This window comes from Bacillus sp. AY3-1, assembly GCF_008368785.1.
Taxonomy (GTDB): domain Bacteria; phylum Bacillota; class Bacilli; order Bacillales; family Bacillaceae_G; genus Bacillus_A; species Bacillus_A wiedmannii.
This window is the reverse complement of the sequence record NZ_QORZ01000016.1, coordinates 402,901-460,571: the sequence shown is the minus strand read 5'-3', so window position 1 is coordinate 460,571 and position 57,671 is coordinate 402,901. Positions and strand designations below refer to the sequence as shown.

61 protein-coding genes and 4 pseudogenes (1 of these 65 running past the window's edge) are annotated in these 57,671 nt (G+C 33.1%); 11 read left to right on the top strand and 54 right to left on the bottom strand.

The window, feature by feature from the left end; translation table 11 throughout:
• Positions 1–310 precede the first annotated feature (310 nt).
• Entirely contained in the window at positions 311–2,692 is a 2,382-nt protein-coding gene (locus DN389_RS13660; protein WP_149237268.1) for an immune inhibitor A domain-containing protein, read from the bottom strand.
• A gap of 300 nt (positions 2,693–2,992) precedes the next feature.
• Complete coding sequence (locus DN389_RS13655) at positions 2,993–4,654, bottom strand: alkaline phosphatase (RefSeq protein WP_149237267.1); 1,662 nt, start codon at positions 4,652–4,654, stop codon at positions 2,993–2,995.
• A 323-nt stretch (positions 4,655–4,977) separates the two neighbouring features.
• Between DN389_RS13655 and DN389_RS13650 the strand changes: the two genes are divergently transcribed.
• Positions 4,978–5,460 (top strand): DUF2975 domain-containing protein, encoded by a 483-nt coding sequence (locus tag DN389_RS13650; protein ID WP_046954197.1) that lies wholly within the window; start codon positions 4,978–4,980, stop codon positions 5,458–5,460.
• A 10-nt stretch (positions 5,461–5,470) separates the two neighbouring features.
• Positions 5,471–5,686, top strand: a complete 216-nt coding sequence (locus DN389_RS13645) for a helix-turn-helix domain-containing protein (RefSeq protein WP_000974615.1) — start codon at positions 5,471–5,473, stop codon at positions 5,684–5,686.
• 40 nt (positions 5,687–5,726) lie between these two features.
• Here DN389_RS13645 and DN389_RS13640 read toward each other — a convergent pair whose 3' ends face one another.
• The 9 genes from DN389_RS13640 to DN389_RS13600 all read right to left on the bottom strand — a co-directional run bounded on the left by DN389_RS13640 (position 5,727) and on the right by DN389_RS13600 (position 11,643).
• Complete coding sequence (locus DN389_RS13640; protein ID WP_000845551.1) at positions 5,727–6,038, bottom strand: hypothetical protein; 312 nt, start codon at positions 6,036–6,038, stop codon at positions 5,727–5,729.
• Between the two features lie 105 nt (positions 6,039–6,143).
• Positions 6,144–6,530 (bottom strand): DUF3887 domain-containing protein, encoded by a 387-nt coding sequence (locus DN389_RS13635; protein ID WP_001253791.1) that lies wholly within the window; start codon positions 6,528–6,530, stop codon positions 6,144–6,146.
• A 2-nt stretch (positions 6,531–6,532) separates the two neighbouring features.
• The gene (locus tag DN389_RS13630) at positions 6,533–7,210 is read right to left on the bottom strand and encodes a YhfC family glutamic-type intramembrane protease (RefSeq protein ID WP_149237266.1); all 678 of its coding nucleotides are present in this window, start codon (positions 7,208–7,210) and stop codon (positions 6,533–6,535) included.
• Positions 7,211–7,299: 89 nt separating this feature from the next.
• Positions 7,300–8,616: a GHKL domain-containing protein gene (locus DN389_RS13625; RefSeq protein WP_149237265.1), complete on the bottom strand. Its 1,317-nt coding sequence runs from the start codon at positions 8,614–8,616 to the stop codon at positions 7,300–7,302.
• Positions 8,616–9,350, bottom strand: a complete 735-nt coding sequence (locus DN389_RS13620) for a LytR/AlgR family response regulator transcription factor (RefSeq protein ID WP_000021642.1) — start codon at positions 9,348–9,350, stop codon at positions 8,616–8,618. Before DN389_RS13620 ends, DN389_RS13625 begins: the two co-directional genes overlap by 1 nt.
• Before the next feature lie 168 nt (positions 9,351–9,518).
• Positions 9,519–10,097: an HAD-IA family hydrolase gene (locus tag DN389_RS13615; protein ID WP_060487197.1), complete on the bottom strand. Its 579-nt coding sequence runs from the start codon at positions 10,095–10,097 to the stop codon at positions 9,519–9,521.
• A 27-nt stretch (positions 10,098–10,124) separates the two neighbouring features.
• Positions 10,125–10,703 (bottom strand): kinase, encoded by a 579-nt coding sequence (locus DN389_RS13610; RefSeq protein ID WP_149237264.1) that lies wholly within the window; start codon positions 10,701–10,703, stop codon positions 10,125–10,127.
• Entirely contained in the window at positions 10,703–11,245 is a 543-nt protein-coding gene (locus DN389_RS13605) for a GNAT family N-acetyltransferase (RefSeq protein ID WP_088063816.1), read from the bottom strand. Before DN389_RS13605 ends, DN389_RS13610 begins: the two co-directional genes overlap by 1 nt.
• Positions 11,246–11,259: 14 nt before the next feature.
• On the bottom strand, positions 11,260–11,643 hold the full coding sequence (locus tag DN389_RS13600; RefSeq protein ID WP_001049855.1) for a VOC family protein: 384 nt from the start codon (positions 11,641–11,643) through the stop codon (positions 11,260–11,262).
• Positions 11,644–11,926: 283 nt separating this feature from the next.
• On the opposite strand from DN389_RS13600, the gene DN389_RS13595 reads away from it, so the two are divergent.
• Positions 11,927–12,172 carry a hypothetical protein gene (locus tag DN389_RS13595; RefSeq protein WP_000433606.1) on the top strand — a complete coding sequence of 82 codons (246 nt, stop codon included), beginning with the start codon at positions 11,927–11,929 and terminating at the stop codon, positions 12,170–12,172.
• A 54-nt stretch (positions 12,173–12,226) separates the two neighbouring features.
• Here the strand turns inward: DN389_RS13595 and DN389_RS13590 are convergent, their stop codons facing one another.
• Genes DN389_RS13590 through DN389_RS13580 form a run of 3 tightly spaced genes read right to left on the bottom strand, consistent with a single transcriptional unit; the run spans position 12,227 to position 13,839 of the window.
• Entirely contained in the window at positions 12,227–12,955 is a 729-nt protein-coding gene (locus tag DN389_RS13590; protein WP_149237263.1) for a CPBP family intramembrane glutamic endopeptidase, read from the bottom strand.
• Between the two features lie 22 nt (positions 12,956–12,977).
• A complete protein-coding gene (locus DN389_RS13585) occupies positions 12,978–13,514 on the bottom strand; it encodes a DUF2812 domain-containing protein (protein WP_088122446.1) in 537 nt (178 codons plus the stop codon).
• 7 nt (positions 13,515–13,521) lie between these two features.
• A complete protein-coding gene (locus DN389_RS13580) occupies positions 13,522–13,839 on the bottom strand; it encodes a PadR family transcriptional regulator (protein WP_016087371.1) in 318 nt (105 codons plus the stop codon).
• Positions 13,840–14,043: 204 nt separating this feature from the next.
• On the opposite strand from DN389_RS13580, the gene DN389_RS13575 reads away from it, so the two are divergent.
• The 3 genes from DN389_RS13575 to DN389_RS13565 are packed head-to-tail and all read left to right on the top strand — an operon-like array spanning position 14,044 to position 17,217.
• On the top strand, positions 14,044–14,973 hold the full coding sequence (locus tag DN389_RS13575; RefSeq protein ID WP_088122447.1) for an AAA family ATPase: 930 nt from the start codon (positions 14,044–14,046) through the stop codon (positions 14,971–14,973).
• The gene (locus DN389_RS13570) at positions 14,970–16,133 is read left to right on the top strand and encodes a DUF58 domain-containing protein (protein WP_149237262.1); all 1,164 of its coding nucleotides are present in this window, start codon (positions 14,970–14,972) and stop codon (positions 16,131–16,133) included. The genes DN389_RS13575 and DN389_RS13570 overlap by 4 nt, the downstream gene beginning before the upstream one ends.
• The gene (locus DN389_RS13565) at positions 16,108–17,217 is read left to right on the top strand and encodes a DUF4018 domain-containing protein (protein ID WP_149237261.1); all 1,110 of its coding nucleotides are present in this window, start codon (positions 16,108–16,110) and stop codon (positions 17,215–17,217) included. Before DN389_RS13570 ends, DN389_RS13565 begins: the two co-directional genes overlap by 26 nt.
• 58 nt (positions 17,218–17,275) lie before the next feature.
• Here DN389_RS13565 and DN389_RS13560 read toward each other — a convergent pair whose 3' ends face one another.
• Complete coding sequence (locus tag DN389_RS13560) at positions 17,276–18,733, bottom strand: MFS transporter (protein WP_088123013.1); 1,458 nt, start codon at positions 18,731–18,733, stop codon at positions 17,276–17,278.
• 403 nt (positions 18,734–19,136) lie between these two features.
• Here DN389_RS13560 and DN389_RS13555 point away from each other — a divergent pair, with 403 nt between their 5' ends.
• Entirely contained in the window at positions 19,137–19,397 is a 261-nt protein-coding gene (locus DN389_RS13555; RefSeq protein ID WP_000889750.1) for a hypothetical protein, read from the top strand.
• Between the two features lie 87 nt (positions 19,398–19,484).
• Entirely contained in the window at positions 19,485–20,969 is a 1,485-nt protein-coding gene (locus DN389_RS13550; protein WP_149237260.1) for a glycosyltransferase, read from the top strand.
• 154 nt (positions 20,970–21,123) lie between these two features.
• Here DN389_RS13550 and DN389_RS13545 read toward each other — a convergent pair whose 3' ends face one another.
• The 5 genes from DN389_RS13545 to DN389_RS13525 form a co-directional block, all read right to left on the bottom strand.
• A complete protein-coding gene (locus DN389_RS13545; protein WP_000752473.1) occupies positions 21,124–21,366 on the bottom strand; it encodes a hypothetical protein in 243 nt (80 codons plus the stop codon).
• Positions 21,367–21,934: 568 nt separating this feature from the next.
• Complete coding sequence (locus tag DN389_RS13540) at positions 21,935–24,256, bottom strand: bifunctional glycosyltransferase/dipeptidyl aminopeptidase/acylaminoacyl peptidase (RefSeq protein ID WP_149237347.1); 2,322 nt, start codon at positions 24,254–24,256, stop codon at positions 21,935–21,937.
• Positions 24,257–24,308: 52 nt separating this feature from the next.
• On the bottom strand, positions 24,309–25,826 hold the full coding sequence (locus DN389_RS13535) for a glycosyltransferase family 2 protein (RefSeq protein ID WP_149237259.1): 1,518 nt from the start codon (positions 25,824–25,826) through the stop codon (positions 24,309–24,311).
• A 223-nt stretch (positions 25,827–26,049) separates the two neighbouring features.
• Entirely contained in the window at positions 26,050–27,072 is a 1,023-nt protein-coding gene (locus tag DN389_RS13530) for a hypothetical protein (RefSeq protein ID WP_149237258.1), read from the bottom strand.
• Positions 27,073–27,368: 296 nt separating this feature from the next.
• Positions 27,369–28,586, bottom strand: a complete 1,218-nt coding sequence (locus DN389_RS13525) for an aspartate aminotransferase family protein (protein WP_149237257.1) — start codon at positions 28,584–28,586, stop codon at positions 27,369–27,371.
• 259 nt (positions 28,587–28,845) lie between these two features.
• On the opposite strand from DN389_RS13525, the gene DN389_RS13520 reads away from it, so the two are divergent.
• The gene (locus tag DN389_RS13520; protein WP_149237256.1) at positions 28,846–30,225 is read left to right on the top strand and encodes a catalase; all 1,380 of its coding nucleotides are present in this window, start codon (positions 28,846–28,848) and stop codon (positions 30,223–30,225) included.
• 126 nt (positions 30,226–30,351) lie between these two features.
• On the opposite strand, the gene DN389_RS13515 is transcribed toward DN389_RS13520, so the two are convergent.
• From DN389_RS13515 to DN389_RS13390, 26 genes and pseudogenes are all read right to left on the bottom strand, one after another.
• Positions 30,352–30,879, bottom strand: a complete 528-nt coding sequence (locus DN389_RS13515; protein WP_149237255.1) for a hypothetical protein — start codon at positions 30,877–30,879, stop codon at positions 30,352–30,354.
• Between the two features lie 112 nt (positions 30,880–30,991).
• Positions 30,992–32,746, bottom strand: a complete 1,755-nt coding sequence (locus DN389_RS13510) for an adenine deaminase C-terminal domain-containing protein (protein ID WP_149237254.1) — start codon at positions 32,744–32,746, stop codon at positions 30,992–30,994.
• Between the two features lie 297 nt (positions 32,747–33,043).
• Positions 33,044–34,210 (bottom strand): serine hydrolase domain-containing protein, encoded by a 1,167-nt coding sequence (locus DN389_RS13505; RefSeq protein ID WP_088080974.1) that lies wholly within the window; start codon positions 34,208–34,210, stop codon positions 33,044–33,046.
• Positions 34,211–34,413: 203 nt separating this feature from the next.
• Positions 34,414–34,920, bottom strand: coding sequence for a DUF3902 family protein (locus DN389_RS13500; RefSeq protein WP_088092436.1), 507 nt, complete (start codon positions 34,918–34,920; stop codon positions 34,414–34,416).
• Between the two features lie 258 nt (positions 34,921–35,178).
• A complete protein-coding gene (locus tag DN389_RS13495) occupies positions 35,179–35,904 on the bottom strand; it encodes a hypothetical protein (RefSeq protein ID WP_098802482.1) in 726 nt (241 codons plus the stop codon).
• A 15-nt stretch (positions 35,905–35,919) separates the two neighbouring features.
• Positions 35,920–37,029 (bottom strand): DUF58 domain-containing protein, encoded by a 1,110-nt coding sequence (locus tag DN389_RS13490; protein WP_098802483.1) that lies wholly within the window; start codon positions 37,027–37,029, stop codon positions 35,920–35,922.
• Positions 37,026–37,958 (bottom strand): AAA family ATPase, encoded by a 933-nt coding sequence (locus tag DN389_RS13485; protein WP_098190433.1) that lies wholly within the window; start codon positions 37,956–37,958, stop codon positions 37,026–37,028. The genes DN389_RS13490 and DN389_RS13485 overlap by 4 nt, the downstream gene beginning before the upstream one ends.
• A 211-nt stretch (positions 37,959–38,169) precedes the next feature.
• Positions 38,170–38,634, bottom strand: coding sequence for a hypothetical protein (locus DN389_RS13480; RefSeq protein WP_060487223.1), 465 nt, complete (start codon positions 38,632–38,634; stop codon positions 38,170–38,172).
• A gap of 118 nt (positions 38,635–38,752) precedes the next feature.
• Complete coding sequence (locus tag DN389_RS13475; protein WP_088080980.1) at positions 38,753–39,241, bottom strand: hypothetical protein; 489 nt, start codon at positions 39,239–39,241, stop codon at positions 38,753–38,755.
• A 38-nt stretch (positions 39,242–39,279) separates the two neighbouring features.
• Positions 39,280–39,594, bottom strand: a pseudogene (locus DN389_RS13470) (immunity protein Imm33 domain-containing protein); the annotation flags it as partial.
• Positions 39,595–39,607: 13 nt separating this feature from the next.
• Complete coding sequence (locus DN389_RS13465; RefSeq protein WP_149237252.1) at positions 39,608–40,450, bottom strand: hypothetical protein; 843 nt, start codon at positions 40,448–40,450, stop codon at positions 39,608–39,610.
• A gap of 132 nt (positions 40,451–40,582) precedes the next feature.
• Positions 40,583–41,836, bottom strand: a complete 1,254-nt coding sequence (locus tag DN389_RS13460) for a PoNi-like cognate immunity protein (protein ID WP_149237251.1) — start codon at positions 41,834–41,836, stop codon at positions 40,583–40,585.
• Positions 41,837–41,863: 27 nt separating this feature from the next.
• Positions 41,864–42,319: pseudogene (locus tag DN389_RS13455) on the bottom strand (cytoplasmic protein); the annotation flags it as partial.
• A gap of 238 nt (positions 42,320–42,557) precedes the next feature.
• Positions 42,558–42,872, bottom strand: coding sequence for a hypothetical protein (locus DN389_RS13450; protein ID WP_149237250.1), 315 nt, complete (start codon positions 42,870–42,872; stop codon positions 42,558–42,560).
• A gap of 20 nt (positions 42,873–42,892) precedes the next feature.
• Positions 42,893–42,967: pseudogene (locus DN389_RS29175) on the bottom strand (EndoU domain-containing protein); the annotation flags it as partial.
• The gene (locus DN389_RS13440) at positions 42,967–43,305 is read right to left on the bottom strand and encodes a hypothetical protein (RefSeq protein WP_149237249.1); all 339 of its coding nucleotides are present in this window, start codon (positions 43,303–43,305) and stop codon (positions 42,967–42,969) included. The gene DN389_RS13440 and the pseudogene DN389_RS29175, both read right to left, overlap by 1 nt.
• 26 nt (positions 43,306–43,331) lie before the next feature.
• On the bottom strand, positions 43,332–43,541 hold the full coding sequence (locus DN389_RS28790; protein WP_255450689.1) for a polymorphic toxin type 50 domain-containing protein: 210 nt from the start codon (positions 43,539–43,541) through the stop codon (positions 43,332–43,334).
• A gap of 511 nt (positions 43,542–44,052) precedes the next feature.
• Positions 44,053–44,550, bottom strand: a complete 498-nt coding sequence (locus DN389_RS13430) for an SMI1/KNR4 family protein (protein WP_149237248.1) — start codon at positions 44,548–44,550, stop codon at positions 44,053–44,055.
• A gap of 41 nt (positions 44,551–44,591) precedes the next feature.
• Positions 44,592–44,924 (bottom strand): annotated as a pseudogene (locus DN389_RS13425) (hypothetical protein); the annotation flags it as partial.
• A 425-nt stretch (positions 44,925–45,349) separates the two neighbouring features.
• On the bottom strand, positions 45,350–46,597 hold the full coding sequence (locus tag DN389_RS13420) for a PoNi-like cognate immunity protein (RefSeq protein WP_149237247.1): 1,248 nt from the start codon (positions 46,595–46,597) through the stop codon (positions 45,350–45,352).
• 28 nt (positions 46,598–46,625) lie between these two features.
• Positions 46,626–48,392 (bottom strand): T7SS effector LXG polymorphic toxin, encoded by a 1,767-nt coding sequence (locus DN389_RS13415; RefSeq protein ID WP_149237246.1) that lies wholly within the window; start codon positions 48,390–48,392, stop codon positions 46,626–46,628.
• A complete protein-coding gene (locus tag DN389_RS13410) occupies positions 48,389–48,751 on the bottom strand; it encodes a DUF3958 family protein (protein ID WP_149237245.1) in 363 nt (120 codons plus the stop codon). Before DN389_RS13410 ends, DN389_RS13415 begins: the two co-directional genes overlap by 4 nt.
• Positions 48,752–48,791: 40 nt before the next feature.
• On the bottom strand, positions 48,792–49,067 hold the full coding sequence (locus tag DN389_RS13405; protein WP_060487227.1) for a TIGR04197 family type VII secretion effector: 276 nt from the start codon (positions 49,065–49,067) through the stop codon (positions 48,792–48,794).
• A 197-nt stretch (positions 49,068–49,264) separates the two neighbouring features.
• Entirely contained in the window at positions 49,265–49,558 is a 294-nt protein-coding gene (locus DN389_RS13400; RefSeq protein ID WP_060487228.1) for a putative quinol monooxygenase, read from the bottom strand.
• A gap of 38 nt (positions 49,559–49,596) precedes the next feature.
• Entirely contained in the window at positions 49,597–50,235 is a 639-nt protein-coding gene (locus DN389_RS13395) for a nitroreductase family protein (protein WP_000185402.1), read from the bottom strand.
• Positions 50,236–50,253: 18 nt separating this feature from the next.
• Complete coding sequence (locus tag DN389_RS13390) at positions 50,254–50,682, bottom strand: MarR family winged helix-turn-helix transcriptional regulator (protein WP_088122467.1); 429 nt, start codon at positions 50,680–50,682, stop codon at positions 50,254–50,256.
• A 264-nt stretch (positions 50,683–50,946) separates the two neighbouring features.
• Here DN389_RS13390 and DN389_RS13380 point away from each other — a divergent pair, with 264 nt between their 5' ends.
• Positions 50,947–52,890: an elongation factor G gene (locus DN389_RS13380; protein ID WP_149237244.1), complete on the top strand. Its 1,944-nt coding sequence runs from the start codon at positions 50,947–50,949 to the stop codon at positions 52,888–52,890.
• Between the two features lie 47 nt (positions 52,891–52,937).
• Here DN389_RS13380 and DN389_RS13375 read toward each other — a convergent pair whose 3' ends face one another.
• The 6 genes from DN389_RS13375 to DN389_RS13350 form a co-directional block, all read right to left on the bottom strand.
• On the bottom strand, positions 52,938–53,603 hold the full coding sequence (locus DN389_RS13375) for an alpha/beta family hydrolase (protein WP_179955894.1): 666 nt from the start codon (positions 53,601–53,603) through the stop codon (positions 52,938–52,940).
• Positions 53,604–54,071 carry an NUDIX hydrolase gene (locus DN389_RS13370; protein WP_149237242.1) on the bottom strand — a complete coding sequence of 156 codons (468 nt, stop codon included), beginning with the start codon at positions 54,069–54,071 and terminating at the stop codon, positions 53,604–53,606.
• Positions 54,072–54,433: 362 nt separating this feature from the next.
• Positions 54,434–54,727 carry a YfzA family protein gene (locus tag DN389_RS13365; protein WP_098084640.1) on the bottom strand — a complete coding sequence of 98 codons (294 nt, stop codon included), beginning with the start codon at positions 54,725–54,727 and terminating at the stop codon, positions 54,434–54,436.
• A 29-nt stretch (positions 54,728–54,756) separates the two neighbouring features.
• Positions 54,757–55,374, bottom strand: a complete 618-nt coding sequence (locus DN389_RS13360; RefSeq protein ID WP_149237241.1) for an ABC-2 transporter permease — start codon at positions 55,372–55,374, stop codon at positions 54,757–54,759.
• The gene (locus tag DN389_RS13355; RefSeq protein WP_097915385.1) at positions 55,362–56,234 is read right to left on the bottom strand and encodes an ABC transporter ATP-binding protein; all 873 of its coding nucleotides are present in this window, start codon (positions 56,232–56,234) and stop codon (positions 55,362–55,364) included. The genes DN389_RS13360 and DN389_RS13355 overlap by 13 nt, the downstream gene beginning before the upstream one ends.
• Positions 56,222–56,611, bottom strand: coding sequence for a GntR family transcriptional regulator (locus tag DN389_RS13350; protein WP_001165710.1), 390 nt, complete (start codon positions 56,609–56,611; stop codon positions 56,222–56,224). Before DN389_RS13350 ends, DN389_RS13355 begins: the two co-directional genes overlap by 13 nt.
• A 191-nt stretch (positions 56,612–56,802) precedes the next feature.
• On the opposite strand from DN389_RS13350, the gene DN389_RS13345 reads away from it, so the two are divergent.
• Positions 56,803–57,000: a hypothetical protein gene (locus tag DN389_RS13345; RefSeq protein WP_060487234.1), complete on the top strand. Its 198-nt coding sequence runs from the start codon at positions 56,803–56,805 to the stop codon at positions 56,998–57,000.
• 63 nt (positions 57,001–57,063) lie between these two features.
• On the opposite strand, the gene DN389_RS13340 is transcribed toward DN389_RS13345, so the two are convergent.
• Positions 57,064–57,495, bottom strand: coding sequence for an SMI1/KNR4 family protein (locus DN389_RS13340; protein ID WP_060487235.1), 432 nt, complete (start codon positions 57,493–57,495; stop codon positions 57,064–57,066).
• 54 nt (positions 57,496–57,549) lie between these two features.
• Positions 57,550–57,671: the 3' portion of an SDR family oxidoreductase gene (locus tag DN389_RS13335; RefSeq protein ID WP_149237240.1), read on the bottom strand. Its footprint extends 904 nt past the window's final position; only the last 122 of its 1,026 coding nucleotides appear in the window; its start codon lies off the right edge, out of view; it ends in the stop codon at positions 57,550–57,552.

The window sequence follows — 57,671 nt, the reverse complement described above, 5'->3', positions numbered from 1 at the left end:
AAAGTAGCTGTAATAAATATTATATAATATAAAAATCTCTTTTTTCTTACTCATTACTTACAAATTACTTACGGTCAAAAAAACTTATATAATCGGACTGATGGAGCATTTCAATTATAAAAGAAACATCTATTTTTTCCAATAAATATATATAAAAGCAGAGGACTTTTTCACTTCTGCACATCTTTTCATTTTTTTAAATGGTAATTTTTTTCGATTTGTATTTATGTAACAGTTTTTTCTCACAAGAAGAAAAGAGCTGCCATAAGTCAGGTTTCACCGACTTATGGCAGCTCCTTTTCATTTTATTTTAGCGATGGATCCAAACTGCACCTGCAGACTTGTCTTCAGCTTGACCTACTACTTCAAACTTCAATCCAAGTTTCGGCAACTTACGTCCGGCATCTGGAATAACACTGTTGATGTATTGCTTAGAATCATCAAATTTCGCAACGCCTGGCAATCCTTTATAATCAAAAATACCGCGGGTTGGCGAATTTACTTTCCATGCTGGCGTTTGATCAAATGAGAATGCCGCATCGGCAATTTGATAACGCGTACTGCTCTTCACAGTTGGTTGTCCATTTAATGTTCCTACGATTGCCTCTGGATGAGAATCTACTACCCCAAGGAATCCTTCACCTGGATGAACGCCTACCCAGTTATCTGTAAAGCTTTGATCCGCATACCATACAACCATTCCTGTATTAAATACTGGACCACGTGCATGTTGTAGCGCCGTGTCAGACCCAGCGTAATTTCGCCACTCGATATAGTAGTTATGTTTTTTCTGTTCAAATCCGTTAGACACAGTAAATCCTTTTAGCGTCATTGCTGGCTGTCCTTCTGCATCATCAGAGAAAACAACTTTTCCATCTATAGTTAATGCTGCATTGTCTAATGCAAATCCTTTATAAGCTACTGCAATATCTGTTACATACTCAAATTGCAGTTTTACTTTTTTTCCTTTAAATTGGCTTAAATCGTATGATTTATCAACCCACTTACCATCTGTTGTATCTACGCCGCCTTTTACATCTTTTTCGCCCATTCTATCAATACGTGTCTTCGTTCCATCTTCTGCAATCGCATTTACGTCAAGGAAATCATACTTCGCTTCCAATTCATAAAATGCCTTATAATTAAATTTAGCATCCGTTGCAGTCGTTAAGTCAAATACTGGTGTCTCAAGTGTTGTATGAATGTCATTTCCTTTTGTGCTGTAATAAAACTTCTTACCAAATGCTGATTCGATATTTTTTATATCTTTGTCTGGCAAGTTAACACGAACGATTCCTGGTCGTTTTGATTTTGTAACACTTTGATCTAAATATGTAGCAGTACCAATTCCCGTGCGAAGTTTATCATAATCTACTTCGACAATATTCGCCCAGTTCCCCTTCATATTCTTTTGGAAAAACTCTTTATTTTGCGGTGAGAAACTTGTTGGCTCTGTTCCCGCAATTTTTCCAGCCCAGCTACCGCCGCTCATAAGGGACCATGATTCAACAGGTTCACCTTGTCCAGAATACTTTGTATCATATTCATCTGGTAAGCCTAAATCATGACCGTACTCATGCGCAAACACACCAACTGCACCGTCTTCAGGCTCGATTGTATAATCATATGCAGCCATCTTTCCGCCCCAGTTTGATACAGTAGATTTTGTACCATCAATCGCATATGGCTTTGATCCTAGTTTTGAACGATGGGACCAAATCGCATCATCTTTCAATTTACCACCGCCAGCTTCTTGACCTACGCCCGCATGTACAACCATTAGGTGGTCAATAATTCCATCTGGCTCGTTTTTATTTCCATCACCATCTTGATCGTATTGATCAAATTGATCATAATCAGCTAAATTAATGCCTTTTGCTACAGCTGCTTTTAATGCTTCTTTCACAAAATCTTTTGGTCCTAAAGGCCCCTTGTTATCATGACCAGTACCCGCATCCGCACCATAATCTGACGCTTTTCCTGGAACAGTAAGCCATTCTGTTACAGTTCCATCAACTGTGTAGCTTCCGCCAGATTGTTCTTCATAATATTGTTTAAATGTATTAATCTTCGATCCATCAAATAACGTAAATGGCTCATCACCAAATAACATTTTTTGATAATGTTCACGATTAAAGTCCTTAGAATACATATAACCCGGTTCTTGATCAATATTATTATGCTTAAAATCGCTAAATTCTACGAGTAAAACAAGTACTTTATCTTTTCGAACAGTTCCATTGTACTCAGCTTGCTTCGCTGGTGTAGTAGGTACTTTTCCATTTAATTTTCTAGAATTCAATCCTGCATCTTGTCCAGCAACTGGTCCTACTTCTGGTTGCTGCGCCTGTTCATTCTCCTTCATTTTTGCATCTTTTACTTTTTTCATAAAATCTGAAGCTTCTTGCGTAAGGTTATCTCCTGTCAAGATTTCTTTTCCAGGGTTTTCCCCTTTCTTTTTCTCAACATATTTTTCGACAGCCTTTGATATCTCGGCTTGTGATGCAGATTGATCAATTACTCCCCGTTGTTTCAGCGCTTCTGCCAAACGTTCCTCTGGTATTAAGTGCTCATCTATTGGTAGAGATGATGTTGGTGTCTCAGCATACGCTGCATGACCTCCAAAAGCAAACGTACCACTTAGTACTGCTGCTGTTGTTAATACCGCTAATGGTTTTAATTTCTTTTTCAATGTATTTCCTCCCCAGTGTCTGCAAATTATCGTTTTTTGCCGATAACAACATAATATTCGTTATAATACGAATATTCAATATTTTTCAACAAAGAGAATGTTGAGAAATTTTTTTAGGCAGGGCGAAAAATATATGATAGCAATAGGTCTAATATTGCAAAATCCTCATTCACAATAACTTATAAACGTAGAGAATATTTTTGTAGAAACAGCGATTCCCTTTACTCTTGTTTTCGAATGAAATTTCATCTACACAAAAAATGCCAATTCCTAAGTATTTGCTAAGGAATTGGCATTTTTTTAACGAGAATGCTTTATGAATAAGCGGATTGCTTCTTCTGGTATATAGAACTTGCCATTGCTTTCTACAACGACACTACCTAATTCATATTCTTTATTCTTAATACGAATTATATTTTTATTTACAAATAATTGAGCTTTTACATTATTACGTTTTACTATGAGCACCGGGTTTTCTGCATCAGTATTATCTATTGTTACTGTTGTACCTTTTCGTTTAAAGGCTAATTCACTCTCTACAAATAATTTGTTTGTTACTTCTTCTAAGTTAAAGCCCATTGCTTTCGCCATCGTCTTCGCAATGTCTATGTTTTGGATCAAACCGTTTGGCTTTTGAGGACCGTAAGAATATAAAAACACATCCTCACCTGTATGGCCTCCTGTTGTGAAGCCTATGTTCGCATGATTGGCCAATAATGTAGTAAGTATTGGACCTACATCCGATTTCTTTTTTGCTGCTTTTACTCTTTCTTTTTCATCATAAGTTAAATTGTCCAAACCGTATAATTTAGCTACATCTTCTACATTTGATAAATCAGATTTTAGTTTATTTGTAGCACCTTCAAGTGTCATTTTCGATTTTTTTAATGGACCAATGTATGCAGAGACCGGCGTAATATTATAGCCTTTTGTCGTATTCGCATTCCCAATAGAAATACCGCTGTTACCATGATCAGTTACAGCTATTAACATCGTATTACCATCTTTTTTTGCAAATTCCAATACTTCTGCAACTGCGTTATCAAATGCTAATACATCACTAATCATCCCTATTGGATCGTTCACATGAGCTGCCCAGTCTGGCTTACTTCCCTCTACAAATAAAAAGAAACCATCTTTATCTTTTGATAGTGTTTGAATTGCTTTTTCCGTCATTTGAGAAAGTGTTGGTTGCTCCGGATTTGTTGCTTCACGATCCATATCAAACGCAAGAGCATTATGTGAGAAAGAGCCCCAAATTTTCTTAGATTTAGAGTTCAATAATGCATCTTTCGTTTCAACAAAGTCGTATCCTTTGTCTTGAATCACCTTTACTAAATCTTCACCATCTTTTCTTTTTATAGGTAGCAGTGCCTCTTTTCCCCCACCTAATACGACATCTATATTTTGATACACTTGCTGCTCCGCAATTACGTCAAAACGCTTACGGTTAATATGGTGAGCAGAAAATCCAGCGGGAGTAGCATGCTGAATTTCAGCTGTAGCAACAATTCCAGTTGCGCGACCAGTGCGTTTGGCACCTTCTAAAACATTGGCAACTGGACGTAACTTGTCCTCTTCTTTTATTGATTTTAATCCAGGTGAACTTACAATAGAAGGTAATATACCTACATATCCTGAATTCGATTTATTCCCCGTCGCTAAAGCTGTAGCTGCTGGGGCTGAGTCTGTTATAGCTGATTCCGCCGAATAGGTACGAACTCCTCCTGTTACAATTTCATCTAGTGCAAGTGGTTTCCCTTTATACAAGCGAGCTAATGTCGTTGCTGAAGAACTCGTTCCGTCCATAACCATTATGATTACATTTTTCGGTTGCCGTTCTACTTGTTTCACCTTAGCTTCCACCGTATGATAATTCATCATGCTTTCCGTACATAACATACTTAGTGTGATTGTTCCTACTAACAGTAACCTCTTCATCAATAAACCCAAATTCGACATTGTTGTTCCTCCGTATGTTTCACATTCATTTATATACAAAAAGATTTCCACAACCTATATATGTTTTATTAGTCCCCAATTTTCATGAAGCTAACAATCATTACCTTTACTTTCTTTTATTAGTAAAGCAACGAACGGTACATATCATAGCTTTTTATGTTCAAATAACTAGAGACCACACCTTTTTTATAAAAACGTCTTATCATTCTCTTCACCAAAATTTGTTTCTCAATAAAAATCCGATTGAAATAAATAAGAATTTATTGTTAAACGATAAAATTTATGTTAAATTAATATGATAATTTAAAAATGAGGTGCTTTATATGAAACAAGGATCAACACTCTTTTTAAAGACAGCAATTATCCTTATCGGTATTCCTGTTTTTGCTTTGTGTATATTTTTAATTCCTAATATCGGGAATTACGCAGCGGACTTATACCCGGATATTGCATATATAAAATATCTTGTTTTAATCAATCTATATGCAACGGTGATACCTTTTTATTTTGCTCTATATCAAGCCTTTAAACTTGTAAGCTACATTGATAAGGGGAACGCCTTCTCGAAATTATCTGTTAGAGCTTTAAAAAAGATAAAACAATGTGCTATTACAATTAGTGTATTATATGTAGTAGGTATGCCGCTTTTCTATCTTGTAGCAGAGAGAGATGATGCACCAGGTATTATAATAATTGGCATGATCCTTATCTTTGCTTCAATAGTTATCGCAGTCTTTGCTGCCGTTCTCCAAAGACTTTTAAAAGATGCGATAGATATAAAATCAGAAAATGATTTAACGGTCTGAGGTGAATAACATGGCAATAATAATTAATATTGATGTAATGTTAGCGAAAAGAAAAATGAGTGTAACTGAACTTTCAGAGAAGGTTGGAATTACAATGGCTAACCTTTCTATATTAAAAAATGGAAAAGCAAAAGCAATTAGAATTACAACTTTAGATGCTATTTGTAAAGCGTTAGAATGCCAACCAGGGGATATTTTAGAATATCAACCGGAAGATACCGAATAAAAAGAGTCCTTCATACGAGAAGGACTCTTTTTATTACATATTACGGCGCAAAACTAATTTGACCAGTAAACAATAAAATAATTGCGATGATCCAAAATATAAAAAATGATGAGGACAGTATTAATGAAAGAATAGCAATCCCCTTCTTCTCTGCTTTTTTCGTCATCGTAATGATAGAAAGTATAATTCCTGCAACTGTGAGTGCGACTGTAATATAATCTCCCACTATATTACCTGCATTCGCTATCCTTGTTGGCGTTATAAAAACGAATAGAAAACATAAAATGCCGATGAGTAAAGATATGTAGCTTATTATGCTGTACTTCTTTTTAGGAACTATTTCAGTTTTCATACTCACACCCCTTCTCTATAGCTATGAGTTCATATTAGCACAAATATCCATAATTTGGTTAACACAAAAAAACAGATACAGCGAGAACTTCCACTGTATCTGTTTTTAGTTAATATATAAACCTGCTATTTCTTCTTTATTATTATAAGTTATAATGAATGTCCGTTGTTCTTTACTATATTTCGCTACAAGAATAACAGTATATGAACCATCTTTTTCTTCAATCGATTTTTTCTCAATTTTTTCGAACGTACCGGCTTTCTCAATTACAGGTGTAAGATCTTTCATTTTTTCTTCTGGCAATCCAGCTTTCATTTTACTATCAAATTTTTCGTGTACGTCTTTATACTTCGCCTCATTTAGTAATGATACAATTTCTTCCGCCTTTGGAATAAACTTTTTTGACGTACTTTCATCTACTTTATTACCGGTACATGCTGCAAGCGCGAACGCCGCGATAGCACTTATAATAATAAGTAACATTCTTCTCATTTTCATACACCCTTTCTTTTTAAAGTGAAACTATAACTAAAAACGAGTAAAGCACAAATTGCTATTGAAACTTCTGACATTATGATCCCGCTTTTCCCTGGTACATATAGCGATATAATGCCAGCTAATGCATTTGCAGTTCCATGGATGAGAATTGCATAGACAACATAACGAAATTTCTTTTGGACGACAGCTTGTAATATAATGAAGGACAGTCCAATATGCAATATCATCGCGAAGATGCGCTCAATACCGCCGAAATAATAACTGTCACCATTTTGAATGACTGTTTGTGACAATAATAGGGATATTACCGGGATACCAACTATCAACACCGCTTCAATACCACCATGCCCTGCTCCAAATAAAAAACCAGACTGCCAATCTCGTTGCTTCATAAAATAACGCATTGCGATAAAACGAGCTATCTCTTCAAAAATTCCAGCTGATAAACTAAGCAAAAGTACAAATAATACAGGCTGCATTATTGAAAACATTTGAAAATCTGTGCTAGTTCCATTTACATAATTCAGTATTGGTATGCGGATCAATATTTGCGATACAACAAAAGCCAATACACCTAACATATATGGAATATAGCGTTTCTTCCAAACAGCATATAAAAGTGCTACAAGCGGTAAACCAAAGCAAATCATTGTTGTAAAAATAAGTCCATTCATCTCGCTTCACCTCTTACTTGGAGTGTATAAAAACGAGTGAAGAAAGTATGTAGTTCTTTCCTATTCGGTTTCATTTTCATCATAGATGGTCATTTTATCTCTTTTAATATGAATGTTTGCGTGAAATAAGGACGTACATAAGTTGTTTCTAACGTCGCATTATTTGTTTTATTCATGATACGTTTTAATGAGAATAACCCGTATCCTCTAGCCCCCTCTTTACTTGAATGGTTTTTCTCATAAATTTTTTGCAAATCAATCGCTTCACTCTTTGAACTATTACGCACGATAAAATATTGTCGTGAATCCATTTCAAAGAATGCGATTTGCAATATCTTTTCCTCACTATGTACTGCTTCTTCAATTGCATTGTCTACTAAAACTGAAATGATGCGAATAAATGAAATAACCGTCATCGAAACACTTTCAATATTCTCTGGTATATCGAGCATTATTTTTATTTGTTGGTGCTGGGCAGTGCTAACTTTCGCCCTTAATACACTTCTCACTTCAGGGATATGTACGCGAGATAATTTCGCAATATCAAGTTCATGATCATTTATTGTTTTTAACGTAGGAGCTATAACATCATAGTACACTTGCTCAATTTCTTTCACATTTTTTGTACGTATGCCCTCTTCTAACGATAGTAATATATTCATATAATCATGACGGAAACTAGCAAGCTCATCGTGCATATCCTCTAATTTCTCTACATAATCTAATAACTCTTTATCTAAACGTTTTTCGTGTTCTTCTCGTAACTTTTCTTTCGATAAGTGTGAGCTTATTAGCACAATGATTAGTAATAATAAAAATATAATAATCGCTGAAATATAACTTACTTCACTGTATTGTTGATTTAATTGTGCTAATAACGCAGAAGATGGCTGAGTTAAGATTAGTTCAATAATAAATCCGGCAATTAATAATATATAAGTTACATAGTATAGCGGACTACCTACTATATATTGAGCAATTTTTTGGATTCTTTTACGGGCTACAAAAATACCGATAAAAGTAAATGTCGATACGGTAAGGTGAATCATGCTTCCTGTCCATAAATATAAATTGAATGGCGTTAACATAAAGATTTTCATTCCTAAATCGAAAAGCAACATTTTTACTAACGTTATAATCACCATGCTCACTAGTGCAAAATATACATTATGCTTAAGTTTTAATTCATTTTGCATTAATCCTAAACTTATTAGAAATAACACAATGGTACTATTCAATTCTGGATATCTCGTTACTGTTACGACAATAGCAAGTAAAATAATGAATACTGCACTTAAAGCTATTAACATTCTAACTGATAATCTATTGTACCGTATTAATTTAATATATAAAAACATATGGCTCATACTAGTAAGCAGTATTGCAAATAAATCATAAATATACATTACATCTCACCCTTTAATATGTTACGTACTTTACTCACTAAGCGCCGTGATACTGGAATGCGTTTCCCGCTTTTTAAAACTATCATTTTTTGCTTCGCATCGTAAGAAGACAGTTGCTTCGTATTCACGATATATGATTGATGACAACGAAATAAACGTTCATCTACTAATTCAATTTCTTTTAAAGTCCCATAAAAATAAACAATTCGATCTAACGTCACTAATGCTAAACGGTGCGGTTCATCGGTCATAACATATTCAACTTCATGAAACGGAACCCGCACAGTTGCATTACTATTTTCAACGATAAAGTCATCGGACGGAATAATATGCTTATTACGCGCTTCATATTGGAGTAAACATTGTTCAAAAACGTTACGCCTCTCCTCGTATGGCAACCCTTTATCAATAAAAGTTAAAGCTGATACCATGTATTGATACGAAATAGGTGCAAATTCAGAATGCGTCGTTACAAACACAATAATTCCTTGCGTATCATACTTTCGTATCTCTTGTGCCACTTGTAACCCTTTACGTTCTTCTCTTTTTATCTCTATATCTAAAAAATAGATTGGGACATACCTCGCCTTAGGAATGTTCGTAATAATGTTTTCACTTTTACTAGTTACCTCTATAAAATCAAAAGGCAACATATACTCCTCACAAACCTCTTCAACTAACCGCTTCATTTGCCGTGCTTGTATGACATCATCTTCTAAAATAAAAATACTCATGGGATCACTCGCTTTATTGAAATCTTTTTATCTATAGATTTATCTATAACTATATAATTCAAATTGTTATACTAATCTCCTTCTATGTACTAGATAGTATTAATTTTTATAAAGCATAGAAAATAACCTCTACTTTCAAGCAAAAAGTAGAGGTTTTATTTAAATTATTTATAAAATAACCTCTCTATCAATCACTACCTTAAAAAATTCCGAGTAATGTGCTAAAGAATAATCCGCTACATCACAGTTCCCTTGAAACATACATGTTGAAATACTTAATTCTTTTGCAGGTAATAAATCTAATTCTCTATCACCAATAGCTAAATCAATATTGTGCTTTTTATGCAAATGATCATAAGATAAAGCGTTCGGTTTTCGGGGGAAACCATCGTCAATTGTAACCATGTCTACGAAGTATTTTTCCCAGCCGTAATGATTCAATATAGATAATACCCCCGCTCTATCTTTGTGAGTCATAATTACATTTTTATCGGCAAACTTTAAAACCTCTTCCACTTTTTCAAATGGTTTTATATCTTCTATCATAATGCGACTCTCTAATACATCAATTTCATTTAATTGTTTTTTTGATATTTCATAATAGTCAATTGCGTGTGAAAATGAAACCTTTAAATTTTTATAGATTTCTTCTTCCCTTATTTCCTCCCCTAATACTTGAGAAAGAATTTTTGTATAAACTGGATACGTATCAAATAACGTCCCATCAAAATCCCATAAAATATTCATTCTGTTCACCTTTCTATTTTCTAATCATTATATAACTAAGTTCGCTCCCTTCTGTGGTGTTTCACTTTCTAAATAATAATCCTCTGCTTTCCAATACCTATTTTCAAACTTTGAAAGGTTTTTCTGCGTTTCTTCACTCTCACGTAGAAACCGTGTCTCTCTTGGACAATCTAAATACACCATATAATGAAAGAAATCTCTCCATTCTTTTCTCTGTAGAAAAACACCTTCTATTACAATTACGCCTACTATGGGGATCTGTACTTTTTTCATCTCACTTGAGTCTGTCTCATTATTATAGAACGGTAATTTCAGTTTTGTGTCATTTTGTAACTTCTGAAAAAACTTCTGCCGAAGCCATTCAATATCCCATTGTAAATAATAATACTCATACCATTCTTCATAGCCAGTATGATACCGTTTATTACGTTCTACTATATGATCATCAATATGAAAAATATGGAACGGAATACTTTCTTGTTTCATATTTTCTTTTAAGTTTGTTACAAATGTTGTTTTACCCGATCGACTTAGTCCATCAATACCTAAAATGAACCTATTTTCTTTATGCTTCTTTATAACATTTATAAGCTCATTTGTACGCATTACTTCTTCCACTCTTCTTTTAATAACGAGTATAAAATTGTATCATGAGCAACTCCATTTTGAATCATATGTTTTCGAAGTAATCCTTCTTCTTGAAACCCTGCTTTACTTAATAATTTTTGAGAAGCTTTATTTTCTACATATACAACAGCTGCAATTCTTATAAGTTGTAACGTTTCAAACCCGTAAGTTAAAATCGCCTGTAACGCTTCCGTTGCATACCCTTGTCCCCAATATGTATCATCTAGTTCATAACCAATTTCAGCTCGCTTATGATGCTTGTTTATTAAATGAAATCCGCACGTTCCGATTAATTGGCCCGTACCCTTTTTCTCAATTCCCCAGCGAAATACAGTTCCTTCTTCATAACGATTTTTAAACGTTTGAATAGTCGTTTTCGCTTGCTCAATATTTTCGAAAGAATCCATTCCAAAATAACGTATAACAGATTCTTTTGAAAAATAACGGAACATCATTTCTGCATCTAACAGTGTTAGTTCTCTTAATTGTAAACGTTCTGTTTCTAGTTTCGGAAACCCCATCTCTTTTTCTCCTTCTATTCTAATGAACTGCAAATTTCAATATAATTCCCATCTGGATCGGCAATGTATGCAATTGTTTGTCCCCACGGTTTCACAATTGGTTCAACTAAGATTTTAATACCTTGCTCTCTAAATTGTTCGATTGTTTCTTGTACATGATCAACAACGAATCCCAATTCAAAATGAGAAGATTGTAACTCACCTTCTGTAAGTGGTAGTCCTGTTAATTCTTTCACATCTTGCCTTGTGTTCATCGCTAAAATTGTAGAACCAGTATTAAATTCAATATATGTACCATGCTCTGCTTTTATAGGTAACTGTAAAATATCTTTATAAAATCTTAAACATTCTTCAAACTTTTCTACATATAAAATGATGTACTTCATTTTTAAATTCATTTTACATCCTCCTTTATATCCATCCCTAAAATTTCGACAAATGTCTCATAAAAACCTTGTTCCTTATAGCAACGAGCACAAAAAAATGAGGCCGATTTCTCGGCCCCCCAGCTTATTGGCATAAAACAGGAGATTTGGTTTGGACATAACCAGTTCGTACCTTTATTATATTTTATTTTTTCTGAATTTTAAATACATTAAACACCTATTTATATTGAGAAAGTTTTTTTGGTTGCATAAAATTAATGAGTTTAAGAAATGCTACAAATGGAGGTGTATACATATGGAACCAATGCTATGTCCAAGCTGTAAAACGAACCGTACTCGCTTTAATATTCTTGAGCAACAAGTAAAACCAGTCAAGTTAAATCCACAAACTGGTCAAGTAGAAGAGGAATACACAAATGAAAATATGAATGCTTTTCATATGGCCTATCAAGGACCTACTTACCGCGTCCAATGTGCTGTATGTGGGCTTGTTGAAAATCCAGAACAATTTATTAAACCTGCACAAAATCAGTCTTTCTAATAAAAAAGTTGCTTGTGTTTCAAGCAACTTTTTTATTCTCATTCTACATTTACTTTAGACTCTCTGTAATATTACTTTTCCTTTCAATATAAATAAGCGGATTAGCACAAGTAAATCTATTAACATATGTATAATTATAGATGGATAAATTGATCCAGTTGCAACATATACTCTTCCTAACATAAAACCTAAAATCGTTGTCCCTACTATACCTTTCCACCCTTGATAAAAATGCGCTAAACCAAAAATGATTGACGAGATAACTAGTACCCCTATTATCGATAGCGCTGGGAAAAGCTGTGATAAGTAATTCATCATGAAAGAACGAAATAATAGCTCTTCTGTTACACCTGCTGTAATGCAAATAAAAATCCATAGTATTGTTTCTCGGTAATTATTAGGGAGCATTTCTGAAACATCACTCATTTGTTTCTCTGTATACTTTTGAAAAATTTCACTTTTCTTTAACATAATCAACGGCACTATAAACCCAATGCATACACCTATCCACAATGATATATTCATATTTTTAAAATACTTACTTACCATATGATTAGCAGATGGTAGTTTAAGTCCATACTCCTCAAATGGGATATTGATTGAGTATGATGTTATTAACATAATGATGGCTAACGCCCACAGTAAACTCATTGTTCTTATATAAAAGGAAACTCTTGCATTTTTATTTGTTTGTATATCTTCTTTCAACTTATTGTACAGCCACTTGCCAAGAACCCCTTCACCTAAGGTCAAATATATAAATAAAATAGTCAAAATAATCATGTTAATCCCCCTTTCTATATTTTTAAAGGATTTCTTTTTTTAATTTTTTTATCTTCCAAAATAACCTTACAAATATATACACATACATACAACCTAAAAATCCAATTACACCTTTTATCAAAAGTGGAATCCTAACTTCCGAAGAACTTAGGAAACTAGGAGTCATGCATAGCATTGCAAATGAAAAAACAAATACAAGAAATGTAAATAAGTCTTTAAACTTTGCAATTTTCGTCTCTTTTTCCGAATATATATCTGGCAACTCGTTATCATCACCTACTTCTTTGCAAAAGTAGTGCCATTTGGTGAAACTAGTTACATGTTTCCAACCACACATTTCATATAATTCAATATATTCTTTTTGTTTTTCCTTTGAATCTCTATAATCCATTCTAAAATCGGCTTTATAGATTATATCTTTCGGCTCAGTTTTCTTAAACGTATACATCATATTATAATTTTGTAGCGCCCATCCTTTTTGATGCATTTTCCGTAAAAAAGCTTCTTCTTTTTCTAAACTCCATGCCGCGAAAAATTTCAATACCTTCTTTGTCTTCATCTTCTATTCACTCCCCTAATATACTATTTCCATTCCTTACAGATCTCTGCAACCTGTTGTACTCTAGTTCCAACACTTCTCTCCCAAAGGACGTCAACTCATAACACTTCTTTCTATCTGTAGAGGCAACTTCAACTATTAACTTCTCTTTTAGTAACTTCGTCGTATTCCCGTATAAAGTACCAGGACCGAGTTTTACTTCTCCATTTGTCATCTCTTCTACCATTTGCATAATTCCGTACCCGTGCATTGGCTTTACTAGTGACAACAATATGTAATATGTCGCTTCAGTTAATGGAATATATTTTTGCGCTTTCGCATTCATTATAACTACCTCCGATACATCGTTACTTGATATATCGACTTACGATATATCTTATATCGATATTGTATAACTACATTCTAAAATATGCAAGTATAATTTAATACTTGTATATTTATTTCTTTGAATTTAAAAATAGTATCAATTTTCTGAATGAATTGTTAAAATATAGAAATATCCGTTTATATTTTGAAAGGAATGATACATATGATAAATAAATTGAAAGAAAACATAGGATCGGTTTTTGTAGGTAAAGGAAATGTTATTGATCTATTACTCGTTTCATTGCTTGCTGATGGACATGTACTGCTTGAGGATGTGCCTGGTACGGGGAAAACGTTACTTGCGAAAACACTTTCTAAAAGTATTGGTGGTAATTTTTCTCGTGTCCAATTTACACCGGATGTACTTCCGAGTGATGTAACAGGTATTGAATATTTCAATCCGAAAACGAGTGAATTCGAATTAAGACTTGGGCCCGTTATGACTAATATTTTGCTTGCGGATGAAATTAACCGCGCTATGCCTAGAACACAGTCTAGTTTATTAGAATCGATGGAAGAACGACAAGTAACGCTTGAAAAGCAATCTACTCCTCTTCCGAAACCGTTCTTTGTTATTGCGACGCAAAATCCAATTGAATCACAAGGAACGTTTCCTCTACCAGATGCACAGCTTGATCGTTTTTTAATGACAATTTCAATTGGTTATCCGGATCCTGAAGATGAGTTAAAAATGATGCGTCGTTTCCGTAGCGATGTACCACTAGAAAGTGTCACATCTGTTATTTCTTTAGATGATATTTTAGAAGCACAGAAACGAGTAAAAGAAATTTTCGTATCAGAACCGTTAGAACATTACATTATTAAACTTGCTCACGCTACAAGAAATCATGATTACATTGCTAATGGTGTAAGCCCGCGTGCCACATTAGCTTTAGTACGCGCAGTTCAAGCACTAGCCTTTTTACGCGACAGAGAATATTGCACTCCTGAAGATATACAATTTTTAGTTCCTTCTGTTTGGAATCATCGTATCGTCTTATCAATGGAAGGGGCATTACGCACGACAAAAAATGAAATTATACAAAGGATTCTAAAAGAAGTTGACGTACCAGTGGAGATTGAACAAACATGAATGGACAGCGTGTTGTAACTGTACCTTTATTTTTCCAACTTCATATTATTCAATTAAGTGTGCCAGGTGCTATACTATTCACATTTTTTATGCCACAACGAATCATTATGTTTTTCTTTTTCTTCTACTATTTATTTGCGATTTTTATTTATAAATATGTAGCTTACATAGAGAAGAAATTTGAAGTTATAAATGAGAAACAAACTACTCGGCTTTTTCCTAATGAATCTGGGCAATTTTTTATTCATTTAAAAAACGGAGCAAATATACCACTCGTTAACGGCGTTTGTTATTTCCATTTAAATCCGTCCCTACTACCACAAAAAGATCAAGGAATTGAACAAATATCAAAAACACTATTCTCTTTCCCGTTTTCACAACCTGCTCATTCGGCGCAAAAGTGGGATTTAACATTAACCGCAACGAAACGTGGTGTGTTTCAAATTGAACAGTTCGAATGTGTCTTGAAAGATCCTTTTCATCTTTTAACTGTACATTTGCCTATTTTTGATAAATTACGGACTGAAATTATTGTGTACCCTTCTCCTAAAGAAGTAGCAGGCTTACAAGAACTACAGCAACTTTTAACCGGATCTTATCGAACGAATTTTTCTTTTTACAATGATGAAACATCTATTATCGGTGTTAAACGATATGAACGTGAGTCTTTCCGTTCTATTCATTGGAAAGCATCTGCTAAAATGCAAGAATTACAGGCGAAGCAATATGAACCTGTAAAAAATTATAGTTGGACGATTTGTCTTTCATTAGCTGCTGATCGCGGGTTTGGTTGGAAAGATAATATAGAAGACCTTATTTCATTTGCAACATACATTTGTCAATACGCAACGAAGCATCAAATACCGTTTGAACTATTTATTAGTGTATTAGCTGAAGGTGGTCCTCTGCACTTACCATTAAACGAAGGGCAAACACATTACGGAATATCTTTAGAGGAATTAGCGCGTATTTCAGATGATAGTACTTTACTTCCGAAACAAGGATTTCTTCATTATGTAACGAGAAAAAGAGAACGATCGTCTACAATGATATACATTGGTTTACAGAGAAATGAACTCCCTCTTCTCTCTCAGCCTACGTTTCTCATTACTAACGAAGGGATGGTGGAAAAGCTTGAAAACTTGGCTTTATCACGTTAATGACTTTATTCTGCTGCTCCTCCTTTCGTTATTAACGGAAAGAGATGAACTCATCGGCATTGTTATATTTTTAGCAACAGGCTATATTGGAGTATTTCTTATTCATAAACTAATGAAGAAAAAAACAACAGGTTTTGTCATACTGTTAATGACTCAAATAATTGGTTGTTCTATCTTTCTCCCTTTCTCTCTGCTTGGCACAATTATGTTACCGCTTTTCTTCTTTATCGTACATATAGTCGGGCCTGGATATCCAGTTCAAAAATCGTTAGGCGGCATAGTTTGGTTTAGTATTTCAGCCATATTTTATGCACCCTTTCCACCTTTGTGGAAACTATTACTTTTAGTTTTACACATTATGATTACATTTTGGTTAACCGGGATAAACCGTAATCAACAGTTATTACGTTTCGCTTCTCTTATTACGATTGGAATAATTAGTGCATTCCTTATTCCTATTTTCCCATACATTCGGCTTCTTTTTTCTTATGTCGTACAAGTAGTTGCTTTAGGATTTGGATACGCCATTAATCCGTTATTTTCGGCAGCTGAATCAAAAGAAACTGACGATTTTTGGTCGAATAAAGGGAATTTAAAAGATCCTCAAATTAAAGATGAATTTGGACATCGTGCTTTTGATCCAACACTTATAAATAGCATTACAATAATAGTCTGTACAACCATTGCTATTTACGTCGTTTGGAAAATAATAAAAAAACGAAAACAATTCAGTTTACCAAATATGCCTGCCTTCGAATCTACTATCATTACTGATAAAGAAGGTATGAGCCAAAAACGTTTGAAACAAAACAAACCGCCACATAACGAAATTCGAAAAGAAATTTTCAAACTTGAAAGTAAGTTAACTCCTCCTTTAAATAGAAAACGAGGAGAAACTGTTGAAGCATGGTTAGGACGAATAAATAGTGAAGAAGATGTAAATATTGAGAGTCATATTGTTATAGATGCTTATAATACAGTGCGTTATTCAAATGATGAAAACACCGTACTGTTACATGAATTTAAGGAAGAGATTCAAAAACTCTATGCATATCAGAAGCGTTTGAAGAAAAGAAAGAAATAACACAACAAAAAGACTCCTATTTTTTCATAGGAGTCTTTTTATACTTCCACGTTACTTGTTAAATTGAAGCATTCTTCCCTGCTTCAATTTCTAACGACTCTTCATGCCACCAAAGTGTTTCTTCAGGGTCTTCTTTAGCGATTTGGTGTGCTTCTTTTTTCGTTTCTACTGTAGGATATGAGCCTTTTAGCGCACGTCCTGAAGTTGTAACGAATAATACACTAAATGCGACTAAACCAATAATACTTACACCTGCTAAATAAAATGCTGGTGCAAGCGGGTTACCAGTAGCATGAACTAAGTATGAACATACGAGCGGTGTTGTTCCACCGAATATTGATACAGAAATATTAAATGAGATCGAAAGTGCTCGATAACGTACATCAGTGAAAAATAGTGATGGTAATAATGAAGGTAGCGTTCCTTCATATACACTTAGGAAGAATCCTAAAATGAAAATACCTGCAAATATAGCAGCAATATGTCCGTTACCTATTAATAAAAATGCTGGAATTGCAAATACAGTTAAACCAAGTAAACCAATTTGCACGACACGTTTATTACCAATTTTATCACTTAATTTACCGAAATATAATGCAAGTGGAATCATAAGTGCCATCGTAATTGAAATAATTAATAAGCCAGTTGTTTCTTTGACTTTAAGTACTTGAGTTAGATAAGAAGGAATATACGAAAGAATCATATAATTCGTAATATTAAAGAAGGCGACAATTACTGTGCTTAATAAGAAGTCTTTTTTGTGATATTTTAATATATCCATAAATGAAAATTGTTCGTTGTCTTCAGATTCCTCTTGTGCTTTTTCCATCTCTTCAAAGATGGGAGATTCATCTAAATGACGGCGTAAATATAAACCGACCAAACCAATTGGTGCAGCTATTAAGAAAGGAATACGCCAGCCCCAGCTGAGCATTTGCTCATCTGTTAACAATAACGTCAAAATGGTAACAATTACCGATGCAGCAATGTAACCTGAGAGTGTTCCAATTTCAAGACCACTACCGAGTATACCACGCTTTTTATCTGGAGAAGATTCTGCGATATAAACCATTGCTCCTGAATATTCGCCGCCTGTAGAGAAGCCTTGAATCATTCGGGCAACTAAAAGTAGTATTGGTGCCCATACACCAATTTGTTCATAGGTTGGTAGTAATGCGATGAATAATGTAGAAAGTGCCATTAAAATAATAGTAGTACTTAACACGATTTTTCGGCCGTACTTATCTCCTATTCTACCAAAGAATACACCTCCGATTGGTCGAACGAGAAAGGCTGCTGCAAATGTACCAAATGTAAGTACAAGTTGCAATCCACTATTATCAACACCTGAGAAGAATAATTGACTTAAAATAACCGCTAAATACGCGTATAATCCGAAGTCAAACCACTCCATTGCATTCCCTATACCAGTAGCAACTACTGCTTTCCTGGCTTGTTTAGAATTGACAATATTAACGTCTTGAGGTTCAAAATTTAAATCATTATTTTGTTGCATATAATAAATCAGCTCCTTTTTTAATTTAACTTCTTTAAGCACACCTTCTCTTATTGAATAAAATTAATTCGAAGCACTTAAGGAAAATCAACGTCTCCTTGTCTGTTATTATTATTTCACATAATTAATTATTTGTCCAATTAAATGCTCTTTTTGTATAAATTTACACCCTATTTAACTTTTTATAAAATGAAGTTTAGGCTATATAATATATACCTTTACACTACAAATGAACCTTTCATTTATTTATATTTATAACGTTTCTATAATTGCTTCCTATAACTTAGAAACCAGTAACTTTTACTAAAGATTTGCATATATTTAAAAAGTGAACTCATTAGCTCGAATTCTGTTTTATTACATTCAACTATAATATTATTATAGTTTTAAAGGAGGCTATTTTATGTTGGAAATAATACTTTCACTTACTACTGTTTCTTTTCTCTTAATTATTTCTGGATTTTTCATTACCTTAAAACAATATAAAGAAATTAAAAATATAAAGACTATATTAACTACAAAAAAAGAAAATGAGAAAACTCCATCCGAAAACTCCATCCCTCTGCAATTAGACCTTAGCGTTCTCAATAATTTACTCGCTTCTGGAATAAATAAAGGTTCTAATACAAGTAAAGAAAATTGTGAGTCTGATAAAACTAAATGATTGTTATGCTTATAACAAGAAGAAAATATATCTCCTCTTTTATCTAATCTTATTAACAACTACCTCTGATTAAAAAGGAGACTGCTTATGTGTAAAAATTCAATTTCTATTATTATCCCCATACAACATAAAATAAAAAATTTACCTAAAATTTTGAAAGCATGTGAACAACTACAACCTTTTGAAATTATCCTTACTATTATCAGTAGTGTCGATGATTCTATTGATATTGCGCGATCTTACAATTGTGAAATTATTACACTAAAAGAGCCGATAGAATCTACTAATTGTTATGTAATTGGTGCAAAAAAAGCAAAGGGAGAGTACCTCTTATTTTTAGATGAAAATTACATTATTCACTCCTCCTCACTTATACAATTTCTTCAACCATTACTAAAAAAATCGGCTGACGTCATATTAAATAATTTAGATAATTTTTTCTATCAAAAACAACAGCCAAATATAGCAATGATTTGGCAGCAAGTTACGAATCATTTTTTTCATCGCCCAGATTTAAATGTTAACTCCTTATTATTTCCTCCCTATGCAATGACAAAAGAAGTACTTGAGGTAATTACTTCAGATAGTTTATCAAATCCAATATTGGCACAAATGAAAATTATTGAACATAAATTTCGGATTTGCGATCAATTAAACATTTCTATCCCTCAAGTTCCCTTTTTTCCTTCAACTCAACTCATTCATTATCATCTTGCAGCCATTGCAAATTGGATCAATCTAGTGCGAGATCAAAGAGGAAACTATACCGATAATAATCGAAAGCGGGATATTATTTTAGGGCTTCACAACGGGGAACAAAAATTCACTCCAAAAATAATTACAGGTAAAGAGTTTTATTCGAATACTTATGGAGATAAACAATTATCAGTTATCATCCCTGTTCAAAATGAAGAAAAAACGATAGAATCTGTCATTTTTGAGGTGCAGAAATTAAAACCTTTTGAAATTATCGTTATTGTTAATGGATCAACAGATAAAACAGAGGAATTGGCGAAGGATTGCGATGCAACAGTTATTAGTTACGAAGAAGCACTTGGAAATGATACGGGACGTGCTGTTGGTGCCTATTTTGCCAAAGGTGACATATTATTATTTATAGATGGAGATTTCTTAATTTCTAGTTGTGATTTATTACCATTTGTACAATCTATTCAAAATGGCACGGACTTAGCTTTAAATAAACTAGATTACTACTATATGTATCGTCTCCCCTATTCTATCGTCACCGCATGTAAATATGCTATTAACTTAGCATGTAATCGGAAAGATTTAGGTATGGGATCCACAATTGCTGTCCCTCATGCTTTGAGTCGAAAATGCATTCATACAATTGGGTTTGATTCACTTCTTTCACCAACCTTAAGTCAAGTTAAAACAATTTTAGCAGGCTTTCATGTGCAAAATGTCCATTCTGTCGACGTCGATAAAATGAATCGTGTTCGACCTGAAAAACACTTCTCTGAGCAAGGTTGCCTTTCATTAGCAACACAACAAATCATTGGTGATCATATAGAAGCAATTTCTTACCTGATCGAACAAAAAATGAGGTAAAGAGTGCTTTTAATTATACATCCTGCCTACTAAATAATATATTATCTCATTTTTAATATATGACAGAATAAAAAAGATGGTTTGTAACCATCTTTTTTATTTTTACATCAGCTCAAAAGAAAAGTAGAAGGCAGGCTTTTCATTTCTTATTTTCTTAAGAAGTTTGAAAAGAGAGGCTTGTTAATGAAGATTCAACACTTAAATCATCTTTTAGTGCAATTGAGAAACATGCAACTAATGGTAAAGTAATAACAATTGATCCACTAGGACTAATTACAATTGTAGGACTTGTCCCACATGTGCCCCCACAATCCACTTCTGCATCAATTCCACTACCAGGGGTAATTGTAATTTTAAGACACACATCTAAACAAACATTATTCGTAGTACATGCCATAACTCTCCCTCCTTTCTTTTAACAATATATGCAGTTTATCGAATTTAGACACGACTCTCCTACTAATTTTTATAAATTAGCTGCTATTTTCTTATCAGTTTTATATATATTTAATTTATTATTAAACTAGATAAATTAATTAATAAATTCAGATCATCTTTTACTGAAATAGAAATACATGCGGTAAATGGTATTACATTAAAATCAGATGAAAATTCATAATTACACCTTAGAGATATTTCTGCCCCAACATTTGGATAGACCTTAATTTCTAAATACATATTAAAACACCTTTTATTGATGTAAGAAAAGGTATTCCCTCCTTACTTGCATCTGATATTAAGTTATATAGAACTTATCGTTACTTCTTTATTTATTTTTTACTTGATATACTTAAAATAAGTTAAAATAAAAAAGTAAAAACCTCTTCATGTATTTTAAGAAGTTTTTACTTTTCACTTACACCTGAACCAAAATGGTAACTTCTTTAAATTTTGTTTTCATTCCAATACTCAACTTATACTCTATCCGTTGCTATTCTACGCTTATTAGTAAAGTAGCTTCCAAATTAAAATAAATCTTTAAAATCCCTATTCTTTATTAAATAAGAAAGCCCTTCTACATGATCTCCAGTAATTCTCAATACAGCCGGTGGATGTCCTACTGTTGCAAAGTGCTCATTTGGACGAATACGATTTGGTTTCATTACATCTACAAAATGGACACATTCAACTTTATATCCTTCTAATATTGCCTTTACTTGCGCAACACACGCTGTATGAAGAGTATCCCAGCCAATTCCCTCTAAACATTTTCGACTAATAGCGTGGGGAACAGCAATTGTGGATCCCACACCTAAATCTTTACGATTACAAGCAATATTCAACATATATTTATATAAATTTACAATATATAGAGGAAATCTAAGATTTAAACTTAAATCATTTAAAACCATATCAACACCATCCGCAACAGCCTGCGTTAACGGATGAAGGTCTTTTGCTGGAATGGCAAAATCAGCATCACTAAAGAGAAGTATATCCCCTGTGGCTTTTTGTGCACCAATTGCCCGTCCTACATCATGTCCTAATGCTTCTTGATAAACAATTACTGTTGCTCCTAATTGTTTTGCGATTACTTCTGTCTGATCTGTTGATCCATTAATGACAACAATTATTTCTTTCGGTTCAACTTTTCTTGCCTCAAGAATAACTTCTTTAATTGTCGCTTCTTCATTTTGTGCCGGTATAATAATTGATAACTGTTTTCCATTATAAATTGATGAATTCATACCCCACCCTTTATGGAAACGCGAATAATTCTTTTGTTTTTTTAGCTGCTCTATAATTTCTCTTTTTCTTCCTCCATCTGTATAGTTACCTCTATCATCTTTTCGTTGTAACCAACTTTCCAAAGCTTTTACATTCTCTTTAATCTCACATACTTCTAATTTAGTTAATTCATTTTTATAGAAAGAGGTTTTGTTTGCGGGTATATTATTCAAGGAGGTGTTAGTGATGGCTGACGAGGATTGTAGTCGCCACCCTTTCTCAATAAGAGTTACTTGGGACAGAATAGGGTTCTGCAAGATATCATATCCAATGTCTTCAATTGCTTTTTTAGTAATAGCATATGGCATAGATAACATCGAATCATATTTTAAATCCATACGCCCCAATACATCGTTTACTATTTTTCTATACACCATAGCAATGCTTGGCCATTCTACTCTCATCTTTTCAAAACATACAGAGTCTATGTTATTCAAGATTACATCCTGTTCCTTTTTTATTAGTGGTTCTATAAATCGTTCTAATTCTACCGAAAAAATAACATCTTCTCCATTTAAAAATAAAATTACATCTCCATTAGCGATTTTCGCCCCATAAACTGGTGCTTTCCATTTATTTTTCTCTTCAATAACAACAACGTTACTCTCAACAAATGTAGGTATGGATTGTATCGCACTCATTCTATCATCAGCTACAATGATAATTTCTAATGGTTTTATATGGTGCACTTTGTTTAAAATTTGATTCAATTTCGATTTTTCTTCTCCTAAAACTATAACGACTGACAGTGCCACTTCTTTTTGCTCTTTTTTTACAGTCTGATTAGGCTTTACTTTTTTTATATATTCAATTGTTTCACTCTTACCTACCGCTGCATGCCCTGCTTTTTTATCGAAATATAAGTCTATTACAATTTGATTTACTTCTGTATCTTTATCCAGTTGTTCTAATTCAGAAATGAATGGTATTAAATGATTTTGCACATCAAATTCACACGCGAAATTTTGCAAAAAATAAATATTCGGTACATATTTAATGTGATTAAAAAATTTCACAACATTAATTCTTTCGCCAAATTTCTCCTCAACTTCTTCTCTTGATAAACCTGGATAAGACAAATCGAAAACTAGATTTATTGGTACAGGTATCCATTTTAATAAATTTGTTTGAGGATTATTAATTAAAACTGTGGAGCCCTTAACGAATCCAGCTAAAATTAAAGACATAAACCCTCCCCCGGAACTGCCATAAAACAACACATTTTTCGAATCAATTTTTAACTTTGTAAATAATATTTCTAAAATATTTGCTATATCTTGTAAGTAAAATCTATCTAACTCCCCTTGTCCCCAACCTAAAGATAATTTCCCAAGATATAATGTAGGATCATTATAATATATAACAGTATCTTCAAACTCTTCCATCCAAGAATGTCTATGAAAAATAGGTGGACCAATTGGCTGCTCTTGAAATCCACCTGCTCCGGATCCAAAAACAATAGTGTTAGAAGCACCCGGCTTAATACGAATTAAAAATTCATACGTTACTTTATCCCAATCAACCTTGAGTATAAATGGTTCTGTAGTTTGAAAATCCATTTGCCATAATTCTTCATATGAAATGTTAATTTTTTTGTACTGGTCTAACAGTTCAATCACCCTTTCCATCTATTTCAAGATGTTCTATTAAGTAAGAGAGAGCTTCAACGTGATCACCAATTATTCTTAATACCGCTGGAGGATGTCCATTGTGACTTACATTCTCCATTAAACGAATTCTATTCGGTTTTACAACATCAACGTAATGTACACATTCTACTCTATACCCTTGTAATATAGCTTTTACTTGTGCAAGACTAGGGCATAGTAAACTTTCCCAGCCTATTGCATCTAAACATGATCTACTCATAGCATGTGGAATTGCTACTAATGAGCCATTACTTAATTCTGGACGATTATATGCTAAATTAAGCATATATTTTACGACGTCTACAACATAAAACGGAGGATGTAACATCGGATTCAAATCATTTAATGCTATGTCTACACCAGCTGAAACTGCTTTTGTAAAGTGATGCAAATTACTTCCTGAAACACTAAAATCACCATCAATAAATAAAAGAATATCTCCTGTAGCTTCAAGCGCTCCAATAGCACGTCCAACATTATGACCAAGTCGTTCGTTATATTTAATAATAGTGGCACCAAGTCTTTTAGCAATATCAGCTGTATGATCTGTTGAACCATTTACAACGACAATTATTTCTAGCGGTTCTATTTTTCTTGCTTCAAGTATTACTTGTTCTATAGTTTCTTCTTCATTTTGCACTGGTATAATGACAGAAAGTTGCTTCCCATCATAAATTGATGAATTCATACCCCATCCTCGATGATAAGAAGGATATCGCTTGCATTCACCTAACTTTTGAATAATATCTCTTCTTTTTCCTGCATCAGTAAACCCTACTCTTTTTCCCTTTTTCTCTATCCATTTAGAAATACCGATTAAATATTTTCCCACTTTCTCCTTTTCATTTTCTGACAATTCTTTTTTAGCTAAATAACCTTCCTCTTCTAACGTTTCATCTCTAGATAACATTTTTATTGCATATTGATCGTTAATCCGCCAGCCTTGATTCACTATGTTCATATGAGCTAGAACGATATCTTTTATATAATCAAAGCCGATATTTACCACTACTTCTTTCGTAAGTGCATATGGTAATGAAAGTATTGAATTGCTTTTTAAATCTGGTCGACTTAAAATTTCATTTAACATTTTTCTCCAAACAATATCCGTATTTGGACATTTACCAACTTCTATAAATTTATCTATTTTGTTTAATACTACATCAGCCTGATTTGTAACAACTGGCTCAATAAAATTCTTCATTTCATTTGAAGATAATAAAAAATTACTATCTACAAATAACAATACATCTCCTTTAGCTGCCTTTACAGAAGCTTCATACCCATCATAATACGTACTATATTTATCCATCAAAACAATATGACATTTATGTTTCTTTGCTATTTCATACAAATTACTTCTATCGTTAGGAACGAAAATTATAATTTCAAGAGGATTTAGCTTCCATATAGATTGAATTGACTCTTCTAATATTTGCTCTCTTTCACTATACAAAATAATAACCGTTAACGATTTCATTACACGCCCCCTTTACACATCATGTGACATAAAATATTAAGTATTACCATTTCCTATGAATTTGCTACTTTATTAACATATTCAAAAGTGAATTATACTGTGTAAAAACAACCGTCTATTTTTGAAAATATAAGTTCTACACTCGCTTCCTTCCTCTTATCATTGTGTGTTACAACAATCCCCATTTAAAAACAAAAAAAGCCCTAATTTCTTTAGGACTCTTTTAAACTAATTTATCAATATTATTAATTTTATATACTACCTTTTTCCATGTTATACCGCGATCTTTTGTATTAAATATTTCTTTTTTATTACACGCCCAACCTTTACGCCGATTAAAAAAATGCAAACAAAATACATTTTTTATCAATGGATTACTTGATACTTTGATCCATTTTGATCCTTTTTTTATTATTTGATATACACTTCCATTTTCACTATTTATAACCCAGCCATAATAGGAACTAAAAAAAGAAACAGCCACTTTACTAGTATTTATTGTTTTATTTGAAATATGCCACGAATTCCCCTTATCAAATGAGTAATTCATTAAAAATTTATCATCATTCATTTTAGTTGGTATTACTAATAGTTTATTTTTATAGATTGCTTTATAAGCCATAGCAGTCCCAGTATTAATCCCTTCAAGACTTGGAATATCTTTTATAGCTTGCCAACTTTCCCCACCATTTATTGTTTTAAATACCGTTGATGTTTCATATTGTTTTTGTAATGAAATAAATCCGACTAAATCGTTTATAAATGTTATCCCTGAAATACTATCACTAATACTTATATTTTTTATTACTTTCCAAGCTTTCCCTTTCGTTTTCAAATAGTATAAATTATGTTCAAATTTATTTGATGCAAGCTTTCTAGATAATACAATCCATATACTATCCATATTCGTAGCATGCAATTGCACTTGAACATCAGTCGATTTCTCCCACTCTTCTTCAACCGGTAAAATAAACTCACTCCATCTTTCCCCTCTATTAACTGTATAAAATATAGCTGGCAATAGATCGTCATTCGTTTTTGTTAAACCATATGCCCAAGAGCTTCGAGCGTTTATTGGATATGCAAATAATACAATTGAATTTAGAGGATTAACAACATCCCATTCTACTCCTCCATTTCGAGTATATAAGATGGCTTGCTTTTTATTTGTATATTGAATACTAGCCCAACCATATTTATCCGTTCTCATTTGTAAAGAAGTAAATTGAATATCATTATTTTCCAATATATCACCTCATTCTTATTATTTATATATTCGTATGCTATTATTTTCAAAACGTTCTATCACTCGTTGTTAGTACCACTCGTTTTATCTACTATCTTTATATTTACTTTCTCTTTTCTTCAACAGTAAAATATCATTCAATCATGTATCAAATATAATGAAATTCCTTCTATTTTTTTCGTTATCATTTACCAACAACTATATTTTACAAAATTCAACAATAAAAAATGCACCCCAATTGTAAAAATATTTCTAACAATTAGAGTGCACTTTATATAAAATATTGCTTTTAACTTTTAAGCACTTACTACAGCAGCAACTTTATCCACACAAGAAATAAATTGCGTAATAAATGCATCAATTTCTTCTTTAGTAATTATATATGGCGGAAGTAAACGAATGATGTTCCCTTGTGTTACATCAACTAAAATCCCTTTCTCCATTAGCTCTACCTGTAATTTCTTTACATTTTCATTCGTATCATTCAAACTAATTCCAAACATCATACCAGCATGGCGTACTTCCTGAATATAATAAGAATTTTCTTTCTGAATTTCTTGCAATTTATCATTTAGATAGTGTGACGTTTCATACGCTTCTTGCATTAAACCATCGTCAATCAATGTGTTTAATACCGTTAACCCTAAAGCGGTTCCCATTGAAGAATGAGCAAACGTTGTGCCGTGATCTCCTGGTGCAAACACATCACATAACTTTTCACCTACAATAATTCCGCCAAGCGGTATCCCGCCTCCTGCTCCCTTACCAATTTGAATAATATCCGGAGTAATATTGAAATTTTGATAAGCAAATAGTTTACCAGTTCTCCCCATACCACTTTGAACTTCATCAACGATAAGAATAACATTATATTTATCACATAGGTTTTGAACACCATGTAAATATTCACTTGATAAAGGGTATATCCCCCCGCTTCCTAATACAGGCTCTAGCATAATCGCAATTGGATTTTCTTTAACGATTGTTTCTTCTAATTGCTCTATATTCTCACGCTCTACTTCATATACCGGAATCGATGTTTTAGGAAAATTTTGATATACACTTTCTTGTCTCGTAAAATGAAGTGCTCCTAACGTACGTCCGTGGAAACTATTTTTCAGCACTACGATTCCTTCACGTTCTACACCCGTATTAGCTCTATATTTATCAATTAATTTTAATGTCGTTTCTGTCGCTTCCGTACCAGAGTTTGTAAAAAAGACCTTTCCGTTTTTTAAAGAGCAGTCAACTAATTTCTTTGCATACTCAATCGCAACTGGATTTAAAAAATGAAATGGAAGATGCAACGATTTCGTAACTTGTTCCATTGTCATTTGCACGATTTTCGGGTGATTGTATCCTAATACATTCACTCCGACACCAGAAAATAAATCTACATACTCTTTACCATCCACATCATAAAGCTTGCACCCTTCTCCTCTTTCTATCGCAACCTTCGTACGACAGTAAGTAGGCATCATATATTCTTTATCTAATTGAAACCAATCCGACATTTTAAATTCCTCCTAGTTATTTTCCCTGTTTATTTATGTTCATTCTCTATAAATTCATTTTTAAGATTAATATTTTAATAGTAATTTTCTTCCCGATATTCATTTTTCCATAATTTCTTCTATTTCAACAGGTCCACTACATGTGCATTTTTTTCATCTAGCGGTCTGTTACCATTTTGGACTTTGCGTGTCATACATAATCAAGGCTATGAAATCATATTTAGTAACAATGGACAAAAAAGATTTGGAGGCTATATAGATGGATGAAAACTATGATAAACAGGGGCAATCTTTACTAGGGAATGACTTTAATGAATATGGAGAACGTAATGAACAAGCTATACTTCATTCACAAACAGTTGGTTCACGTGGACCGGCTCTAGAGCAAGATAGTGTACTTCACGAGACGTTACAAGAATTTATTCACGAAAAAATTTTAGAAAGACCTGTTCATGTAAAAGGATTTGGTGCGTTCGGTTATTTTCAAACGATCTATCCGATGTCAGAACATACAAAGTTAAGTTTTCTACAACATTCTAATGAGAAAGTTCCTGTTATGGTTCGATTTTCTTTAGCTGTTAGTACGAAAGGAACACCTGACACTTCTAGAAATGTACGCGGTTTTTCTACAAAGTTTTATACAGAAGAAGGCATTTTCGATCTTTTATGTAATCACATTCCTGTCTTTTCTGTTCGTGATCCGATGCGTTTCCCTGAAACGATTCAAGCGTTGTTACCTTCACCTATAAATAACTTAATAGATCCTAATAGATTTTGGAGCTTTGTCGCTAGCGCACCTGAATCCATTCATTTCGTTGTCCATTTATACTCTGATGCTGGTACAACCAAAAGTCTTCGCCACATCCCAGGACATAGTGTTAATACATATGTATGGAGAAATGCAGAAGGTAATCGAAAGTATGTAAAGTATCATTGGTACCCCTTTGAAGGTGTACAATTCATTACTAGTGAGGAAGCAATTAAACTGGCTGCTGAAAACCCTGATTATAGCGGGAAAGATTTATATGATGCAATCGCAAATGGTAAACCAGTGGAATACGGATTATATGTCCAGCTCATGGACCCGAAAGATGAAGCCCATCTTTCTTATGACCCTTTAGACGATACAAAAGTATGGGATGAAAAGGTGTATCCTCTTATACCAATAGGCAAAATGGTATTAAATAAAAATCCAGAAAATTATATGGAAGAAGTAGAAAAAGTCGCCTTCTCCCCTTCTAATTTACTAGACGGTGCAGAACTATCAGATGATAAAATGTTGCAAGGGCGAGCTAACATTTATAGTGATTCTCAAAGAAGAAGAATTGGACCTGAGTTCCGCAAATTAACGATTAACCAACAGCAAAATTGGACACCTGCTAATCAAATAACGAGCGGTGACGGAAGATACGTTGAAGGTAAACTTGAAAGAACTTCTATTACGAAACAGGATGACTTTACGCAGCCTACTGAATTTTATACGAAGTTAAAACCGATAGAAAAAGAACATCTTGCTAAAAACTTAGCTAGTGATTTGAAAGTTATCTCTGATGATATTAGAAAGGTCGTTTTAGGATATTTTCATAAAGTGTCTGCTGATTTGGTAAAGAGGATTGAAAGTGCAATGCAAAAGCTTTAAGTATATAAAAAAACGTCATTTTAAAAATAAAAAATGACGTTTTTTTTATGGTGAAATTACTAGTAATTTCTACCGCTTCATTTACAATTCTTAACGGAATTTTTCCCCTTCAAAATTTCCGTAATTTCATTTTACATTATGGTACTCATTTCTCTTTTTTAAATAATCTTTTTCACATTGCAACGGCTTGAATTTCACTTTTTTCCCTTTCTTCTTTTTTGTTTCTATAACGATCCATTCCCCTTTTTCAATATCTAGTTTTAGGCGTTTCATTACATTGATAGTATCTTTTTCTTTATAAAGTAAAAATGCTTCTTGCGCACTCACAAATAAGCTAGGCTGCTCACTAAATCCACCACTATCATAAATTTTAGTTAGCGAATTATAATGAGAATCATTTTCCTTTCCACCATACATCAAATGGGCAGCCTCCAGATTTCTTTTACTTACTTCCCAAAAACTATGTTCATCAATATTTAAATTAAATGTGGATTTAATATCACTTATTATATTCTTCACATGCTTGTCATCTCGAATTTTCCTTTTTTCAAGACAATCAGAAGATAGCTCTGGTGCATCTGTTTGAGAATGTACAACTTGTTGAATAGATACACATAATATAAATACAGTTAAAATATACAATATTTTTTTCATACTTACGTTTCACCTCAAGTTATTTAGATACTATATTATTTGAGGCTCACAATATTCTTATGCTAACAATGTGAAAGGCCCTATAGATTGGACTTTTATAGAGCCTTTCATATTAACATTTCTTTATCAAATTCACCGGTGAAGCAATTACCTTACTACTTTTTACGTCATATAGTCCTATAGGCGTTACCCGTATAAAAGGCAAGTGCGTCGCAGAAAAGAATAAAATGGTAAATGCCGGATCGTCATACGCGTAGCCACGCTCTTGAAGTAGTTTCACCATTTGTTTCTCTTCCTGTATTAAATCACTCATTTTTAAATTAGACATAATCCCGAGCAATGGTAATTCTATTTCATGTAATACTTCATTCCTTTCAGCTATTACCATTCCCCCGCCCAGCTCTTTTACTCTATGAAAAGCTGTAAGCATATCATCTTTATTCTTCCCAATAAGAATGATGTCACCGGTACCAGAATAAGAGCTAGCAAGACCACCTAGTTCTTTCGCAAACCCCTTTACAACTGTATTCACTCGCCAAGTACCATCACGAGCAATCATCATGAGAAAACACTCATCATGATTTAGAGAAAGTTCATCACGGTTTAAATCAGTTTCAGTCGTGTATGGTTTTGTTATAACGTTATTTAATAATTGTATACCCATTTTATGAGAAAAAATCATATCTTCTTTTTCTATGGACCAGTCTAATAATAATGGAGTTACTTTAAATTTACTCCAGTCTATTTGAACTGATTCATTTTTGTTTATTCCGTCACGCTTCACCCATTTCCCTTTTGCTATTACACTTATTGGAACCGGGTTTTCTTTACTTTCCAAAATATTCATATTAGCAATTCTACCTGTCGCAATTGAACCATGTACATGTTCCATATTATAATAGCGAGCAATATTATAGCTTGCCATATGATAAGCATCTATTATTGGCACTCCTTGTTTTATCGCGGTAGCTATCATTACATTTGTCATTCCATTTTCATAGAACGAAGGATGTGAGCCGTCTGTCGTAAGAATAAATCTATCAAACTGCTTTACTCCTAGTTCCAGCAATTCTTTCAGTAACACTTCTAAATCTGGACGGATTGAAGAATTTCTTAGGGAAACCGTGTAACCTTGCATAAGACGAGCAAAAGCTTCCTGTCCTGTCATCGCCTCATGATCACAATCTGTACCTAACAGTTTTAACTTTGCTAAAGTCGTTTCAGATGCTCCTGGAAAATGTCCTTCTACTTTTTTATGTAATCGTTTCGTTTCCTGCACCCAATGTAACATTTCATCATCGCCATGTAATAACTTTGGCCACGCTGTTAGCTCACCGCCTTGAAGAACTGCTTTATGCTTTAGCCACTCTATTATTTCTTCACGATTAAATAAAGATTCCCCATTTTGCAATTCAGTTTGTCCATCAAAACGACACCAACAATACATACTTGCTGGAACCTTCTCAAATTCATCTAATAAACGAAATGCTTCTTCACGTTGTAATGTGAAAAATAAAGTTAAATTATCATTAATAAATGTCGTTGTCCCAAATTGCATCGCATGATTCGCTAAAGTTTCAGGGTTATATAATTGATATGGATGTGCATGGGGTTCTATGTAACCGGGTACGACATACTTTCCTTCGCAATCAACAACTTCACACTCCGTTAATTGCCCTGGCTGCTGCTCCCCTACGTATACAATTCGATCATTATATATCCAAATGTGCGCTGTCATCCACTCGCGCATATAAGAATTTAAATAAGTTGCATTTTTCAATAAAATGTGTGGACTTCTTGTGCCGTCTATTACTTCAACATGTTCTCTTAATTGCTTGTTACTCCATCTAAACTGATTTTCTCCCAATGAATTTCACTCCACATCTAGTTACTATTATTTATTAAAATAAAAATAATTAACAAACTAAAGTATTATCCATTCATAACTCCCCTGTATAACCCCTATACCCTTCATTATATGGAATGATTATAAAAATAACAATTTTCAGAATTAAAAACACACCTCTTTGATCAACAATAAAAAGGATGTCGTGTAACCGACATCCTTTTTTATACTAAACTATACGATTGAAATACACTTGATGTCATTCTAGGAATGCTAATACTGTCCTTTAAAGCAGGAGCCTATTCACATTCTATTCATCTATTTCTTAAATTCAATTTGCATCATTTTATTAAACTGTGTACCAATATCAATCACACCTAAAGAATTAGTACTGACAGCCAATGTATGTTTGCCACCCATTACTCCACCAGCAAAAGTAGTAAATCCAGGAATTCCTCCTGTATGCCCCCAAACTGATGCACCGTTTGGAAGTTTAGTTTCATAGATCCCAAGACCATATCCATGACCAATGTCTTCTCTTTCTGTAGGAACTGTTGTCAACATTTCTTTTAGCTGAGTTTCCTTTAGTAACTTGCCACCAAGTAAAGATGAAAAGAACTTATTTAAATCGTCCGCATCTGAAATCATATCTCCCGCTGAATTAGCTAAACTCGGATTATAATACGTCATGTCTTTCAATTCACTTGTTTCGTCAATTTTCATATACCCTCGAGCATGATTCTTTCCTGGGATGACGGGTGAATTACCTGGTAAAAACGTATTTGATAAGTCCAAAGGCTCAATAATGCGCTTTTCGATTTCTTCTGCATAACTATTACCAGTTATTTTTTCAATTATCATTCCTAGTATTACGTATCCTGTGTTTGAATACGACCAACCTTTACCTGGCGAAAAATCTGGAGGTAGAGCAAGTCCTATCTTTACTATTTCTTCTGCTGCATACGTTTTCTTCGAATTCATTATGTCAGCGTCTTTTGATTTTAAGTATTCAGCTATACCACTCGTATGATTCAAAAGTTGACGTATCGTAATTTGATTGCCATCATACCCATTTCCTTGAATGAGACCTGGTAGCCACTTTTCAATTGGATCGTCAAGTTGCACACGATTTTCTCCTACTAATTGAAGAACAGTCGTAGCAGTAAAAGTCTTGGTCACACTACCAATTCGAAAACGATAATCCGATTTCATCGATTTCTTTGTACTTAAATCCGCCACGCCAGCAGTGTAGCTACTAGTTTTTCCGTTGTTAAAAGCCTTAGCTAATATACCTGGTGTGCCAAGCTGTACCGTTTCCTGCATTACTTGTTTCCAGCCATTCCGATTCTTTTGATCATGTGCTTCTGACGAACTAGAAATATTTTGAGTAGACTCTGCTTTCACAGTAAAACCTGGTGTGAATAAAGTAGTACCCGCTAATAAAACTGTCAAACTTGCTAACTTAAGGGAATAACATTTTTTCATAAGGCTTTCTCTCCTCTATTCATATCGTATTGATTCAAGCTATACTTTCATCCTAAATGATAAAACTCTCTTTTTTCTTATCCATTCCTTACGAAATACTTACTTTCAAAATTTGGCGACCAGATGAGAAAAAATTATGTATGGAAATAAAAAAAGAACGTGTTTCATTTATAAACACGTTCTTTTAAGCACTCTATTAACTTTTACCATCCTGCACTAGCGTTCATACCATTTCCGATAATAGTAAGAAGTAGTGGCCATAGTACTGGCCCTAACGTAAGAAATAGATTAAGCAGTATAAGCATTCTATATGTCCCAGGAATATTATAATTTTTACGATTAACAAATACTACAAAAACTAATAATATTATGGTCGTTACAAATAAAAGTAACACTAACGACCAATACCAAACCATTAAACTGAGACTCCATGGCTGTAATAACTCGTGTACAATACCAAAGGTGATTCCCAATACTGCAAAACTAAAAGTAGTAACTGTTGCTTTGATAAACAATTTACTCGTTTTTTTATCGTATGTATACTTACAATATAAATCTATTAACGTATATAAAGATAAAAATGCCATGAATACACCTACCCAAGACAATAACCAGTCTCCGCCACCTCTAACTACCATAAACAGAAACCAACACATCCCTGCTGCAGAAAAAATAAAGGAAAGGAGTATGTTTTTCAATACCGGTTTCATTCTATTTTCACACCCTTACAAAAATTTAAAAATAAATAATAACTTATTATTTACATGCTACTCGTAATTGTTTTATCTCTTTTTCATTCTATATTGATAAAATGAAGATAACCTCACGAAAAATGTAACGAACAATACTCTACTAAGGCAACCCTTTTCCATTGGTATCGATATAAAAAAGTAAGTATACATTATCATATAATTAAATATAAGTAAATAAAATTAATTTACAGTTAATTTTATTTACTTATATTAACGTCACCCTTTCCCGTCTCGCTCTGTCCATCGTACAGTCTCCTCTATATCTAACTCTGTATACGTCTTTTCTCCATAACGGACAGACTCATATATCGGAATAATATCTCTCGTTCTACAAATTCTCGTTAACCATTGTTGCATCGTTTCATAGGACCTTCTCTGTTCGTGAAATGGTAAAGCCCTTTCCCATTCAACTAACGTTTTCCTTATCGTATCTTTAGGTAACGGCTGTTCAAACTGATGCTTCACTTTCTTGTTCTTTTCGGTTCTATCCGTATTTTCTTTTGTTATCGATTTTTTATCCTGTTCTATTTCTGACTTCATTACCTTTTTCCTCATTAATTTATAAAAAGCATATAGAATAACCACTGCAATAATTACATAAAAAACGACACTAATCCATGCATTTGAAAGAACAGAGAATATGTCTCCCCATGAACTTTTCTTTTCGAATCCTTTAAATTTTTTACCCGTTGTTGTTCTTTCACCATTATCTCCCACTTTTTCCTCTTCCAAAGGTGTTCCATAATCTTCAACCTTTTCGGTGTCTATCGTTTCCTTATAAATTTTTTCAGGTTTCTTTTCACTAAAAAAACGCTCTTTTACTATATCTTGTACATACACTACACCTTGTGATAAAGTTATTGCACTAATCGTAAAAAAAAGTATGATTAAAGCTCTTACACTCCATAATTTCACTTTCATATGTCGCCCTTTATTAGCCATGACATAAACCCCTTCTTATTCTTTAATTACAACCCATTTATTCGTTCTGCTGTATTTCCTTGGGGAAGTACCAAGAATTAAAGGAACTGCATCCAATTCTTTACGACGAAAACCTGCTGTGTAAAAATAAGTAGAAGATACAGGCGTATCTTGGTCCGATATTGAGGCAAGTACTTTTAATACATTTTGCAAATGTTTCCGATTATGACCGTTCTTTATATGCAATAATCCATTATCTTTTACGCTATTGATCCATACTTCAAATGAACAGTTTTGTATGAGCAATTGTTTACATATGCCTGCCGTTAATTCAATTAGTTCCTCTGTATCATTTCTCAAAGAAATGCCACTTTTATTTTGCAAGTTGAGATATATCGCATATTTATCTGATTGTGTTCGCTCGTACTTTTTCGCAGTTATCACCCCTGTTTTCGCTGTCGCACTCCAGTGGATAGAACGAAAATCTTCATTTTCATACGACTTCACTCCCATTACTTTCGTTTCATCATATAAGGGTGATGACATCGCTTTTCGAAACCCTCGTGACCATTCTTGCAATTCAGGAACTTGTATTTTCGGAACAGCTGGTAAAACTAAATAAGACGGCGTTTCAACTTGTTTATACGTTATATGGTTCGTTATGAATCCAAAAGGATCCGTAATGACAATTTCAACTTCTTCCCATTTCGCAATTCCTCTTTTTACAGCTACAGCTTGCAAATCAAATGAAACCGAATCTCTTCCTTTTATATTAAAACTTATATAATAATTTGAACCTGTACTATGATTTTTGTTTATTTCATCATGATTCCAAGTTAACTTATTTTCACATTTAAATCGAAATACGATATTGAAAATAGGGAATAACGACTTGTTTGAAATTTTCATTTTGCACACATTCGTTTCACCTATAAAAATGTTTGAATTTCCTTGGCTATATTCCCATTCAACACGAGATACTTTACGTATATATACATGCATAGCACCTATTAAAATTACATACAAAAATACGAGAGATAAAAACAGTAGATTACTTGAAAATACACATAAAATAACGGCTACAACTGACATAACTCCAATTACGAAAGGCTCCGCTAACGGTGTATACACAAGTTGTTGATTCATTGTACATTCTCCACTGGTACATTAATTGTATGAAGAATTTCTTTCATGATTTGTTCTTTCGTCGTTTTCATCTCCCCCTCAATCGTTAACGTTAAACGATGAGCGCAAACGGATGCAGCAAGCGTCTTAATATCATCTGGCGTACAATACTCTCTTTCATTTAATATTGCCCGTGCTTGAATTGCTCTCATAAATGCCAACGTCCCACGCGGACTTACACCAATTTCAATTAACTCATGTTTACGCGTTGTCTCAATAATTTCAAGTAGATAATCTTGCACATCATTTCCTACTAACACTTCTCTTGCACGCTTTTGCACCGTAATAATTTCTTCACTTGAAATAATAGAATGTAACGTTTCTAACGGATCATTCATTTGAAACCGATTCATCATTTCCTTTTCAGCTTCTCTCGTAGGATATCCTTGGCGTATTGTAAGTAAAAATCGATCTAACTGAGCATCAGGTAACGGAAATGTGCCCGCTGATTCGAGTGGATTTTGCGTTGCTATAACTAAAAAAGGTTCTGGTAATGAATGAGTCTGTTTCGCAATAGTCACAGTACGTTCTTCCATCACTTCCAGTAACGAAGATTGCGTTCTCGGTACAGCACGATTTATTTCATCCACTACTACTATATTGGCAAAAATAGGCCCTAACCTCGTTTTAAATTCGGATTCCTTCACATCAAAATATTCGAGACCGATAACATCTCCAGGCAAAGTATCCGCTGTAAATTGTATTCTTTGAAATTTAGCGTCCACACTTTTAGCCAAACTTTTCGCTAATGTTGTTTTTCCAGTCCCCGGTACATCCTCTAATAAAATGTGTCCTCTTGCTATAAGAGCTATAGCTACAAGTTCAATCGCTTCATCCTTACCTATAATAACCTTCGAAATATTGTTAGTAATTTTCTTTAATGTACTCATATAGTAACCTACCACCTTTGAATTTTCTAAAAATTAAGAATATATACTTTCCAAATTATAACATATGACATAAAGTTGAAACAGAGCAACAAGCAAACTTATATTTTTACTTTACTCCACGTAAAAAAAGCACCTATTGTCCTCTGTTGACAATGAAGTGCTTAACTCACGTGATTTTCATATTGGGCATTTGACACCTTATATAAATACATTATCTTTCCTCTCTGCACAAATGAATATAATGACCAAAATTAGGAAACACATCCCATTTATTTTCAAGATCATCATGATTCTCTCGTTCCTCAACTAACCCTCTATTCACATCCACCTTTTCCATTACTGTATAACCATTTTCGTGGAAATTGAAAATCATGCTAGTTTTTTCTTTTTCATTCGTATCATTATATTCCCAATACATAGCTGTTCTTAAGAAAATTCTATTATCATTTATAACTTCAAAATCATAATTTAAATACTTACGAACTAATTCATCATAAAACCCAACTGAAATCCAATCTTTTGTAATATTAATAACATACTTAATCCTTTCACCTTCAATTAACAAGGCCGTATATGGTTCGTTATTTTGATGACACAAATATGCTTTACACTCATCAATCATATTCCAAGGTTTCTTTCTAATATCTGACCACTCGTCACAATAATAAATTTTCATAGTTAATAGTCCCTACCTTATAAACCTCTTAAAAATACGCTCAATACAAACTAATTATGTTTTGAGCATATTAATCACTTATGTATAATAATTTACAGTATATTATTACTCACTACTTTCAATTGTGGGTTTTACTATACAAATTACTTATTTCACTTTTAAAATCATCATACATTAAAAATGCCTCTTTTAATATTTCCTCTAACTCCATATAGTTTCGATATACTGGCGTTTTTATTCTTTCACTTGCATTCATCAATAACCTTGAATACACACTCCAAGGACTACCTAGCCTTACTTCATTATTATGATATACAACCCATACAAACTCTGTCATTCCATGTTCTAAATTTATATTAAACCATGTCATATAATTTGGAGAATGATCCAGAACACCTACCTTAAAAAATTTCTCCTTTTTATCAAAAGTTGCTGCATATCCCAACCTTATAAATATTTCATTTACCTTTTCAATATAATAATCCTCAAGTCTATCATTTAGTTCATTAAGATTTGAGCTACAGTTTCCAGACAATTTTTTATATCTATCTACAAATTTAATTTTTTTCAGAACTTCTTTAATTTCAGGTTTCATTTCAACATTCATTTTCTAATCCTCCATGAAACTTTTGCGTTATATTCACTTCATTTCTTATCTATGTCACCCCAAATATCAACATCACATTCATTTAAAATCGCTTTCATTTCGTCCTTCTCAAATACTACTAAATAATTATACGGTAAGGCTAGCACTTGAATAATTGCAGGTTTCATTTTTAATAATTCGTAGGCGTATATGATTTCCAATTCTCCTGATCCTTCTTCATTGATAGGACCTATATACCAACCTGAATCACCTTCATCACAACCACTAGATCTTTGTAAATACACCTCTTCTTGTTGAAACACATTTTTCGCTATCACAATCTTATCTTTAAATTTTATTAATTGTCCCTCTATTTAAATTCTCCTTCTATTTAACTAGTAACGCTTTATATAATCGTTCAGAACGTTTCTCGATCTTATTATTGGCATTTCCCATAAATTCAAAAATTCGACTTTGAACAATTTGATTTTTTTCAATTTCCGATAGTTTGTGAGCCTTTAATTTATTAAATGAATTTGGCAATGGATATTCAAAAGAATGCCCTTCCCATAACTCTAGTTTATCATCAATAAAGTCTTGCATATAATAATCTGTTACGAAAGTATCGAAAGAACGTCCTAAAAAACTTTGTAGTGACATTAATGTTAAATCCCAATAATCTCTAGTTGCAATAGCACGCCCAACGTTAAATCCTTTAGGCAATAATGTCATATTTCCTATTGTATGTGTCACTGTAGCAAAACGCATAACATCGGGATGATTATTGATATTTTCATAATGATTAAACACTTTTTCAGACAATAACCATTCATACCTTAACAGCTTTAAGGCATTTTTTTTAATTGATTTAGGCTTCACACCACGATTATTACAGAATGTATTAAAATCATTTTCCCAAAATGACTTATCACTTGATAGCAATAAAAGCCGGTACGTTTGATAAAAAGAATTCATAGTATCTAAATCTACATTGTTCAAGTTTTTATTTACATATATTTTAGAATATATATCTAAAACAAGATCACATCTATCACAGTCAAATTTTTCTTTTACTCTGTTTAAAATTCTTTCTTGATAATCTTTTTTGTACAAAATAAATTTTTTTACAGGATGTAATTCTTTTTGCACTTCAAATGATGGTGAAAGATTTTTAATATCAAAGTGAATTACTTCATTTTTATCTAGTTCAATAAAATCTGCCAATCTCAATTCAACAGCCTTCTTTCCCTCTACTTTTTAGTAACTATACGCTCTTTTTTCTCCAACGCATGCATAGCTTTCAATTAACTAGTAAAATGTATTCTAACATTACATATGATGACAACCATTTCAATTTATTCGTTATAAAACTTCCTCTACATCAACACTCTCTATCTTCACTTCATACATATTTGGGATATTTACTTCTTTCGGTACCCATGCATAATAATTTTGATCATTCTCTAACATAAATTGAACTAACTTTGTTTCTGAAACATTCCAGAAATTTTTAAGATTATCGATGTAGTCCTCTAAATCTTCTTTATAGTCCAATTGTAATATATAATCTCTTACCGTCAGGGCAAACACAATTAAACTTCCTAATAGGTTTTTTTGCTCATTTTCTTCTTCATACTCTTGTGGTAAGAACCACACTTGACCTATTCCTATCGTTTTTTTGTATTTTTCATAAAAACTACTATCGTCCATATTATCATAGTCATGAATCAATTCATTGACCAATGAATGCCATTTTGGCGGAATAATGTTTTCCAATACAGGATTATGTTCAATTCCTTCTTGCCACTCTTTTTCTTCTTCCTGTTCTATGGAAGTACGAACTAAATATTCATTTAAATTGATATGTTTGAATTTCATTGATTTTTTATAATGCGCCAAATCATATGGATAATGATTATTATCTTTTAAACTTATATCATCCAGTTCCAAAATTTTCGCAAGCGCTGCCGTTTCAAAGCTCCAATATCCTACATATCCAGGTTCTTTATGCGCATTTTTCCACTCATAATCATAATGACCTTTAAACCATTCTTTCTCCATATACGTTTGTAATCTTTTAGATGCTTCTTTTTTATCTATTTGTGCAAGTTCTATAATCTCTCTCGTTTTTGCATATGGATTTTCTTTATAATATCTGTTCGTCATGTTTGTGTATCCAATATCACTAGCGCATAAGAGGAAATCAATTACTGCGTCATTCATATTTTTTGTATCAACTATCTTTTTTAATCTTTCTATATTCTTTTTATCCGTTTCTAACAAAATTCCTAAAGAAATTATCCAAATCAGACTTAAATATCCAATTTCCCTACTTCCTGTATTCTCTAAATCATAAATTGCATTATGAAAATCTTCTTCTATTACACTAACATCTTCCCCTAAAGAATACTTTGCCCTAATATCCTCCATCTCATATCTAAAATTGGCTAGATATGTCCCTTCTATAATACTCTTATTATCTTTAGAATATCTTTGAATTCCATTTTTAGTATCTTCTTCTAAACTTTTAATATCTTTTCTATTTTCCTCTATAAACTCTTTATGATATTCAATTCCTTCTCTACACTTTTCTTCTATACATAAATAATCTCTCATACCATTCAATTCCTCCTAGCTTCTAAATTATGGCCATTCTCCAACGATGTTACCCTTTGCATCTATCTTAAATGTTTTAACCTTTCCGCTACTATCGACTTTTGATAATACTCTTTCTACCTTATCTCTCTCCAACGCTTTTGTAATCTTATCTGCTAATTTGTTATCTCCATCAACAGCTTTCAATATTCTACTTTTTTCAGTATTCACACCTGTCAACCAACCATCTGACATTTGTCGTCCATCTTTAGTTTTTCCTAATTGTGAACTACCAAACTTTGCTTCATCAATAACATATTTAATATTTGAATTTGGATTTGCATTTTCGTATAATCCATCAATCCCTTTTACTATTTTATCATTTATGCCTGATGGTGCACTTTTTCCGACTGGCTTTAAATCAAATCCAGCTTCTTTTAAACTTTGATTATTCAATAAATTGTCACTAGATTTTATTTCACCATAATTACCTTTTTGCTTATTTTTTAAGATATTTGTCTTGTCTTCTACAACTTTTAATTGATTTTCATTTAAGTTTCTAGCAACGCAACGCTCTCTGCTACTTTACCAACTTGAAACATACCCTAAATAAAAAGAACTTGTTGCCTTTAGTCGACAATCAAGTGCTTTAAGTTCAACTTTTTTAAATAGAATAAATTTGTAAGTTTTAAATTTATAATATGAACTTTCTATGCTTAAGTACACCAACTATTCCTTTAATTTAAGGATTTTCTATATAACTTTCTGCAATATCAATATCATTTGTCATTTCTAATTCTGGAAATTTTCCATCTAATTTTCTTAAACAATTAATTAGTTCTTTACTTTGTAAAATTTCTACTATATCTTCAAAAACTTCACTAATCCAATATAACTCTTCTTTACTACAGTTCTCTAAATATCTTATAGTATTTCCCTCATTTTCTGAAAGAACTTCTATTATTTCATTCCAACTTTTTTGTATCCCATAGTCATCATTTAAATTTAATTTTTTTCTTTCATTTAATATAACTTCCATTTTATTTGCTATATCCATATTAATCCTCCAAACTCTATCTACGGTTGTTTAGTAGCATCTGGAAAAATAGTCCCTATCTCTCCATTTGTTTTTATAACTCCAACCCTAACCCCTATCTACAGATTTCTCTTTCCCATACTCTTTTTCCGTCAGTTAAAAACACTGCACTTGGCGGATCATCATAGAGAGAAATTTCAACCAATGAACTTTTTTCTTGTTTCAACCAATTATATACAATACCTTCGTTAGTAGAAGGTTGAGATAAAATATGATTTACTTGAAATGCAGTTGCATAATATTCTGCGTATGCGGGGTCATCATCATCTAATCCATTGTCCGTCTCATAAAATGTGTCTGTTTTACCTACAATTCTCAACCCACTGTTCCACTCTAATATGATTTCTACACCTTCATGCTCTGTTAATGTTTTAAATAAAGAATCTGCTTCCATAGACATCCTCTTTCTTAATTTTATTCTTATGGTTTTACTGGTACTATATGGGCACCATCTTTTCCATAATGTATCATTCCTCTATTAGTCTCTATATATTGTCCGGTCACAGTGTCATAGTATTTACCTATTGGTTCACCAAAGTCCACTCTTTCTTTATTTTTGGTAACAGTGGTTCCTTTTCCTGCAAACTTATCAAGCAATTCTTGTGCTATTTTATTATCACCATAGAAAATGCTCTTATTTTTTCCATTTGCTAATTATTGTTTGTAATTTGGCTTATTAGGAATATGTTTCTCTTGAGCACACGGCTATACTTTAACTAGAAATCCATGTAATTCTTTGTAAGTTCCTATAGATACGGACTTCTTTTCATACGAAGGTAAGCCATTACCCGTACCTCGTAATCTTAAAATAAAAAGCACTTGTTTCCCATAGGCGACAAGTGCTTTAAGTTCATCTGTTTTTAAGTAGCATAAATTTGTAAGTTTTGTAGTAACAGTATGACACTTTTTCTATGTCGTGCCAACTACTACGTTAAAACTTACGAATTTGTACGAGTTCATTAGTTTAATATACATTCCATCTGTTTGTATTCATCCCTCAGTAAAATATCATCTTGCCTAAGCTCGTACTTCTTTTTCTTTTCTATCATTGTACATAGTACTCCATGATGGTTCAACCATCATGGAGTACTGACTTTCAAACACCCTTTCACTTTCTTATCCCACTTAAAGACTCTCTTTTTCACTCTTGATCATCATAAGCATCTCCAAGTGATTCAAATTCACTCTTTAGCCAATACCAATATTGTCCATTGTTCTTAATAAGTTTTTCAAGTAATTCAGTGAATGAAGTTGCGATAATTTGCGTCTCCCCAACTATTCCATGTCGATCAAAGAAACTATCATAACATCTACCTAATCTCTCTTCACTAAGATCTATTGTTAAATATTCACCCTTACTATCATTGCATATAATATACCAATTTGATGAAATATCTTCTTCACATAACTCTCCTACAATTACGGGATTAGCCAAAATAAACTCCTCTGGGGTAACAATATGAATAGAATATTCCTCATTTTTAAATAAAGTGAGACCACCACAAAGACTATAAAATTCTTTTAAATCACCTGGTAGCATATGCTTATTCTTATCAATTATCGGTAATTCTGTAGGCTCCTGAACTCGACAATTAGGTAATGATTTTACTTTTTTAATCAACTGATTAATATTTTCCATCTAAATTACTCCCTAAAATTATATTGATTAAAGGCCCTATATTACTCTTGTCTAGCTAAACGTGGTACATTCGCAGCATCAAACATTTTTCCCGTCAATTCTTGTATTTCTTTTGGTGAAACAGATTTCCAATCTACTTTACCTCCAACTTTTTTCCCTGTTTTTTCAAAGAGCCATTGTCTATAAACAGCTTTAGTAGCATTGTGTTGCTCTTTAGTTAAAGCTATAGTTGGAGTATTCGCCCCTCTACTAACATAATCAGGGACATTATGTTTAGCCCATACATCCATAACTCCATGATGATTTTCTAATGGTGAATTGCTTGGCCTATACGGTACTATATCGTATGGTTCTGTAGTCTTATCCGTGCCCTTACCACCATCTTTAGACTTCGCAAACTTATAATAAGCTTCTATTAATTCGCCTTGAGGTATTTTGGTTACAATAGTTCCACCAACACTAGAGAATGCATAGGAAGCATTTCTCTTAAATGATTGTAACATTTCAAGCGTAGGCTTCAATTCTTTTGCTAGTGTTATTGCATTAGCAATTGTACTTACTCCACTTGATGTCTTTGCGATATGACCGATTTTATTTAGCGCCTTTAACTTATTTACTTCTCCTACATAATATATATACTCTGAAATACTCTACTTAATTTACAGAACCATTCGCAAACACAAAAATAGTGCTAGTTGGATTCTCCAAACTACCACTATTTTTAAATTCTTCATTCATTAAATTACGTATAAATTAGTTTTTTAACGTTACTCATGATGCGTATATTTCGATTTGTTCGTTATAGAACTTCCTCTACATCGACACTCTCTATCTTCACTTCATACATATTTGGGATATTTACTTCTTTTGGTACCCATGCATAATAATTTTGATCATTTTCTAATATAAATTGAACTAACTTTGTTTCTGAAACATTCCAGAAATTTTTAAGATTATCAATGTAGTCCTCTAAATCCTCTTTATAATCCAATTGTAATATATAATCTCTTACTGTCAGGGCAAACACAATTAAACTTCCTAATAGATTTTTTTGCTCATTTTCTTCTTCATACTCTTGTGGTAAAAACCATACTTGACCTATTCCTATCGTTTTTTTGTATTTTTCATAAAAACTACTATCATCCATATTCTTATAATCATGTATTAATTCATTGACCAACGAATGCCATTTTGGAGGAATAATATTTTCCAATGCAGGATTATGTTCAATTCCTTCTACTATTTCCTCAATTTCTTCTGTCTCATCTTCATAGTGATATTCACTTAGGTCTATATGCTTGAATTTCATTTCATTTTTATAATGTGCCAAATCATATGGATAATGGTTATTATCTTTTAAACTTGTATCATCCAGTTCCAAAATTTTTGTAAGCGCTGCCGTTTCAAAACTCCAATATCCTACATATCCAGGTTCTTTATGCGCATTTTTCCATTCATAATCATAATGGCCTCTAAACCATTCTTTCTCCATGTACGTTTGTAATCTTTTAGACGCTTCTTTTTTATCTATTTGTGCAAGTTCTATAATCTCTCTCGTTTTTGCATATGGATTTTCTTTATAATATCTGTTCGTCATGTTTGTGTATCCAATATCACTAGCGCATAAGAGGAAATCAATTACTGCGTCATTCATATTTTCCTTCTCAACTAGCTTAGCTAAACTTACAAGATTCTTTTTCTCCGTCTCTAATAAAATTCCTAGAGATATCATCCAAATTAGATTTAAATATCCAACTTCTCTTTCCCCTATATGCCCCAAATCAATAAGAGCGTTGTCAAAATCTCCTTCTATTGTATGGATAGCTTCTCCTAGGGAATATTTTGCGTTAATATCCTCTAACTCATAATTAAAATTTAATAGATACCTTCCTTCTATAAGACTTTTATTATCTTTAGCCTTTCTTTGAATACCATTCCTTTCATCTTCTTCAAAACTTTTAATCTCCTCTCTATTTTCCTCAATAAACTCTTTATTATATTCTATTCCTTCTCTACATTTTTCTTCTATACATAAAGGATCTCTCATACTATTCAATTCCTCCTAGTGCCTTAAATTATGGCCATTCTCCAATTATGTCTCCCTTTGCATCTATTCTAAATGTTTTCACATTTCCACTACTATCAACCTTTGATAACACTCTCTCAACTTCCTGATCTTGTAATGCTTTCGTAATCTTTGATGCTAATTTTGCATCTCCATCAACAGCCTTCAATATCCTACTTTTTCGGGTCTTCGCACCATTCAACCAATCATTTGACATTTGTCGTCCATCTTTAGTTTTTCCTAATTGTGAACTACCAAACTTTGCTTCATCAATAACATATTTAATATTTGAATTTTGATTTGCATTTTCGTATAATCCATCAATTCCTTTTACTATTTTATCATTTATACCTGTTGGTGCACTTTTTCCGACTGGCTTTAAATCAAATCCAGCTTCTTTTAAACTTTGATTATTCAATAAATTGTCACTAGATTTTATTTCACCATAATTACCTTTTTGCTTATTGGTAGCTGTTTTTGCATCAAAATTATCTACAGTTTTATTTTTGTTACTGCTAGGTTTACCGTTACCACCATCTTTAGACTTCGCAAACTTATAATAAGCTTCTATCAATTCGCCTTGTGGTATTTTGGTTATAATAGTTCCACCAACATTAGAGAATGCATAGGAAGCCTCTTTCTTAAATGATTGTAACATTTCAAGCGTAGGCTTCAATTCTTTTGCTAGTTTTACTGCATTAGCAAATGTACTTAATCCACTTGATGCTTTTGCTCCTTTTGTGATATGGCCTACTTTATTTAGTCCCCTATCGCCTAATATTGTGGTAGCTATTTGTGTTAATCCATAGGTCGTCAATTCTGTACGACTCTCTGCATCTCCCTCTATCATATCTCGTTTTATTTTATTTGAAAATGCATGCCACATATTTTTTGCAGTTTCATCCAAATGGAAAAGTGCATAGGTTACATTAATAAAAGTTCCTATGTCCATATTACTTAAAGCTATTGCAGACTCGATTTCATCACCAACAGCTTTCCCCGATCCTCTTTGAATAGCTTCCCACATCTTTTTCGCTGTTTCAAACGTGCCAACTATACTGTCTGTCGCATCGTCCCAAGCATTTCTAACCGGAGATTTCTCCTCAATTATGTTATTTATTTCTATATCTTTAATTGACTGATTGTTTTTTCGAGCTGTTTCTTCTATAATCCCCTGAATCGAACTCACCCAATCCATATTCAATCCTTGTGTACTAAACGTCCCACTCACAGGACTAAATCCTTTCCCGCTTTGCACTTCAGCGAGTCCGGCTGTGATGCTAGCGGCTAATTGGAGAGCGGTGCTGTAGTTGTTGCTGGATGAATGATTGAATTCATATAAATGCTCAAGTTTTTCTTCCAGTTTTTTTCTCATTGCACCTAATACCGTTACAATCGCACTTACTCCGGGCATTGGTGTAAGTACTTCTATTGCTTCTATACTTGTAATCGATTGATTAATTCCCCGTATTTGTTCTCTTATTTCTTGTTCGATCACATCTGTCGAAGCAACTTTCGCTTGGAACTCATTTGGAAATGCTTCGTTTTGGCGAATTAATTCTTCACATAAGCATATGATTCCTTGCGCTAATGGCCGAAATGTTTGGACAAGGTAGGCTTTTGCACTACTGTATGTTTGTCCTTGTAGTACTGTATCTACCGCAAATGCATCAATAGATTGAATGGCTTGTTCCATACTTTCAATCGTAGCATTACATATAGCGTTCATACTTTGAGTTTGACTTTGTACTTCTCCCAAATACATGTTTAAACTCATGTATTGGCCTCCCTTTGTAGTTGCTGCTGTTCATAGGAAAGGTCGCTTTCTTTCTCACTGAGATGCCATTTTTCTTTAAGCAACGTCTCTTTTTCGTTTTCTAATTCGAATGTAAGTTTTCTTTCATACTGCCCGATCTCTTGCCGCATATTCGTAAAAAGGTGAAATGATTCTTTGTCACCATACCAAGTTTCTAGTATTCGGTTAAATAAACGATTATTTCTATTTTTCCATTCATGAAAACTATCCTCAGCTCGTTCTTGATTTTGCAGCGCCATTCGGTTTTCATTTTGTTCTTCAAATATAATTCGTAATTTTTGATTACATTGACTGATTTTCGTTTCAATTTCTTGACTCATTTTTTCTCCCTACCTTTTCCCCTTTACGTAGGCTGTTACATTATTGAAAAGTCTTTTGAAGCCCGGTATCCATTTTCTCAAATTCATTTGCTACGGAATGGATATTATCAATCGTTTGTTGAAAAGCAGCGCAAAATTGTGTCGTGATCTGTAAATTTTGTTGATTTGCTTCTTGTGCTTTAGAGTTCACAGATAGTGTCGTACGCGTTGCCTTATTTATAGAGCGACTAGTGGCACTTTGCATTCTATCTGAAGCATTTCTCATTTTCGTTGCAAGTTGCGTTGCCCTATGCAAATTACTCTGAAATTCTCCCATCACTTACTCCTCTCTACCTTATATTTTCAAGAAAATTATACCATGGAAAAATATTCTAATAAACGAAATGTTCGAATTTAACATACAATTCACCACTATTACTGAATATAATTTCAACATAATTGTGTCAAAAGTAGGTTCTACTTATACAAAAAAGATGACCTCAGCTATACGCTAAAGTCATCTTTTCTACCTTATTATTTCACTAACTCTCCATTATAAGCTTTTATATCTAATGGAGCAGTTAAATACTGTGCTGCTTTACTAACGAAAGATGTGAAGTGTTCACTCGTATTATGACCCGCAACTGCCTCTTCATCTTTCCATACTTCTACCATTGTATATACATTTTCTTTTTCTGTATCTTTATATAAGTCATAAGATACATTTCCACTTTCTTCTCTTGAATTATGAATGAGCGGACGAATTTCTTCTAAAAATGATTGTTGTTTTGCTGGATCTACTTGAAATATTGCGTGAATAATAATCATGGTGTTTCCCCTCTCATATTCCACTTATTTCTTTGAAATTACTTCCACTCAGCAACTTTTTCAATTGGAAGGCGTACTGATTGGTAACCACTGTCAGCAGCTTTTCCGATTGAAATTAACATTACTGGTACGTGACGTTCTTTATCTAATCCGAATGCTTCTGCGATTTGGTCTTTTTCAAATCCGCCAATTGGGCAAGTGTCATAACCGTGAGCACGAGCTGCTAGCATAAATTGCATTGCTACAAGACCACCGTCAATTAGTACTGTATCTTTCATGACTTCTGGTGTAACCATTGAGAAGTAAGCTGAAAGTTTTTTCATTTGATCTTCTTTTACTTCTGCTGGCATAAGTCCGCGCTCTACAGCTGTACCGTAAATTTCTTCTGCGTTATCAAAGTTGTTTAAATCACCAAATACAGCAATCATTGCTGAAGATGTTTCTACTTGAGATTGATTGAATTTCGCTAGTGGCGCAAGTGTTGCTTTCGCTTCGTCACTTTCAATTACTAAAAATCTCCATGGTTGCATGTTTACAGATGATGGTGCAAGTGTTGCTTCTGTAAGAATTTCTGTCATTTCTTCTTTGCTAATTTTCACTGATGTGTCATATTTACGAATTGAACGACGTCCTGTTAAAATTTCGTTAAAATCATTTGTTTTTACTGAGTTAGTCATAGTTGTATTCTCCCTTTTTTATAATTCTTTTATATTTTCTTGAATGTGATTTAACATATTTAAAAGATTATCGCACTGTTCTTCACTTAATCCTTTAAATGCTGAAGCTGCAAAACGTTCTTTTTCCTCTTGAAACGCCTGAATTTTATTTCGTCCCTCTTCAGTTAGAGAAACTAACGTAATTCTGTTATCTTCTGGATTTTTACGTCTTACTATCATTTCATTTGCCTCAAGCTGCTTTAAATGCCTTGTTATCGCAGCATTATCAATATTCACTTCTTGTTGAAGTGCTTTTTGACTAATTTCACCTACTTCATATAACTGAAGTATAAGCTCTAATCGAGACTGGCTCATACCCGTACACCCTTCAAACTTCGAACTTACTTCTTTATTTAGAAAGTGTAATTTATATAAAATAATCGCTTCTTTTGAGCATGAACTTGTCAAATTACCCCTCCTTTACATCTAAAATAAAAACGTTTGATGTATCAATAGTTGATATGTCAATTAATATAATCTATATCGATTTAGAATGCAAGCATTTTGTTTTCATTTATATTTTTCCAAATTAAGGCGCTTTGTCGCGTTACAAATAATGTTAATTGCACTATAATAGTACTAATTTAAATGACTGGAGAGTGATTGTGATGCGGCAATACACAAATAGAAATGAGGAATTAAAAATGGAAAATGAAATGAGGCTATTCACATATGACAACAATAAATATAGGGATTGTCGCGCACGTAGACGCTGGCAAGACGAGTTTGACTGAGCGTATTCTTTATGAAACAAATGTGATTAAAGAAATTGGCCGAGTAGATAGTGGTAATACGCAAACTGACTCAATGGAATTAGAAAGACAACGCGGAATTACGATTAAAGCATCTGTCGTCTCTTTCTGTATCAATGACTTAAAAGTAAATGTCATTGATACACCTGGACACGCTGATTTTATCGCTGAAGTGGAGCGCTCATTCCGTGTTTTAGACGGTGCAATTTTAGTTATTTCTGCCGTTGAAGGTGTGCAAGCGCAAACAAAAATTTTAATGCGAACATTACAGAAACTAAACATACCGACTATTTTATTCGTTAATAAAATTGATCGTAGTGGCGCAAATACTGACAAAGTTATGAAACAAATAAAAGAGGTTCTTTCAAATGAAGGATTCCCCTTCTATTCTGTCCTAAACGAAGGAACGAAAGAAACCCGTATCATTGATTACAAATCATACGACGATTGTATGGAACTGTTAGCACCATATAATGAATCGTTACTTGCGTCATATGTAAATGATGAAATCGTACCGGACGTATTATTAAGAGAAGAACTCGAAAAACAAATACAGCAAGCAAATGTGTACCCAATCTTTTTCGGTTCAGCCATGACAGGTATAGGTGTAACTGAACTGCTCGAAAATATTTCAGAACTAATTCCAGCTAATAAGCCTGCTGAAAATGAAACATTATCTGGTGTTGTGTTTAAAATTGAACGTGAACCTTCTGGGGAAAAGATTGCATATGTAAGAGTTTTTTCTGGTAACTTACACGTTAGAAATTATGTTGATATACAGCGCCATGAGCCTCTACCACATAAGGAAAAGATTAAAAAAATGTGCATGTTTCATAACGGAAATGCTATTCAAGCTTCTATAGTTCCTAGCGGAGAATTTTGCAAAGTGTGGGGACTGAATGATATTAAAATTGGTGATATTATCGGTGAACGGACGAATTATATAAAAGACATTCACTTTGCCGAACCACAAATGGAAGCTGCTATTGAAGCAGTACCAAAAGAACGAATTCATGATCTATACGCTGCACTTATGGATCTATGTGAAGAAGATCCGCTCATTAAAGTGTGGAAAGATGATATTCATAATGAACTATATATTCGCCTTTTCGGGGAAGTACAAAAAGAAGTAATTGAAACAACACTTTTTGAGAAATATAATTTGCAGGTGACTTTCTCAAATACGCGGGTTGTATGTATTGAGAAGCCAATTGGCGTAGGTAATAGCGTTGAAGTAATGGGTGTAAAAACGAATCCATTTTACGCAACAATTGGCTTTAAAATCGAACGTGGTGAACTGAATTCTGGCATAACATATAAGTTAGGCGTTGAACTTGGATCGCTGCCTTTAGCATTTCATAAAGCAATTGAAGATACAGTATTTCAAACGTTAAAACAAGGTTTGTACGGATGGGAAGTTACGGACATTATCGTCACGTTAACACATACTGGTTATGCAAGCCCTGTTACAACAGCGAGTGACTTTAGAAATTTAACACCACTCGTTTTAATGGATGCTTTAAAGCAAGCTGAAACATGTGTATATGAACCAGTAAACGCATTTGAATTAACTGTACCAGAACGTGCAATTAGTACCGCAATGTATAAATTAGCTGCCATTCCAGCAGCTTTTGCAGATCCTATATTCAATAATGATTCTTACGAGTTAACAGGCTCATTACCTGTTGCGAAAACAGAGAATTTTAAACGAATGCTTCATTCATTCACTGAAGGAGAAGGCATTTTTACAGCGAAGCCATCTGGTTACAAAGAACTGAAGGCTCCCTTCTCTACTCGAAAACGTGTTGATTATAATCCGCTGAATCGTAAGGATTATTTGCTTCATGTGCTTAGGGCTTATTAAGTAAAAAAGAGGTGCAAATTGCACCTCTTTTTGCATGTATTGATAAGTTAGTTTGTCCTAACAACTTCTTTAAGCTTTTCTATTATTTTTGCTATTGCTTCGATTGAATTCTCGGTTTCATATTCTCCAACATTTACAGAATGATTTGCATTTTTGACAACTTCAATTTGTAAATTCGTCTTATGTAACTGATCGATTTGATCTGCATTATATTGGTGATCTTTATCTCCAATTACTAATAGCCCTTCGTGACGACTATGTAAAATCGACTCAAAAATGGAATCAAAAGTTAGTAAAGGTGTAAGTAGTATCATTTTAGACTGTAAAAAATCTTCTCTCTTCATTAAATCATTTGCAATCGGAATGGTTCCGAGTGACTTCCCTAAAAACATCGTATGATTGTATTGCTCACCTTTTAATACTTCCTTCATTACAGGATTAATATCATCCATCATTTTTTTTGTTATTTCTTCCATTGGTTTATTCATTACTTGTTCGTCATAAGAATAATGAATATGTACTACATCTATTTTATTTTCGAGCATAAGCATCGTCGCATAATAAAATAACGGTTTATCGTAATTGTATCCTGAACCTGAGAACATAAAGCAAACCGTACTGGAACCTTTTTCGATATGTGTATATGGAATTACTTTGCTGTCTACATGAATCTCTTTTTTAGTCCCCTTCACCGTTTTCCCCTCCGCATGCATTTACTTTTGTAAAACGATATGCTCTGTATGAACTAATACATCCTTTACTTTCTCTTTTATAAATGCTGGCTGTAAGTTGTATGTGTCTAACTCTTCTACCGGCACCCACTTAAAGAAATACGTTCTACCTTCTTCTTCCAAAATATATTGATCCGCTCCATTTGCAGGCAATTCATGTAGCTCTACTTCATAATAAAAACTAATTTCATGAAACTTTCGTTCAGAAAGTGTAAAGAAATTTTCTACTGACCATATTAATCTCTTTATCTCGATAGGAACCGTTAACTCTTCAGCAAGCTCTCGTTTTAACGCATCTTCACTATTTTCTAGCATTTTCACTCGTCCGCCCGGTACGTACCAAAAATCTTCACCGTCACCTTGCAGAATAAGTATTTTATTATCGTGTTTACAAATTGCTCCGACGCGATAATTAAAACATGTTTCTTCAACTTTAAATGTTAGATCCACACCGATTGCCCCCTATACTTCATTCAAAAATCGCTATAAAACTATTATGTATGTGCTGTACAAATAAGATTACTAAATTTTTCTATTCCATTCAATAATTTTACAACTTTTCAAAAACAATACGCATCATTTGTCATCACAAGTATAAATACATATGTCACAATCACTGCACACACTAGAGAAGCATTATGGGGGACGAATGGAAACATTGTCAATATACAAAACTGAAAAATCAAATAATTACTAAGGCATCATTATAAAAGATAAAGTAAAACTTCAATAAATGGAGTTTTTATCTTTCCCCTGTTGTTTTTAAATATTGTTAAGACATTATTAAAAAAGACGCAAGGTCAACTTATGTGCTAATTAATTCTTTTTCTAGAAAAAGCGTCTTTTATTGCACTTGTTAATACATTTAGGAATAATAAAATAGCCATAACTACCGTTAATACGTTAAATTGCTTTGTTTTATAAGGAGCGAACCATTCCGTAAAGAACTCTGCATTAACGAGACGCTCCCCAACTCCTCCTTCCTTGAAGTTCGGTATCCACGAATTCATATCAAGGACGATAAAAATTAGTTGCATAACGAAAAATGCTCCAATAGTTTTCAGCCAATTTCGTATTCGAATAGGACGCCCTTTTTTTGATGTCATTTAAATGATCCTCCTTTTAGAACTTGCTATTAAAGAGCCTTGTTCTGATAGATACGAATAGATAATATCCATGAAACCCCATAGCACCCCACTGCTATGACAGCAAATATAAGAAATAATTTCAAATCTGAAATCTCTTTTAAAAAGGTCAGTACGCCATTAGCATATTTATTTAATAAATATGGAGTATTTCGCATTAAATATATAACTCCAATAGATAAAAATATAAAAACTGGTACAAGTGTTTTCACTTTAAATGCAACAAAAAATGGGATGTAAAATGCGGTTATCAGCATGACTGCCAAGAAGCCTAGTATGTAACTTTCTAAGGAAAGTTGAAATTCCATGCTGTCTAAAATAAAATATTTTCCAACTAAACAAAATGGGATGATTACTATTGTAAAAAGTAAGGTTCCAACGTATTTTGAACTTATAATTTCCTTCCTAGTATACGGTAATGAATTCACTAAAATATTAGCATTATCTTTATCATCAGATTGATATGTGTTAATTACAAAAACGGCACTACAAATGATTATGACATATGCTACATCCATGCCGGCCCACAAATAGGTAACTAAAAATAAGAGATAAGCAGGTAAAAAGTTTTTTTGTAAAATCAAATCCTTTTTAATTAAATTAAGCATCTTGACTCCCCCTTTTTCATGAAATACATAATATCCTCTAAACTTGGTTTTTCAATCACCACTTCTTTATTAAATAAAGTTTCGATAGAATTTACATTTTCAATCAATCCCTCGAAACCTGTATTTGCCTTACATACAGATATAAATTCACGCTCAGTTTCAAAATCTAACATATCTAGTGGTCCTTTGACCAAAATATAATCTTCTGCAATGGCATAAATATCTTTTGTAAAAATATGCTTCCCATTTTGAATAAATGTAATATAATCGGCAATGCGGTCTAAATCCGTTGTAATATGAGATGAGAAAAAGATAGTTTTCTCACCATCCTGCATAATATTTTGTAAAACATCCAATAATTCTCTTCTAAATACCGGATCGAGTCCGGAAGTAGGCTCATCCATAATAATTAGTTCAGCATGATGTGAAAGGGCAATTGCGAGAGAGGCTTTCATTTTCATTCCTTTGGAGAATGTTTTCATTTTTTTATTTAATGGTAATTCGAACAGATCTTTATAATATGTAAATTGGTTAAAATCCCATTTTTTATAAGCAGGCGCAATAATTTTAGTAATTTCCTTTAATGTAAGTTCATCGTAAAACACATTATCGTCATAAACGAAGCCAATTCTTTCTTTAATTCGTTTCGCATCAGTCGAATAGTTCATGCCAAATAAGGAGACGTTTCCACTATCCGGGTTTATTAGATTCATAATCATTTTAATCGTTGTAGATTTACCTGATCCATTTCCTCCAATAAAACCCGTAACAAATCCTTTTTTTACTTCCATCGAAAAATTGTTTATTTGAAACCCTTTAAAAGATTTACTGACATTTTGAAGTTCTATTACGTTTTCCAAGAGTTTTCCTCCTCGTATAAAATTGTAAGCATTTCTTTTAGCTCATTTAAAGAAACATCCATTTGCTTAGCATTTTGAATCGCTTCACATAACTTTTCTTCAACTGTTTTTAATTTTTCTTCTTTCATAGTTTCAATGTTTTGTTCTGCTACAAAGGACCCTCTTCCGACAATTGAATTAATAAAACCGTCTTTTTCCAGTTCTTCATATGCTCTTTTCGTTGTAATAATACTTACTCGTAAATCTTTTGCTAACTGACGCATTGAAGGAAGGGCATCTCCTTGTTTTAAATCACCTAGTAAAATAAGTTTTTTTATTTGGAGTCCAATTTGTTCGTAAATGGGTTCCTTTGAAGTGTTCTTAATAATGATTTGCATGTAAATACCTCTTTTGAAAAATATTGTATATATACTTTATATACAATATATACTATCGCACATTTTAAATCAACAGAAAATTTCCAAAATATAGTTACAAACACAATCTAATAATGTAATTAATACAACTTATTTATACGGGCCTTCCTTGTATTAGCCGGATTTTGAGGTGGAGGTCTTGCTACTAGCTAATACACGATAAAGACTTCGTTGTGTTTTACAGAAAAATTGGCACAACTGATAGTGTGAAAGCAAAAGAGTTTAAAACAGAAGAACAATCTGAGGAAGTTGATATCAAGTTAGACTGGGATGAAGATGACGAAGAAGGATTAAAAAAGATGTTTCCTAAGTTATGGGACATGTACGGGGAAGAACCGATAGACTGGTAGATTAGTTGATTGTCAAAAACGCCTTGTTTCTTTCGTAACAAGGCGTTTTTCATGATACTATGTTTAAATTTTTATCTTCCCACTTTCCCACCACTTCATAAACGTTTCTAACGAAGGAGCAACCCAAGTTCTACTATCATTTTCATGATTCCATACATATATATCATCTCTTTGCACGATTCCATTCAAAATGGAATAACCAAACAAATCACCATTTCCGCCATCAGCAATAAATAATAAACAGTCAAAAGGCATATATAAATCCTTGAAATCAACTATATTTCTCATATTCATATTTTCAGTTTTAATTTTTGAAGTAGACCATATAAAATCCCCGTATTCACCTTCTACACCGTTTGTTTCCTGTAATAATTGATTTAAATCATTTGGTAACTCCACCTGCAAATTTTTGTGAACTTCAGCGAGTTCATCCTTCGTAGCTGGTTTTTTCAAACTTAAGTTTGGTGAGATACTGTGAATGGTGTTTTTCCACATCACCTTTTCTCCTCCTTATGTGCAATCAAGTATATTCAAAGGGCTCATCTAAATTTATTGATACCACTTTTCTAACAACCTCTTCTCCCTCTCGCCTGAAATACCTGCTTTTAATTCCCATTCATCCACACTCTTCATCCACTCATACACGTCTGTAACTGTATGTTCTAACCTTC

Excerpts from the sequence above, each read along its gene's own strand:
- DN389_RS13645 (WP_000974615.1), top strand. The coding sequence starts at position 5,471 with ATGGCAATAATAATTAATATTGATGTAATGTTAGCGAAAAGAAAAATG.
- DN389_RS13365 (WP_098084640.1), bottom strand. The coding sequence starts at position 54,727 with ATGACATCAAAAAAAGGGCGTCCTATTCGAATACGAAATTGGCTGAAA.
- DN389_RS13620 (WP_000021642.1), bottom strand. The coding sequence starts at position 9,350 with ATGAGTATTTTTATTTTAGAAGATGATGTCATACAAGCACGGCAAATG.
- DN389_RS13540 (WP_149237347.1), bottom strand. The coding sequence starts at position 24,256 with ATGGATTTTCAAACTACAGAACCATTTATACTCAAGGTTGATTGGGAT.
- DN389_RS13635 (WP_001253791.1), bottom strand. The coding sequence starts at position 6,530 with ATGAGAAGAATGTTACTTATTATTATAAGTGCTATCGCGGCGTTCGCG.
- DN389_RS13550 (WP_149237260.1), top strand. The coding sequence starts at position 19,485 with ATGTGTAAAAATTCAATTTCTATTATTATCCCCATACAACATAAAATA.
- DN389_RS13520 (WP_149237256.1), top strand. The coding sequence starts at position 28,846 with ATGGATGAAAACTATGATAAACAGGGGCAATCTTTACTAGGGAATGAC.
- DN389_RS13490 (WP_098802483.1), bottom strand. The coding sequence starts at position 37,029 with ATGAATCAACAACTTGTGTATACACCGTTAGCGGAGCCTTTCGTAATT.
- DN389_RS13480 (WP_060487223.1), bottom strand. The coding sequence starts at position 38,634 with ATGAAAATTTATTATTGTGACGAGTGGTCAGATATTAGAAAGAAACCT.
- DN389_RS13605 (WP_088063816.1), bottom strand. The coding sequence starts at position 11,245 with ATGGGGTTTCCGAAACTAGAAACAGAACGTTTACAATTAAGAGAACTA.
- DN389_RS13575 (WP_088122447.1), top strand. The coding sequence starts at position 14,044 with ATGATAAATAAATTGAAAGAAAACATAGGATCGGTTTTTGTAGGTAAA.
- DN389_RS13655 (WP_149237267.1), bottom strand. The coding sequence starts at position 4,654 with ATGTCGAATTTGGGTTTATTGATGAAGAGGTTACTGTTAGTAGGAACA.
- DN389_RS13615 (WP_060487197.1), bottom strand. The coding sequence starts at position 10,097 with ATGAATATTTTATGGGATTTTGATGGGACGTTATTTGATACGTATCCA.
- DN389_RS13500 (WP_088092436.1), bottom strand. The coding sequence starts at position 34,920 with ATGAAACCGGTATTGAAAAACATACTCCTTTCCTTTATTTTTTCTGCA.
- DN389_RS13460 (WP_149237251.1), bottom strand. The coding sequence starts at position 41,836 with ATGAGAGATTATTTATGTATAGAAGAAAAGTGTAGAGAAGGAATTGAA.
- DN389_RS13350 (WP_001165710.1), bottom strand. The coding sequence starts at position 56,611 with ATGCAAATCATTATTAAGAACACTTCAAAGGAACCCATTTACGAACAA.
- DN389_RS13650 (WP_046954197.1), top strand. The coding sequence starts at position 4,978 with ATGAAACAAGGATCAACACTCTTTTTAAAGACAGCAATTATCCTTATC.
- DN389_RS13515 (WP_149237255.1), bottom strand. The coding sequence starts at position 30,879 with ATGAAAAAAATATTGTATATTTTAACTGTATTTATATTATGTGTATCT.
- DN389_RS13580 (WP_016087371.1), bottom strand. The coding sequence starts at position 13,839 with ATGAATGCGAAAGCGCAAAAATATATTCCATTAACTGAAGCGACATAT.
- DN389_RS13560 (WP_088123013.1), bottom strand. The coding sequence starts at position 18,733 with ATGCAACAAAATAATGATTTAAATTTTGAACCTCAAGACGTTAATATT.
- DN389_RS13625 (WP_149237265.1), bottom strand. The coding sequence starts at position 8,616 with ATGTATATTTATGATTTATTTGCAATACTGCTTACTAGTATGAGCCAT.
- DN389_RS13485 (WP_098190433.1), bottom strand. The coding sequence starts at position 37,958 with ATGAGTACATTAAAGAAAATTACTAACAATATTTCGAAGGTTATTATA.
- DN389_RS13555 (WP_000889750.1), top strand. The coding sequence starts at position 19,137 with ATGTTGGAAATAATACTTTCACTTACTACTGTTTCTTTTCTCTTAATT.
- DN389_RS13410 (WP_149237245.1), bottom strand. The coding sequence starts at position 48,751 with ATGAGTCAAGAAATTGAAACGAAAATCAGTCAATGTAATCAAAAATTA.
- DN389_RS13590 (WP_149237263.1), bottom strand. The coding sequence starts at position 12,955 with ATGATTATTTTGACTATTTTATTTATATATTTGACCTTAGGTGAAGGG.
- DN389_RS13570 (WP_149237262.1), top strand. The coding sequence starts at position 14,970 with ATGAATGGACAGCGTGTTGTAACTGTACCTTTATTTTTCCAACTTCAT.
- DN389_RS13475 (WP_088080980.1), bottom strand. The coding sequence starts at position 39,241 with ATGAATGTTGAAATGAAACCTGAAATTAAAGAAGTTCTGAAAAAAATT.
- DN389_RS13340 (WP_060487235.1), bottom strand. The coding sequence starts at position 57,495 with ATGTGGAAAAACACCATTCACAGTATCTCACCAAACTTAAGTTTGAAA.
- DN389_RS13595 (WP_000433606.1), top strand. The coding sequence starts at position 11,927 with ATGGAACCAATGCTATGTCCAAGCTGTAAAACGAACCGTACTCGCTTT.
- DN389_RS13630 (WP_149237266.1), bottom strand. The coding sequence starts at position 7,210 with ATGAATGGACTTATTTTTACAACAATGATTTGCTTTGGTTTACCGCTT.
- DN389_RS13450 (WP_149237250.1), bottom strand. The coding sequence starts at position 42,872 with ATGGATATAGCAAATAAAATGGAAGTTATATTAAATGAAAGAAAAAAA.
- DN389_RS13545 (WP_000752473.1), bottom strand. The coding sequence starts at position 21,366 with ATGGCATGTACTACGAATAATGTTTGTTTAGATGTGTGTCTTAAAATT.
- DN389_RS13525 (WP_149237257.1), bottom strand. The coding sequence starts at position 28,586 with ATGTCGGATTGGTTTCAATTAGATAAAGAATATATGATGCCTACTTAC.
- DN389_RS13430 (WP_149237248.1), bottom strand. The coding sequence starts at position 44,550 with ATGGAAAATATTAATCAGTTGATTAAAAAAGTAAAATCATTACCTAAT.
- DN389_RS13360 (WP_149237241.1), bottom strand. The coding sequence starts at position 55,374 with ATGCTTAATTTAATTAAAAAGGATTTGATTTTACAAAAAAACTTTTTA.
- DN389_RS13415 (WP_149237246.1), bottom strand. The coding sequence starts at position 48,392 with ATGAGTTTAAACATGTATTTGGGAGAAGTACAAAGTCAAACTCAAAGT.
- DN389_RS13420 (WP_149237247.1), bottom strand. The coding sequence starts at position 46,597 with ATGAGAGATCCTTTATGTATAGAAGAAAAATGTAGAGAAGGAATAGAA.
- DN389_RS13380 (WP_149237244.1), top strand. The coding sequence starts at position 50,947 with ATGACAACAATAAATATAGGGATTGTCGCGCACGTAGACGCTGGCAAG.
- DN389_RS13440 (WP_149237249.1), bottom strand. The coding sequence starts at position 43,305 with ATGGAAGCAGATTCTTTATTTAAAACATTAACAGAGCATGAAGGTGTA.
- DN389_RS13400 (WP_060487228.1), bottom strand. The coding sequence starts at position 49,558 with ATGATTATTATTCACGCAATATTTCAAGTAGATCCAGCAAAACAACAA.
- DN389_RS13610 (WP_149237264.1), bottom strand. The coding sequence starts at position 10,703 with ATGCGTACAAATGAGCTTATAAATGTTATAAAGAAGCATAAAGAAAAT.
- DN389_RS13495 (WP_098802482.1), bottom strand. The coding sequence starts at position 35,904 with ATGGCTAATAAAGGGCGACATATGAAAGTGAAATTATGGAGTGTAAGA.
- DN389_RS13600 (WP_001049855.1), bottom strand. The coding sequence starts at position 11,643 with ATGAATTTAAAAATGAAGTACATCATTTTATATGTAGAAAAGTTTGAA.
- DN389_RS13640 (WP_000845551.1), bottom strand. The coding sequence starts at position 6,038 with ATGAAAACTGAAATAGTTCCTAAAAAGAAGTACAGCATAATAAGCTAC.
- DN389_RS13505 (WP_088080974.1), bottom strand. The coding sequence starts at position 34,210 with ATGAAAAAATGTTATTCCCTTAAGTTAGCAAGTTTGACAGTTTTATTA.
- DN389_RS13535 (WP_149237259.1), bottom strand. The coding sequence starts at position 25,826 with ATGAAATCGTTAACGGTTATTATTTTGTATAGTGAAAGAGAGCAAATA.
- DN389_RS13375 (WP_179955894.1), bottom strand. The coding sequence starts at position 53,603 with ATGCATGCGGAGGGGAAAACGGTGAAGGGGACTAAAAAAGAGATTCAT.
- DN389_RS13395 (WP_000185402.1), bottom strand. The coding sequence starts at position 50,235 with ATGACTAACTCAGTAAAAACAAATGATTTTAACGAAATTTTAACAGGA.
- DN389_RS13585 (WP_088122446.1), bottom strand. The coding sequence starts at position 13,514 with ATGAAGACAAAGAAGGTATTGAAATTTTTCGCGGCATGGAGTTTAGAA.
- DN389_RS13405 (WP_060487227.1), bottom strand. The coding sequence starts at position 49,067 with ATGGGAGAATTTCAGAGTAATTTGCATAGGGCAACGCAACTTGCAACG.